The organism is Phenylobacterium haematophilum, assembly GCF_014196295.1.
In the GTDB taxonomy this organism is placed as follows: domain Bacteria; phylum Pseudomonadota; class Alphaproteobacteria; order Caulobacterales; family Caulobacteraceae; genus Phenylobacterium; species Phenylobacterium haematophilum.
This window is the reverse complement of record NZ_JACIDK010000002.1, coordinates 494,631-549,637: the sequence shown is the minus strand read 5'-3', so window position 1 is coordinate 549,637 and position 55,007 is coordinate 494,631. Positions and strand designations below refer to the sequence as shown.

The window sequence follows — 55,007 nt, the reverse complement described above, 5'->3', positions numbered from 1 at the left end:
ACCCTGGTCGCTTCGGGCCTCGCCCTGTCGGCCTGCTCGCAGGCCACGCAGGACCAGGCCAAGGCCACGGCCGATCAGGCCGCCGCCGACGCTAAGGCCGCGACCGACCAGGCTGCGGCCGACGCCAAGGCCGCCGCCGACAAGGCGGCCGCCGAGGCTCAAGCCGCGGCCGGCGCCGTCGCCGCCGACACCAAGGCCGCCGCGGCCGACGCCAGCGTCGCGGCCAAGGACGCGGCCGCCGAAGCCAAGGCCGCCGCGACGGGCGCGGCCAAGGACGCCAAGGCCGCCGTGCACGAAGCCACCGCGCCGGAGCACTAGGTCAGACGCGCCTGTCCGCCAGTCGGGCAGGCGCGCATCCTCGCTGGGACACTATAAGAGTTGTCCGCCGCCTAGGCGGCGCGGGCCTGCTTCTTGACCTTGGCCACCGCGCGGTCGCGCTTGAGGCGCGATAGGTGGTCGATGAACAACACGCCTTGCAGGTGGTCCATCTCGTGCTGGATGCAGACCGCGAACAGGCCGTCGGCGTCCTCGATCACTTCCTCGCCCTGGTAGTTCAGGTACTTCAGCTTCACGCGGGCCGGGCGCTCGACCTCGTCATAGATGTCCGGAATCGACAGGCAGCCCTCTTCGTAGGGGGCGGTGTCCTCCGAGCTCCAGATGATTTCCGGGTTCACGAAGTAGCGCGGGGCCTTCTCGTCGTCGGGGCCGGAGATGTCCATGACGATCACACGCTTGGGCACGCCGATCTGGATGGCGGCCAGGCCGATGCCGGGCGCGTCGTACATCGTCTCCAGCATGTCATCCATAAGCGCGCGCAGCTCGTCGTCGACCTTGTCGACCGGCTGCGAGACCAGTTTCAGGACCGGATTCGGAACGACGAGAATTTCACGGATAGCCATAAAAACGCAGGTAGGTCAGCGCCCCTTCGCCGTCAAGGCGGCGAGGCGGCCGGTCTCCGGCGCGTCCGGGTCGGCGGCGAGCTTGGCTAGGGGGCGGATGCCGGTCTCCACCGGCGCCAGTTCCGGCAGTTCCTTGCCCTCGTGGTCGACCTTGAGGTCCTCGAACCGGCGCGCCTGAGTCAGCACCTGAGTCTCCAGCGAACCGACGAACTGGTTGTAACGACTGACCGCCGCCTCCAGCGCCTTGCCGACCGAGCCGGCGTGCGCGCCCATCACCGAGATCCGCTTGTAGAGCTCGCGGCCCAGCTTTGAGATCTCCTGGGCGTTGGCGGCCTGCTCCTCGACCCGCCAGCCGTAAACCACCGCCTTGCAGAGCGCGAACAGGGTCGTCGGCGTCACCACCAGCACCCGGCGGTCCATCGCCTCGGTCATCAGGTCGGGCGCCCGTTCGAGCGCGGCGGCCAGAAAGCTGTCGCCGGGAATGAACATGGCCACGAAATCGGGCGAGCCCTGGTTGAACTGGTCCCAGTAGGCCTTGGCCGACAGGCCCTGCATGTGCGCGCGCACGCTCTGGGCGTGGCGCAGATAGGCGGCCTCGCGGCTGGCCTCGTCGGGCGCGTCCTGGGCTTCGAGGAAGGCGTTGAGCGAGCACTTGGCGTCGATGACGAACACCGCCCCGCCCGGCAGCCGCACGGTGACGTCGGGACGGCGGCGCCCCTCCTCGCTGTCGGTCGAGGTCTGTTCGTCGAAGTCGTAGCGATTGTGCAGGCCGGCCGCCTCCAGCACGTTGCGCAGGGTCTGCTCGCCCCACCGGCCCTGCACGCCGGCGCCGCGGCGCAGCGCCGCAGATAGCTTGCGGGCCTCGGCCTGGGTGGCGGTGGAGGCCTGGAGCAGCTGGCTGATCTGCTCCTTCAGTCCGCCGGTCTCTTCGGCGCGGGTCTTTTCGACGGCGACGACCTGCTCCTGGAACTTGGCCAGGGTCTCGGCGACGGGCTTCAGTTGCGCCTCCAGCCGGGCCTGGGCGAGTTGCTCTCTATTATGGAAGGTCTCGTCGGCGCGCTTCATCACCTGCTCGGCGATGGCGGCGGCGGCCTGGGCCTGCAGGAAGGCGGTGTTCTTGGCCTCCTGCTCCTCCAGTAGCCGCAGTCGGGCGGCGGCGTCCTGCAACTCAAACGCCCGCGCTTCGGCGCGGTTGGCGCGGCTGCGCTCCATGAGCGCCCAGGCGAGCGCGGGAATGGCCGCCAACAGGGCGGCGAGCACGGCGAGCAGGATAGCGTCCAGGTTCATGCTCCGTTCTTATACGGAGTCGCCAGGGCGCGATAGTTTCCGCCCCGCCCGGCGTCGGGCCAAAAAAAAGCCGGACCCGAAGGCCCGGCAGTTCATTAGGGAGGAAACGCCCAGGAAGGGCAGAAGCGGCAGCGCCGCCTCACGGTTTGAACATATACGGTGCGACGCACAAAACAACAAGCGATTTTGTGCCGGACCCATCACATTTTCTAAAAGCGGCGAAAAAATTCGTTACAAATCAGTGAGATTTGAGCACGTTGCAAACAGCTAAGGTTTGCTGCACCGCACAAAGACGCGATATCAATGTTCGGCGCCGCGGCGAGAAGGCGCTGGCGCAAAAGCCATTCGTCACCTAAAAGCGCGCGCTTCCCCAAATAGGCGCCCATAAAGCCAAATCAATGTCGCTCCGCAACATCGCCATCATCGCCCACGTCGACCACGGCAAGACGACCCTCGTCGACCAACTCCTTGCCCAGTCAGGCGTTTTCCGAGCCAATGAGGCGACGGTTGAGCGCGCCATGGACTCCAACGACCAGGAGCGCGAGCGCGGGATCACCATCCTCGCCAAGTGCACCAGCGTCCTCTGGAACGGAAAAGCGGGCGAGACCCGCATCAACATCATCGACACCCCCGGCCACGCCGACTTCGGCGGCGAGGTCGAGCGGATCCTCGGTATGGTGGACGGCTGCGTCCTCCTGGTGGACGCCGAAGAAGGCGTCATGCCCCAGACCAAGTTCGTGCTGGGCAAGGCGCTGAAGATGGGCCTGCGCCCGATCCTCTGCCTCAACAAGGTCGACCGCGCCCACGCCGATCCCGACCGCGTGCTGAACGACGCCTTCGACCTGTTCGCGGCCATGGGCGCGACGGACGAGCAGCTCGACTTCCCGCACATCTACGCCTCGGGCAAGAACGGCTGGGCGACGCTCGACCTGAACCAACCGAACGACAACCTCGGCCCGCTGTTCGACCTGATCGTCGATCACGTGCCGCCGCCGAAGGCCGAGGCCCGCAAGGACGAGCCCTTCCAGATGCTGTCGGTGCTGATCGAAAGCGACCCGTTCCTCGGGCGCCTGCTGACCGGCCGCATCGAAGCCGGCCGCGCTGTCCCGGGTCTGGCCATCAAGGCGCTGTCGCGTGACGGCAAGGAGATCGAGCGGGGTCGCATCACCAAGGTGCTGGCGTTCCGCGGCCTGAAGCGTCAGCCGATCGACGCGGGCGCCGAGGCGGGCGACATCGTCGCCATCGCCGGCCTCTCGAAGGCTACCGTGGCCGACACCCTCTGCGCGCTGGAAGTCACCGACGCCCTTCCCGCCCAGCCGATCGACCCGCCGACCATCTCGATGACCGTGTCCGTCAACGACAGCCCGCTGGCCGGCCGCGAAGGCGACAAGGTGCAGAGCCGCGTCATCGCCGCGAGACTGCTGAAGGAAGCCGAATCCAACGTCGCCATCCGCGTCACCGAAACCTCGGAGAAGGACGCCTTCGAAGTCGCCGGCCGCGGCGAACTGCAGCTGGGCGTGCTGATCGAAGGCATGCGCCGCGAGGGCTTCGAGGTCTCGATCAGCCGTCCGCGCGTGGTGTTCCAGACCGATCCGGAAACCGGACAGCGCATGGAACCGATCGAGGACGTCATGATCGACGTCGACGACGAGTTCACCGGCATCGTCATCGAAAAGCTGTCGGCCCGTAAGGCCGAGCTGAAGGACATGGGCCCCTCGGGCGCGGGCAAGACCCGCATCAGCCTGATGAGCCCGTCGCGCTCGCTCATCGGCTATCAGGGCGAGTTCCTGACCGACACCCGCGGCTCAGGCGTGCTGAACCGCGTGTTCAGCCACTACGAACCCTACAAGGGCCCCATCGACGCCGGCCGCAAGGGCGTGCTGGTCTCAAATTCGGACGGGGAAACCGCGGCCTATGCGCTGTGGAACCTGGAGGAGCGCGGCACCATGTTCGTCGGCGCCGGCGAAAAGACCTACCAGGGCATGATCATCGGCGAGAACAGCCGCGCCGACGACCTGGACGTCAACCCGATGAAGGCCAAGCAACTGACCAACGTGCGCGCCTCCGGCAAGGACGAGGCCGTGCGCCTCACCCCGCCGCGCCGCATGACCCTCGAACAGGCCATCGCCTACATCGAGGAAGACGAGCTGGTCGAAGTCACGCCGAAGTCGATCCGCCTGCGCAAGCAGGTGCTGAACCCCTCCTTCCGCAAGCGGCGCGTCAAGGAGGAGTAGTGACGCAAGCGGCGGCGGCGCCCAACATCAGCAGGCAGGCGGCGCGCGAACGCGCGTTCCGCCTGCTCGCCGGCACCGTCACCGCGCTGTTTCTGGCCTTCGCAGCACTGGGCGGGGTCTTCTTCTGGTACGACCGCGCCGCCGGATGGCTGACCCACGCCCACGAGGTGCGGATCGAGATCGAAGGCCTGCGCCTGTCGCTGACCGAGGCCGAGTCGGCCCAGCGGGCCTTCATCCTCACCGGCGACTCGCAATTCACCCGGCAGATCGAAGGCGCCCGCACGGCGGGCGCAATCCATATCAACGCGCTGGAACGGCTGACGCGCGACAATCCCGAACAGCAGGAACGGCTGGCGCGCCTGCAGGCGCTGATGATTACGCGCATGGACGTGATCGATCAGACGGTCGCCGCGCGCCGCACCGGCTCGCCTGGCGCCGCCATCCAGATCATCCGCCGCGGCCAGGGCGTCGAGGCCATGCAAGGCGTACGGCAGATCGCCGCCGAACTGGAGCTGGAAGAACGCCGGCTGCAGCGCCAGCGCGAGCATCAAGTCGCCGTCGTGCGCACGGTGATCGTCGCCTCGCTGATCATCTTCGCCGCGCTGCTGGCGCTGCTGTTCTTCAAGGCGCTGCGCGACATCAGCCTGGACCGCGAAGCCGAGGCGGACGTCGCCCAACGGCTGCGCCGGCTGCTCGAAGACCGCACCCTGCTTCTGGACGAGGTCAACCACCGGGTCAAAAATTCGCTGCAGCAGATCGCCAGCGTCGTGCGCCTGCAGTCGCGGGCGGTCGAGCACGACGACGCCCGCGACGCGCTGAACCGGACCCTCGACCGGATCATCGCCGTCGGCCGCGTGCACGAGCAGATGTACAAGGCAGACGACGCCATCGGCGCCTTCGACGCCGGCCGCTACACCGAGGCCCTGGCGCAGGATCTGGTCAGTTCGCTCGGGCGCGACGACGTGGCCCTGGAGACGCGGATCGAGCACGCCGTGCTGGATGTGAAGCAAGCCGTGCCGCTGGCCCTGATCCTCAATGAGTTGATCACCAACGCCTTGAAATACGGCTGCCCCCCCGATAGGCCGTCCAAAATAAAGGTCGCCCTCGGAACAGATGGCGAGCTCTACCGTTTGAGCGTGGCTGACGACGGTGAAGGTCTGCCCAAGGACTTTTCACCGACGAAACGCAGAGGCCTCGGGATGCGGGCGATCGAAGCCTTGGCGAGACAGCTCGGCGGACGCTTCGAGATAGAACAACCGAAGGCCGGCGCCTCTTTCGCCGTCGTCTTCCCGAGGAGTTGAGCGCGCCGTGCGTATTATGGTTGTTGAGGACGACGCGTTGATCGCGCTCGACATCGTCGGCCTGCTGGAAGACATGGGCCACGAAGTCGTGGCCGAGGCCGCCGACGCGACCGAGGCCTGGGCGCTGGCCGAAGACGGCCGTCCGGACATCGCCCTCGTCGACATCCGATTGGCCCGCGGCGTCGACGGCGGCGTGCTGGCCCGTGAGCTCTACGACAAGCTGGGCGTCCGCTCGCTGTTCGTCTCGGGGTCGATCACCGAGGAATTCCGCCGCTCGATGGCGGCCATCAAGCCGATCGGCTTCCTGGGCAAGCCGCTCAGCCGCCACACGCTGGGCGAGGCGTTGAACGCCGTCTAGGGACGCCGTGTGTCGATGCTGACCACAGCCGGGTCCCGGCGCCACGTACTACCCGACCTTGCTGGCGACCGGGGCGCCGCCTGCGCCACAACGCGCATGTCGCCGGAAGTGGCGGCGCCGGATGAGATCGAGGGCCGAAGCGTGGCGCCCGCAGCTGTGCTAGGCAGGGTGTATGGCCAACCCGATCTTCGCGAACCTCCCCACCACCATCTTCGAGGAGATGTCGGGCCTGGCCCGCGAGATCGGGGCGATCAACCTCGGTCAGGGGTTCCCTGACGACCCCGGTCCGCAGGCGATCCGCGAGCGCGCCGCCGACGCGGTGCTGAACGGCTACAACCAGTATCCGCCGATGGCCGGCCTGCCCGACCTGCGCGCCGCGGTCGCCGCGCACTATGCCCGCACCCAGGGACTGGACTTCGACTGGGCCAGCGAAATCACCATCACCTCCGGCGCGACCGAGGCGCTGGCCGCAGCCTTCCTCGGCCTGATCCAGCCCGGCGACGAGGTGGTGGTCTTCCAGCCGCTCTACGACGCCTATCTGCCACTGATCCGCCGGGCGGGCGGCGTGCCGCGGCTGGTCAAGCTGAGCCCGCCGCACTGGCGCTTCGACCGCGCGATGCTCGAGGCCGCGTTCGGCTCCAAGACGCGGTTCGTGGTGCTGAACAATCCGATCAATCCGGCCGGCGCGGTGCTGCCGCGCGAGGATCTCGCCCTGCTGGCCGAGTTCTGCGTCGCCCACGACGCCATCGCGATCTGCGACGAGGTCTGGGAGCAGGTGGTGTTCGACGGCGCGCGGCACCTGCCCCTGATCGCATTCCCGGGCATGCGCGACCGGACCGTGAAGATCGGCTCGGCAGGCAAGATGTTCGGCCTGACTGGCTGGAAGGTCGGCTTCCTCTGCGCCGGCGCCGAGCTGACCCGGGCGCTGTCGAGGACGCACCAGTTCCTGACCTTCACCACCGCGCCCAATCTGCAGGCGGCGGTCGCCTGGGGGCTGGAGAACAGCGGCGGCTGGTTCGAGGCCATGCCGAGAGACCTGCAGCGCTCACGCGACCGGTTGGCGGCGGGCCTGGCCGCCGAAGGCTTCGTCACCCTGCCGGCCCAGGGCACCTACTTCCTCAACATCGACCTGGCGGCCTCGGGGATCGACGAGCCCGACCGCGCCTTCGCCCTGCGCGCGGTCAAGGAAGCGGGCGTCGCCAGCATTCCGGTCTCGGCCCTCTACGAGGAGGACCACGTGACCACCATCCTGCGGCTCTGCCTGGCGAAGAACGACCAGACCCTCGACGAGGGCGTGCGCCGGCTGGCCAAGGCCCGCGAGCTCTCCCGCCGAGCCTGAGGTTCCACCGCCGAAAGTAGCGCGCAGGTTGTCTGCGGTTCCCGGAACGTCGTTCCCGTGCCTATCCTGGGCGAGACGGTTTCGAGAGGAACGTGAGATGCACCTGGGTTCCATGAAGGCTGCGAAGATCGGTGTCGCCCTGGCGACGGCCGGGGCGGTGCTGGCGGGCGGCGTCGCCCAGGCCCAGTACTATTCCTACGCGGCCCCCGCGCCGGTCAGCTACGCGCGGGTCGGCCCGGCCGACCCCTGCGCCCGCACGGCCGCGCAGCGCGCGCTCGGTTGGGGCATCGTCGGCCTGATCGCCGGCGGCCTGGCCGGCGGCGCGGCGGCCGGCGCCGGCGTCGTCGCCGAAGGCGCAGGCCTTGGGGCGTTCGTGGGTTCGATCATCGGCGGCGTCGCGGGTTCGCGATCCGCCGCCTGCGGCACCGCCGCCATCGCCGCAGCCCAGGGCGCCTATGGGCCCTTCTACGGGCAAGGCTATCCGGCCCAGTACGGCCACCCGACCTACGCCGTCGGCGGCGCACAGCCGGTTACATATTACGAGTACCGCCGGACCTATCGCAGCTGGGAGGCCCCGCAGCCCGGCTGGCAACAACCGCCGCAGCAGTTCGCACCGCCGCAGCAGTTTCAACCGCCGCCGCCGCAGTTCGCGCCGCAGCCGCGGAACTAGGGGCGGACGCGCTCGCCGCGCCGCGCCCCTTGCGTCCGATCAGCAGGTCGAGCCGCCGTCCACGACGATGGCCTGGCCGGTCATCCACGACCCGGCCTTCGAGGCCAGGAAAACCGCCGCGCCGGCGATGTCGTCCGGCTCGCCCAGGCGGCGCAGCGGATTGTTGGCGCTGGAGCGCTTCTCGGCTTCCGGGGTGTCCCACAGCGCCTTGGCGAAGTCGGTCTTCACCAGTCCCGGCGCGATGCAGTTCACCCGCACGTTGTCGGGGCCGAGTTCGACGGCCAGGTTGCGGGCCAGCTGGAAGTCCGCCGCCTTGGAGATGTTGTAGGCGCCGATGCCGGTGGAGCCGCGCAGGCCGCCGATCGACGAGATGATGATCACCGCGCCGTCCTTGCGCTCGCGCATCTGCGGCGCGGCCATCTGGATCAGCCAGTTGTTGGCGATGATGTTGTTGTCGAGGATCTTGCGGAACTGATCGTCGTTGATCTGGGACATCGGGCCGAAGAACGGGTTGGTGGCCGCGTTGCAGACCACGATGTCGATCTTGCCGAACGCCTTGACCGTCTCGTCAACCAGACGCTGAAGGTCTTCCTTCGAGGAGATCGAGGCCGGAACGGCGATGGCCGCGCCCGGATGCTTCTCGTTGATCGCCGCGGCGACCTCGTCGCAGGGCCCGGCCTTGCGCGAGGAGATCACCACCTTGGCGCCGTGCTCGGCCATCCGCTCGGCGATCGCCTTGCCGATCCCGCGCGAGGATCCGGTGATGACAGCGACCTTTCCGGTCAGGTCGAACAGTTCGCCCATGGCGCTCCCTCCAAACAGTTGTTTGATTTTGTCGACGTCATTTGCGGCGCCGGGCGCCGTTGGGTCAAGCGTCGGCTTCGAAGCCCAGAGGCGCGGTCAGCACCACGCGCAGCCCAGGGTCGTTGTCCTGATAGTCGAGCGCCCCGTGCAACTGCCCGACCATGGCGTTCATCATGCGGGTGCCGAAGCCTTGGCCTGGCCCGCGCCGGCCGCCGCCGCGGTCGGCGACCACCATCGACAGACGTCCGCCGGCCTGCGATAGCGCGATGTCGATCGGCCCGGCACGGCCGCCATAGGCGTACTTGTTGGCGTTGATGGCCAATTCGGTGAGCACCAGGCCCAGGGTCACCGCCCGGTCCGTCGGCACCACGACCGGCTCCAGGCGCAAGCTGAGCTGCCCGTCCCACTCCTGGCCCATCGAGGCGGCCATGTCTTGAAGCAGTTCCTCGATGTAGCGCGAAAGGTCGATGCTCTCGATCTGATCGGCCCTGTAGAGCCGTCGATGGACCAGGGCGACGGCGCTCAGGCGGCGACGCGCCTCCTCGAAGCTCGCCTTCAACTCCTCGCTGTCGGAGGCGCGGCCCTGCAGGCCCAGGAAGCTGGACACCAGCTGCAGGCTGTTCTGCACGCGGTGGTTCACCTCGCGCAGCAGCAGTTCCTTCTGCGCGAGCAGACCGTCCTTCTCAGCCACGGTCTCGGACAGGCGAGCGTTCAGTTCGCGCATCCGCCGGGTCTGGCGCACCTCCACCACGGCGCGCCGCAAATGCTCGGCTGCGTCGATTTCGGCCGGCGCCCAGGGGCGCGCGCGCCCATGCACCGCCTCGCTCCAGGCCTCGAACGAGGCGCGTGGCGTCAACATTCCGTCGGGCCCCGCCACAATCTTGTGCGGGTTGCCGGCCCAGTTAATCTCCTCGACCTGCTCGGCCCGGAACCAAAAGATTTGGAACGGCTCATCGCGGGAGACGGTCACCGCCAGCAGGCCGCTGGCGACCTCGCGCGAAGGTTCGGCGGCTGGAAAAAAACTGGGCAGGCGGCTGGTCTCGAACGGTTCGGTGCGCTCCTGCACGGCCAGCCAGGCCGCGAGGTCGCGGATCACCGACTCCGGCGGGCAGGCGCCGCCATGCAGCAGCGCCCCGCCACGCAGCACAGCCACGCCGTCGGCGTTCAGGGCCTGCATAAGGTCAGGCAGGATTTCACCCAACCCCTCGTCGAGCGACGGCGCGCGCGACAGCAGGCCGACAATCTCGTCCTCCATGCTGCGCAGCCGGATGCGCTCGCGCAGGACATCGGCCTCCTCCTTGGCCTTGATCTGGCGCACCAAGCCCCCCGACAACGCCCGGCAAGCCACGCGGAGGTCGTAGGGCAGGAGCTTGGGCGTGGCGTGATGGCAGGCGATCAGGCCCCAGAGCTCGCCGTCCCGCACGATCGAGATCGAAGCCGAAGCGCCGACCCCCATGTTCTGCATGTACTGCATGTGAACCGGCGAGACGCTGCGCAGCGCGCAGTCGCTCATGTCGAGCGGCTCGCCTTGCCACGATGGTCGCAGCGCGGCCGGCTCATAGCGAATGTCCGGGATGACCCGCACGAGATTTCGCAGATAGAGGGCCCGTGCCTGCCGGGGAATGTCCGAACCGGGGAAGCGGTGGTTCAGGAAGGCCGGCATGAAGTCGGCGCGGTCCTCGGCCAGCACCGCGCCGGCGTCATCGTCCAGGAAACGGTAGATCATCACGCGGTCGAAGCCCGTGATCCGGCGAAACTCGACGGCCGCCCGCTCAAACAGGGCCTTGAGGTTCGGCGCGCGCTCGAACGCCAACCCGGCCGCTTCGAGCCCGCCTAGGATCGACGAGCCGGAGGCCGGTACAAGAGGACCAGGCTCCACCTCGACCAACACCGTCTCGCCCTGCTCGCGCGCGTGGACGTCGAAGAGGCGCGTCGCGAGCCGAATCTGGCCGACGAAACCGCCGCGGGCCACCGACTGCGTCAGCCGCGCGACCCGGTCGGCCGTCTCCTCGCCGAGCAGTCGCGCGAGGCTCGCGCCCCGCCAGTCCTGCACCTTCAAGAGGTCCTCGACGGGTCCGGCGACGTGGGTGACCGTCAGGTTGTCGCGGTCTGCCACCAACATCATGCCGTGGGGCTGAATCGAGCCAGGAAGATGGATCGGCTCGCGATCGCAGGCCGTGAGATCTATGGCGACGTCAACGTTCACGAAGCCACGCCTTCGAGCAGAACCTTGTCGACATGGGCGAACCCCATCACGCCGCCGCGCGCAGCGGCTTCGCCGCGTGTCCTGTCCTGCGGCGGACATTCGCGCTCGAGCACCGCCAGGAATTGGCGCCAGGCCTCGCCTGTCCGCGCGCCATAGGGGTCGAGAAAGCTGAGACCGGTCATATCCAGCCCGGCTCGCTCGGCCTGCTTGCGGATCACCTTGCCCCCCAGGCTGGAGCCTTCGAGCACGTACATAAGCCCGAGCGCCTCGGCGGCGTCGACAGGCTGGGGCGCCGACTGCAACGGCGGCGGTTCGACTCCGAGCGCAGCGAGATCGTCGGCCAGCGCGCGGGTGCGGCGGCGTGCGGCGAAGTCGAGGCCTTCGATCGGCGCCAGCCAGGGCTCGAGCGCGGCCTCCATGCCGGCGTGCAGGCTGTGAAATCGGGCGGCCAGTTGGCGGCGCCCCTCCAGCGATTGCATGCTCGCAAGTATATCTAGCCGCTCTTCGAGCCGCTCATGCGCGAGCCGGGTGGCGTCGCGCAGCCGTTCCAGTACGCTTTGGGTCACAAAGGGTTCCTATTCGCCACGCGCGCCAAGGGAGCCCGTTGGTACAAGTTGATCCCTTACCCTGAGCCCAACGAAGCGGTTTGTCGATACACGTCAGCGGGTTAGCGCTTTTCCATGCACAAATTCAAGACGATCCAGCTTTCCGACGTCAGTCTGCGGGCGGCGATTCAAGGCCACGGTCCGCTGGTCGTGATGGTCCACGGGTTTCCGGAGAGCTGGTACAGCTGGCGCCATCAGATGGACCCGGTCGCTGACGCCGGTTTCACCGCCTGCGCCATCGACGTGCGCGGCTATGGCGGCTCTTCGCGGCCGCCGGCCATCGAAGACTACGACATGGAGCACATGGTCGCCGACGTGGCCGGGGTGATCGAGGCGCTGAGCCCTGACGCCCCCGCCGTGCTGGTCGGGCACGACTGGGGCGCGCCGATCGTCTGGAACACGGCCCTGGTCCGCCCCGACCGGGTGCGCGCGGTCGCCGGGCTGTCGGTGCCCCATACCGGCGTGCCCAAGCGGCCGTTCAGCGACATGATCGAGAGCGTGTTCACCAGCCGCGGCAAGTTCTTCTACCAAGCCTGGTTCCAGAACGTCGGACCGGCCGAGGCCGAACTGGAGGCCAATGTCCGCGACGGCCTTCGCAAGTTCTACTATGCGATCAGCGGCGATGCGCCGGACGGGACCTGGCCGACCGACAAGACCCATGGCCAGAGCCTGCTGGAGGGGCTGGTCGATCCGAACCCCTTCCCCGCCTGGCTGACCGACGCCGATCTCGACTACTACGTCGCCGAGTTCGAGCGCTCCGGCTTCCGCGGCCCGATCAACCGCTATCGCAACCACCAGCGCGACTTCGAGTACCTGCGCCAGTTCGAGGGCCGCAAGATCGAGCAGCCGTCGCTGTTCGTTGGCGGCGAGCGCGACCTGGTGCTGTCGATGCTGGGCAAGGGCGACCTGATGGCGATCATGGGCGCGGAGATGCCGAACCTGCGCGGCGCCGACGTGCTGCCCGGCTGCGGCCACTGGACCCAGCAGGAGCGCCCACAGGAGGTCAACGACCGACTGTTGCCCTGGCTGAAGTCGCTCTAGCCTTCGCGACCGGCGAAGGCTGACCCCGGCGACCGCGCATTGTGAAGCCGCCTCACGCGGCGCAGCTTGACGGTATGGATAGCGAGATCCTGTTGCTGGGCGCGGGCCTGCTGGCGGGGGCGATGAACGCCCTGGCCGGCGGCGGCTCGTTCGTCACCCTGCCGGCGCTGATCGCGGCCGGCGTGCCTTCGGTTGCGGCGAACGCCTCCAGCACCGTGGCGCTCTATCCCGGCGGCCTGGCCAGCGCCTGGGTCTATCGCCAGGGCCTGACCGAGGTCTGCGGCGTGCCGATCAAGCCGATGCTGTCGGTCACCCTGGCCGGCGGTCTGGCGGGCAGCCTGCTGCTGCTGTGGACGCCGTCCTCGACCTTCGACGTCATCCTGCCCTGGCTATTGCTGACGGCCACCCTGGCGCTGGCCTTCGGGCCGCGCATCGCACCCTGGCTGCAGCGGCGCGCGCAGATCGGTCCAGGCCCGACCCTGGTCCTGCAGTTCGCGCTGGGGATCTATGGCGGCTATTTCGGGGGCGCGGTCGGGCTGATGATGATGGCCGCCTGGAGCCTGTTGGCCGGGGTCGACCTTAAGCAGCTCAACCCGCCGCGCACCCTGATGGTCAGCGCCGCCAACACCATCGCCGTGATCTGCTTCGTGATCGCCGGCGCGGTTCGTTGGCCCGAAACCCTGCTGGTCGGGCTCGGCGCGATCGTCGGCGGTTATCTCGGCGCTCACGTGGGTCGGCGGCTGGACCCGCGCGTGGTGCGCGCCGCCACCATCGCGCTCTCGGTGGTGATGACCGCGGTGTTCTTCGTCCGCGCGGCCCGCGGCTAGCGGCAGACCTGGTGGCGGCCCGAATCCAAGTGCAGATGGTCGCGATGGGCGGCGTTGTAGTCCGGGCTCAGCGTCGTGCGGAACCAGCGGCAGGCTTCGTCGCGCGAGCGGCGCAGGAACGCGCCCCGCCTGTCCTCTCCTTCGAACTGGCCGAGCACGCGCAGCTTGCGGCCGCTGGCCGTCGTGAAGCCGCCGACGTCGAGAGCGTTCGCGAAGGCGTGCTCGCTGCGGGGGCCGTCCGCTGCGCCATACATGTTGCGGCAGGCGTAGGTCCCCATGTGGTCGACGCTGGCGATCGGCTCGCCGAGCACCTCGCGCGCGGAGGGCTGCAGCCCGTAGCGGTCCCAGGCGGCGTAGGTCAGGGCCTGGCGGCAGGTCATCACCGGGCCGGCCGGCGACAACGGCGTCACGCCGCCACGCAGCCGCACCGCGTCGAGCTGCGAGCAGCCCGCCTCGCGCCGCGGCGGGCTTTCGTCGAACCTCACGCCCCCGGAACGCAGCGCCGCGCGGCAGCGGGCGGGATCGGCGGCGGCGTGCCGTAGCTGCTGATGGGTCGCCAGACCGGCCGGAGCCGACAGGGCCAGCGGCTTCCAGGGCAGATCCTCGGGCGGCGCCGCCACGTTCGCAAAGCAGACCAGGATCGCGGCCGCCAGCGCCGCGTCGGTCAGGGTCGCCCAGACCGCCCCCAAGAACACCCCGGATGGTTGAAACGCCATCAAACGCACGCGGACTGGCTTCTCTTCCCCAGCGGCGCCGACCTATGGTCGAGGTCCAGAGGAGAGGCCCCCATGAGATTCATCGGCAAGATCGCCTTGGGACTGGTCGGACTGGTCATACTGCTCGCAGCCATAGTCGTGATCAGGACGCTGACCTACAAGCCCAACGCCAGCGCGGACCTCTCCAAGGTGAAACTGGCGCCGGCGGTGGCGATCGACACCGCCAAGGCGGCCGAGCACCTGTCGCAGTCGATCCGGTTCCAGACCATCAGCCACCAGGACAAGGCGGAAAACCAGCTCGGCGAGTGGGACAAGCTGCACGCCTGGCTGCAGACCACCTACCCGGCGGCGCACGCGGCGATGACCCGCGAAGTCGTCGCGGGCCACACGCTGGTCTACACTTGGGCCGGGTCCGACCCCGCGCTGGCGCCGGTGGTGCTGATGGCCCACCAGGACGTCGTGCCCGTGACGCCCGGCACCGAGGACGACTGGAAGCATCCGCCGTTCGGCGGCGTGATCGCCGAGGGCTCAGTCTGGGGCCGCGGCGCGATCGACGACAAGGGATCGCTGATAACCCTGTTCGAGGGCGTCGAGGCCCTGGCCCAGCAGGGCTACAAGCCCAAGCGCACGCTGATCCTGGTCTCGGGCCACGACGAGGAAGCCGGCGGCACGGGCGCCCAGGCCGTCGCCGGGCTGTTCAAGTCCCGCGGGATCAAGGCCCAGTTCGTGCTCGACGAGGGCATGGCGATCATCTCCGACAACCCGCTGACCGGCGGCCAGGTGGCGCTGATCGGCATCGCCGAGAAGGGCTATGCGACCCTGATGGTCACGGCCGAGGCCGAGGGCGGCCACTCGTCGGCCCCGCCGGCCGATTCCGGCGGCGTGCTGACCCTGGCCCGGGCGGTGACCAAGATCGCCGAAGACCAGGCGCCGATGAAGCTGGACGGCCCCGGCGGCATGATGATGGAGACCCTGGCGCCGCAGGGCTCGTTCATGATCCGCATGGCGATGGCGAACCGCTGGCTGTTCGAGCCGCTGATCATCAAGCAGGCGGCCGCCACGCCGTCGGGCGCGGCGCTGCTGCACACCACCATCGCCCCGACCATGCTGAAGGGCAGCCCGAAGGAAAACGTGCTGCCGCAGGACGCAACGGCCTGGATCAACTACCGCATCGCCCCCGGCGACAGTTCCGAGGGCGTGATTTCGCGGGCCAAGGCTGCGGTGGGCGCGCTGCCGGTGACCTTCGCCTGGAGCCGCAAGCCGAACGAGCCCTCGCCGGTCTCCTCGACAACATCGGAGGCCTGGAAGATGGTCGCCGCCCTGGCCGGGGACACCGCCAAGTCGCCGGTCGCGCCCAGCCTGGTGACCGCCGGCACCGACAGCCGCTACCTGGTCGGGGTGGCCGACGACGTCTACCGCTTCCAGCCGATGGTCTTCTCGCTGGAGACCATCAAGATGATCCACGGCACCAACGAGCACATGAGCCTGGAGAACCTGGACCGCGCGGTGCAGTTCTACGCCCGACTGATCGCCACCAGCACGGCCGGATAGCACCTACGCCGCATCGACAAGCCGCCCGGATTGCGACACATCCGGGCGATCGTCCACCGCGCGGACCGCGACCCGAATGCTGAACTGGATCTATTCGACCTTTGGCGAGGCCTGGGGTCCGCTGCGGCTGTTCAATTCGTTCTTCTTCCTCTCAGGCGCCGGCTTTGCGGTCTGCGCCGTCGGGACATGGCTGCTGCTGCCCCAGCTGTGGCGCTACCTGCCGACCGACCGCGGCCGGGCGTTCGCGGTCAACGCCGAACTGAGCGTCGGCAAGCCCGTCAGCGCCGGGCTGATCTTCATCACCCTGTTCTGTCTGGCGTGCATGGTGTTCGTGCCGCTGACGGCCAAGCCGCTGCTGACCGTGCCGTTCATGCTGGCGGCGCTGATCGTCGGCTATCTGGACGACCGCCGGGGCGGCTTTTCCGAGTACCAGCTGGCGGTCATGGACGCCGCCATCGCGTTCGGCGCGGCGGCGGTGATCTATGGCTTCCAGCCGGTGCATATCTGGCTGCCGGGCTGGAAGGGCGTTCTGATCCTGGCGCCGTGGTTCTCAATCCCGATGGCCGCCGGCGTCATCTGGCTGTCGATCAACGCCACCAACTGTTCCGACGGCGTCGACGGGGTCTCCGGCAGCCTCAGCGGCACGGCGATCCTGCTGCTGGGCGGCCTGCTCTACACGGTCATCGGCAACGAGGCGGTGGCCAGCCACCTGCACATCCCGCTCAACCGCGACGGGGCCACCTGGGCGATCATGGCTTTCCTGATGGTCGGCTGCATCGCCGGCTACCTCTGGTACAACGCCCCGCCCAGCCAGGTGCTGATGGGCGACGCCGGTTCGCGGCCGATCGGGCTATTGATCGGCATGCTGGTGGTGGCGACCAACAATCCGCTGTTCCTGCTGCTGATCGGCTCGGTGCTGCTGCTGAACGGCGCGACCGGCCTGGTGAAGGTGGCGCTGATGCGCTTCTTCGGTTTGAAGGTGCTGTCGAAGGTGCGCTTCCCGCTGCATGATCACGTGCGCAAGGAACTCGGCTGGTCGAACAGTCAGGTGCTGGTGCGCTTCATGCTGCTGCACCTGGGCGTCTCGGCCCTGCTCCTGCTGCTGGCGCTCAAGGTCCGCTGAAGCAACGACTTCGTCAGACAATCCGCCTAGACACGCCTTGCTCGCGCAATATCCGCTCTTGCGCGGCCTTCCGGCTCTTGCGAAGCGCCGCTGCGCATCGCACGTTCCGGACTAACCGAATTGGAGACCCCATATGCGTAACTGGCGCCTGGACGAAGACGACGACAGCGAAGACGGCGCCCGCAAGCCCGACATGCCGATGACGGCCGGGCCTGTTCAGAACGCGCTCTACAAGTCGCGCACCGTGCTGGTGTTCGGCGAGATCGACATGCGCCTGGCCGAGCGGGTCACCGCCCAGCTGCTGGCCCTGGCGGCAGAAAGCGACAAGCCGATCAAGGTGGTGATCAACTCGCCCGGCGGCCATGTGGAAAGCGGCGACACCATTCACGACATGATCCGCTACTGCGGTCCGCAGGTGAAGGTCATCGGCACCGGCTGGGTGGCCTCGGCCGGCGCGCACATCTTCCTGGGCGCGACCAAGGAAAATCGGCTCTGCCTGCCCAACACCCGCTTCCTGCTGCACCAGCCGATGGGCGGCGTCCGCGGCCAGGCCAGCGACATCCAGATCGAGGCCGAGGAGATCGTGAAGATGCGTGAGCGCGTCAACCGCATGATCGCCAAGGAAACCGGGCAGCCCTATGAGAAGATCGTCAAGGACACCCAGCGGAACTTCTGGATGAGCGCCGAGGCCGCCGTCGAGTACGGCCTGGTTTCGAAGATCATCCACAGCGCCAGCGAGGCCTAAGGTGTCGGCCGCGCCCTGGTGGAAGGGCGCGGTCGTCTACCACGTCTATGTGCGGAGCTTCTTCGACTCCGACGGCGACGGCCACGGCGATCTGGCCGGGGTCCTCGCCAAACTGGACTACATCGAGAGCCTGGGCGTCGACGCGATCTGGCTCTCGCCTGTCCACCCCTCGCCGAACCGCGACTGGGGCTACGATATCTCCGACTATGAAGGCGTCCAGCCCGACTACGGGACCATGGATGACCTGCAGGCGCTAATCGATGCGGCGCACCGGCGGGGCTTGAAGGTCCTGCTGGACGAGGTGCTTTCACATACCTCCGACGAGCATCCGTGGTTCGCCGAGAGCCGCGACGGCGGCGCCGAGGGTCCCAAGGCCGACTGGTACGTCTGGGCCGATCCCGCCCGCGACGGGACTGCGCCGAACAACTGGCTGTCGGTATTCGGGGGACCGGCCTGGGCCTACCAGCCCGCGCGCCGCCAGCACTATCACCACAAATTCCTACGGCAGCAGCCGAAGCTGAACTGGCGTCATCCCGACGCCAAGGCCGCCGCCCTGCGGGTGCTCGAGTTCTGGCTGGAGAAGGGCGTCGACGGCTTCCGGCTCGACGTCGCCGGGACCTTCCTGCACGACGACACCCTGACCGACAATCCGGCGATCCCGGCCGACCAGCGGCTGCGCCGCCACTGGGCGCACGCCAGCGACATGCAGCGCCACCTGCACGACTCCAACCTGCCCGAGAACATCCCCCTGCTGGACGAGATCCGCCGCCGGGTCGACGCCTTCGGCGAGCGGTTCGTGTTCGGCGAATTCTCGGAGGAAGAGGAGCGCTGCGGGGCCTACTGCACGCCGCACGAAGGCCTGCACTCGGCCTACACCTTCGTGCTGCTGCATGCGCGGCGGCTGTCGCCGGACATCTTCCGCGACCACTACGACACGCTGGACCGGTTTCCCGGCCATTGGCCGTGCATCTCGTTCTGCAACCACGACATCCCACGCACCGCCACGCGGTTCGGCGGCGGCGAAGCGATCGCCCGGCTGATGCTGGCCCTGCTGCTGACGCTGAAGGGCACGGTGCTGCTATATCAGGGCGAGGAGCTGGGCTTGCCCGAGGCCCAGAGCCTCACGCGCGAGGAGATCCGCGATCCGGTCGGCGACCTCTACTGGCCGATCGCCAAGGGCCGCGACGGCTCACGCACGCCGATGCCGTGGACCGAGGGGACCAATATGGGCTTTTCGGCCGGCAAGCCTTGGTTGCCGCCGGCCGTGGAACACGCAGGGCTGTCGGCGGCGAGCCAGGAGTCGGCGGCCGATTCGACCCTCGACTTCACCCGCGCCCTGACGGCCCTGCGCCGCGACACCCCGGCCCTGGTCGTCGGCGACCTGGAAATGGTCAGCGCCCCCGAACCGCTGCTGGTGTTCATCCGGCGGGCGGGCGAAACGCAGATCGCCTGCGTGTTCAATATGGGCGCGGCCCCGGCGGTGTTCGGCGACGAACGACTGGCTGGGGCGGCGATTCTGGGGCCTGGCGCGGGCGAAGCCACCCTCGACGGCGCGGCTCTCCACATGGGCGCCCACTCGGCTAGGTTCCTGCGGCTCGCGTGACGCGCTAGAAGGTCCACATGCCCGACGGCGACGCCAAAACCACACCCACCGCCGACGCCAAGTTCGGTCGCGGCTTTTTGCACGACATCTGGTACTTCGCCGCCCTCTCCGGCGACCTGAAGGCCGGCAAGCTGCAGCGCTACGAGATTCTCGGCGAACCGATCCTGCTCGGTCGAGACCGCGCCGGGAAGGTCTATGCGCTCAAGGACATCTGCCCGCACCGGGCCGCGCCGCTGTCGGCCGGCAAGCTGACCCGCGAGGCCGACGGCGCCGAGAGCGTCGAGTGCCCCTATCACGGCTGGCGGTTCAGGACCGACGGCGCCTGCGCGGCGATCCCCTCGCTGGTCGACGACCAGGCGATGGACGTCAGCCGCATCCGCGTGCGCAACTATCCGGCCGCGGAAAGCCAGGGCCTGGTGTTCGTCTGGATCAGCTCCGACCCGCGCTTCACCGGCGAGCCGAGCGAACCGCCGCCGGTGTTTCCGGGCGTGGTCGGCGGCGGCCCCAAGCTGGTCGACCGCATGGACTTCGACGCCCATATCGACCACGCGGTCGTCGGGCTGATGGACCCGGCCCACGGCCCCTATGTGCACCAGCAGTGGTGGTGGCGCTCGGCCAAGAGCCAGCACGAGAAGGCCAAGAAGTTCGAACCGCGCGAACAGGGCTTCGCCATGGTCCGCCACGAGCCCAGCAAGAACAGCCGCGCCTATGCGATTCTGGGCGGCGAGCCGCTGACCGAGATCACTTTCCGTATCCCCGGCCTGCGTTGGGAGCACGTCACGGTCGGCCAGCGCCAGGTGCTGTCGCTGACCTGCCTGACGCCGATCAACGAGGGCAAGACCCGGATCACCCAGATCGTCTGGTCCGACCACCCCGCGTTCCTGGTGCTGAAGCCGTTCATCGCCGCCGGCGCGCGGGCCTTCCTGCGCCAGGACGGCGACATGGTGAACTTGCAGAATGAGGGGCTTCGCTACGATCCTTCCCTGCTGTGGATCGACGACGCCGACCGCCAAGCCAAGTGGTACCAGCAGCTGAAGCGCGAATGGACCGCCAGCCGCAAGGCGGGCCGGCCGTTCGAGAACCCGGTGGAAGCGGCCACCCTGCGCTGGCGCAGCTGACCGGCACTTGCCATCGGCGCGCACGGCGGGTCTGTTGAACCGTTATTTTGACGGCCTATTCAGATCGAGCTCATTGCCACCATGGATTTCACGACCAGCGACGGCTTCACGATCAGCTACGACGACAACGCGCCCGACAACTACGAGCGGGCGATCCTGCTGGTCCACGGCTTCACGTCGAACCGCAACGAAGGCTGGAAGCGGACCGGCTGGTACGCGGCCCTGGAGCGCCGGCGCTTCCGGGTGATCGCGCTCGACCAGCGCGGCCACGGCCAGAGCGGCAAGGCCTATGAGCCGGCCGCCTATCTGCGCGACAACCTGGCGCGCGACGTAGTCGAACTGATGGACCACCTCGGCGTCAACCGGGTGGACCTGTTCGGCTATTCGATGGGCGCGCGGGTCGCCGCAGCGGCGGCCGTCGCCGCGCCCCACCGGTTCTCGAACCTGATCCTCGGCGGGGTCGGCGATAAGATGCTGAGCGAGCGGCCCTCGGCGCGGGGCGACGTGATGGCGAACGCCATGCTGGCCGATGATCCCGAGACCATTACCGAGCCTTTCCTGAAAAGCTTCCGCCAGTTCGCCGACGAGCAGGGCGAGGACCGGCGCGCGCTGGCCGCCTTCGTGCAGGCCGAAAACCCGCCGCTGGACACGGAAGGTTTCGCGACCCTGCCGATGCCGGTGCTGGTCGTCGCCGGCCAGCGCGAGACAAACGGCGATCCTGAGCTGCTCGCCCAGGCGTTCGGCGACGGACGCGGGGTGGTGATCCCGGGCTGCGACCACTTCTCGGCCATCCCTCACGCCCTGACCAAGGCCGCCGTCTTCGACTTCATCGACGGCGTGCTGGACGATCCCTGGGCGCGATGAGCCCGCCCGCGCGCATCGCCTGGGCGCTGGAGCTGCTGGCCCCGGCGCGCGGCGAGCGCGTGCTGGAGATCGGCTGCGGGTCCGGCGTCGCCGCCGCCGAGTTGGTCGCCGCCGGCTGCGAGGTCACCGCGCTGGATCGCTCGGCCAAGGCGATCGAGGCCGCCGCCGCGCGACTGGGCCGGCGCTCGCGGCTGATCTGCGGCGCCCTGGAGACCGCCGACCTGCCGGCCGCCGCCTTCGACGCAATCCTGGCGATCAACGTGAACCTGTTCTGGACCACCGACGGCGCGGGGCTCGCCGCCCTGCGCCGCACGCTGGCGCCCGGCGGCCGCCTGGCGCTGGTGTTCGATGCGCCGGGCGAGGCGCAGGCGAAACGGATCGGCGAGGCGCTGGGCGCCAATCTCGCCGCCGCCGGCCTGGCCTTCGACCTTCGCAAGGGTCCTGGGCGGCTAGTCGCCGCCCTGGCCCGCGCCTAGCCCACTATCCGAAGGCTCTAGGTCTTGGGGCCGAGGTTGTAGGGGCCGCCCTTCTCCAGCGCGGTGCGGTAAGCCGGGCGGTTCTGGAAGCGGCGGACCCAGGCGGCGATGTTCGGATAGGTCTCAAACTGGCCGAAGGCGCCAGCCACCTCGCCGACGAAGCTCATCTGGATGTCAGCGGCGGTCAGGTCCTTGCCCATCAGGTAGTCGCGGCCCTCGAGCGCGCGGTCGACATAGCTGAGGTGGTTGGCGATCTCGCTCTGGATGCGCGGCTGCAGCGGGCCCCCGGCCTCGCCCAGGCGGGCGACGTACATGTTGAGCATCAGCGGCAGCATGGCCGAGCCCTCGGCGTAGTGCAGCCATTGCTGGTGCGCCTCGTAGTCACGCGTGCCGATCGGGGGCGCCAGGCGGCCCGCCGCGTGATGGCGCAGCACATAGTCGATGATGGCGCCTGACTCGGCGATGGTTGTTCCATCCTCGGTCACCACCGGCGACTTGCCGAGCGGATGGACGTCGGTCAGTTCCGGCGGCGCCAGGCGGGTGGCCGCGTCGCGCTGATAGGCCTTGATCTCGTAGGGGAGCCCCAGCTCCTCCAGCAGCCACAGGATGCGCTGCGAGCGCGAGTCGTTGAGGTGATGGACGACGATCATGGCGCTTCCTCCGTGTTTCCCTTGGCGTAGCGTCACCGATGACGCGCGGCAAGCTTGCCCTATAGTCGGGCCGCCATGATGCTTGCGAACCTTACCGGCCTGCTGGCCGACGCCGCCGACGCCGCCGAAACCTATGTTGCGCAAGCCCGCCGCGCGGTGAGCGGCCGCGTGGCCCCAGGCGGGCGGCTGGATCGCGAGGCGCTGGACCGCGAGCAGCATGTCGCCCACGGCCTGGCCTGGGCCGCCGCCTATGCCGAGACATTGCGCCAGACAGCCGCCTGGGCCGCCGAGCTTGCGGCGCACGGCCGCCTGGGCGAGGCCGAGGCCCTGCCCGCGCAATTGCTGGCGCACGAGTATCTGAGCCAGTTGGCCGGCGGCCTGCCGATGAACCAGGGCGAGACCTTCCGGCCTGCCGATCTCGGCTTGGACGCCTCGCGGCTGACGCCCGTGATCGCCGCCCTGGCGGCGGGCGCGACCCAGGCGGTGAAAAACCGCATCGTCGAGCTGCTGGAGACCGCTCGTGGCCGCCCGTCGCTGGAGGCCAGCGGCCTGGACGAGACGCTCGAGCATGTGCGCGACCAGTTCCACGCCTTCGCCGAGGAGAAGATCGTCCCCTACGCCCACGGCTGGCACCTGCGCGACGAACTGATCCCGCTGGCGCTGATCGAGGAACTGGCGGCGCTTGGCGTGTTCGGCCTGACCGCGCCGGAGGAATATGGCGGCTCGGGACTGGGCAAGGTCGCGATGTGCGTCGTGTCCGAGGCGCTGTCGCGCGGCTGGATCGGGACCGGCTCGCTGGGCACCCGCTCGGAAATCGCCGCCGAACTAATCCTGGCGCATGGCACCGACGCCCAGAAGAGCGAGCTGCTGCCCGCCATCACCAGCGGCGAGATCATCCCCACTGCGGTGTTCACCGAGCCGGAGGCTGGATCGGATCTCGGCTCGCTGCGTACGCGCGCTCTGCGTGAGGGGGATCACTGGAAGGTCACCGGGGCCAAGACCTGGATCACCCATGCCGCCCGCGCCGACCTGATGACCTTGCTGGTCCGCACTGATCCGGCGTCGAAGGACCACCGCGGCCTGTCAATGTTCCTGGCCGCCAAGCCGCGGGGCGCGGCGAGCGACCCGTTCCCCGCCCCCGGCATGAGCGGCGGCGAGATCGGCGTGATCGGCTACCGCGGCATGAAGGAATACGAGATCGCCTTCGACGGCTTCTCCGTGCCGCACGACCGGCTGCTCGGCGGCCAGGAGGGCCAGGGCTTCGTGCAACTGATGGCGACGTTCGAGAGCGCCCGCATCCAGACCGCGGCCCGCGCCATCGGGGTCGCGCAGTCGGCCCTCGATCTGGCGGTCGACTATGCGATCGCGCGCAAACAGTTCGGGCGGCCGATCGCCGATTTCCCGCGCGTCGCCAATAAGCTGGCGATGATGGCGGCCGAACTGGTCGGCGCGCGCCGCCTGACCTGGTTCGCCGCCCGCGCCAAGGACGAGGGCCGCCGCTGCGACCTGGAGGCCGGAATGGCCAAGCTGGTCGCCGCCCGCATCGCCTGGGCCTGCGCCGATAACGCCGTGCAGATCCACGGTGGGACCGGCTTCGCCACCGAGCAGCCGGTCAGCCGGGTGCTGGCCGACGCTCGCATTCTCAACATTTTCGAGGGCGCGGGAGAGATCCAGGCCCAGGTCATCGCCCGCCGGCTGCTCGGGGGCGCGAACTGATAGCGCCGATATTTTGGCGGTCGCCGTGCCAATACTGGCGACTTGCATGACTACACGGTTTCTTGAAGGCGCCACTACCTGTGCATGATCTTCAGGATCGTGGTCCGTCGATCCAACGCGTTACTGGCGCTCGCCTTGGACGGCGCGCCGTTTGACCTGAGCATCGTCTCCGGCCTTCCTCGCGAAAAATCGGCGCCTGGGGGTGAGGTTTCCGCTGGGTCAAACGTCTTGGGTGTGCACCACCGCCGCACACCGGGCGTGCGCAGAGCGACAACTGCGTCCATCGCACGAAGTTTCACGATCATGCTCAGCGAGCCGCGGTTTTTTGGATTGGCGGGCAGCCGACACGCCAAGTTCAGATTTTGCAGGAAAACGCCGGTCTGCGACGCTGCGCCACACGGCAAAGCCCGTTTCGGCACGCTACATGCTGCCCGCACATACATTTTGCGAAACAAGTTCGCTGAACATGCTCAACCAAACCCATCGCTTGGACCCGCCGAGCTGAGGGGCTAAGAGGAATCAGTGGTCATGACGACCTGCGTCACCGCCGTCCGCTTCCCCGCGGGCGGCGATCTAGCGGTAGAAAACCCGAGCCGGCTCATCGCTGAGCTGCGCGACGCGGCCCAATCGGGCCTGCGCCTCGCGCTGCAAGGCGCCGAGCGGATCGCCAAGGTAGTGAAAGAGTATTGCGTAGAGTTCGAACAGCCGATGGCGCTGGCTACGGCGAGGATCGCCCGATGAAACACGTCTCCAGCAACATCGAAGTCGCCGGCGAGACCCAGGTCCGCGTTCCGACCCGCCGTGCGCTCGCCAAGCAACAGACCCGCACCAAGGTGCTGGCCGCCGCCCGCCGCCTCTTCTCGGAAGCCGGCTACGAGGGCGCGACCATCCGCGACATCGCCGCCGAGGCCGGCATGTCGACCGGCGCCGTGTTCGCCAACTTCACCGACAAGTCGGACCTGTTCCGCGAGATCATGGTCGCCGACATGGAGGCCCTGGTCGAAGCCATGCGCGAGGGCGCCTCGCGCGGACGCGGCGTCGACGACACGCTTCTGAAGCTGTTCGTGGCAGGTTACGCCTTCTACAAGACCCGCCTGCCGCTGGCGCGCGCCGCCTTCGGGATTTCCTGGATGCCCGAGCAGGGCCAGGAACTGCGCAACCTGCCGCCGGTGCTGGAACTGCAGGAACTGTTCACCGAGCAACTGACGCTGGGCGTCGAGCGCGGCGAGCTCTCGCAGGAAGCCGAAGTGAAGCTGCGCAGCCAGATGCTGTTCGACTGCTACCTGGCCAACTATCAGGAAGCGATCTTCGGCGGCTGGAGCCTCGAGGCCCTGCAGGCCAAGTCGAAAGACCAGATTCGCGTCCTGCTGGCCGGCGCGCGCCGCGGCTGAGCGGGGGCTAGGCTGATCAAGGCGAGATCTGCTCCAGACGAATCAGGTCTCGCCTTTGCTGTTCCTGGGGTTTTTCAGGGTTCAGCTCCGCGACGAGTTGTCGCATCTTCTCACACCACGCATTCCTGAAGCAGGATTCGCCCTAAGCACTTGCCTGGGGCGCCTGCACGGCCATGCAGGCTGGGGGGAACATTTGAGCGTACGTAAGTCCCAGAAAGAGGCGACGCGTCAGCGCGTGCTCGATGCGGCCCGCGATCTGTTCGAGACCAAGGGCTTCGACGCCACCACGGTCCGCGAGATCGCCAGCCAGGCGGGCGTGTCGGTCGGGAGCGTATTCACCACTTTCTCGTCCAAAAACGACATCCTGAGCCAGGTCATGGCCGACCGCCTGGACGCGCTCTACGCCGAACTCGACCGCCTCGTGCCCCATTTGCGCGGCTCGACGGCCGATCGGCTGCGGTCGATCTTCGCCATCCACTACGCCTTCGAGACCCGGCGCACGCGGTTGTTCCTGGCCCATATCGCGGCGGCCTACAACTGGACGCTCAGCCCCTCCAGCCGCCCCTATGGCCGCAATCCGCGACTGCGCCTGGTGATCCGCGACTGCCTGTCGGAAGGCGTCGCGCGCGGCGACGTCGATCCCGCCACAGATCTGGAGGTGATCGTGGACGCGCTGATGGCCTCCTACGCATGGACCTACCGGCTGGCCGCCTGGGAACACGCGGACGCAGAGACCATGGGCAAGGTCATGGACCGCCACATCGGACTGATCGCCAGCGGATTTCACCCGCCTGCGGCAGCGAACTGATAGGCCCGCAGCCGCGATCTCGGCTAAGATCGCGCCATGAACATCTTCACCTACCTGATCCCGATCAGCCTGGCGGCGGTGACCATCACCCTGTTCGTCGGGCTTTATGCGCTGTTCCGCGGGGGCGAATTCGGCCGTTCGTACTCGAACAAGCTGATGCGGCTGCGCGTGGTGCTGCAGGCGACGGCCGTCGCCATCCTGGTCCTCGCGGTCTGGTGGCGCGCCAAGTTCGGCGGCTGACGTGGTCACGCTCAACAAGATCTACACCCGCACCGGCGACGCGGGGACCACGCGACTGGCCACCGGCCAGCCAGTCTCCAAGTCGTCCCTGCGGGTCGAGGCCTATGGCGCGGTCGACGAGGCCAACGCCTGCCTCGGCTTGGCCCGGCTGCATACCGAGGGCGAACTCGACGCGATGCTGGCGCGGGTGCAGAACGAACTCTTCGACCTCGGCGCCGACCTCGCCACGCCGCCGCAGGAGGGAGAGACACATGCCCTGCGGATGATCCAGTCGCAGATCGACCGGCTGGAGCAGGAAATCGACGCGATGAACGCGCAATTGCCGCCGCTGGCCTCGTTCATTTTGCCGGGCGGGACGCCGGCCGCGGCGCATCTGCATCTGGCGCGGACCGTCGCGCGGCGCGCGGAACGCATCGCCGTGGCGCTGGTCGAGACGGGCGAAAGCGTCGGGCCGGAGGCGATGAAGTACCTGAACCGGCTCTCGGACTTCCTGTTCGTGGCCGCGCGCTATGCCAACGACCGCGGCGCGGCAGAGGTGTTCTGGCGGTCCGGAGCGACCCGCTAGGGCTGGGCTTCGGCCTTCGGCTTGGCCGCGGGCGTCTGCTCGGCGCGGACCTTGGCGGCGTCGGCCTTAGCCTCGGCGCGGCTCTTGTCGTCCTTGATCACCCGGCCGGTGATGTCCGAGATCAGGATCGGGCTGGCGCAGGTGCGGCTGCGCCAATCCCACCAGTCGCCGGCTTCCTCGCACTTCTGACCGGGCCACACCCAGCCGACGTGATAGACGAGCGTCCCGGCGCTGAGGACGATGAAAAGGCCAAGGAAGATCAGCTTCAGCCGGTCGATGGTGCGGTTCATGACGTGCTTCTAGTCTTCGCTTCGGGAGCCTGCTAGCGGCTTCGTTCGCCGAAAATGCGGCGAACTGTGATCCCTCCCCGGCTTGCAATGCTCGGCGGAACCGTTATGCCGCATCCGACCGAATTTTTCGCAAAAACAAATTTGAGGCGCTAGCGACCCATGAAGGTGTTGGTCCCGGTCAAACGGGTGATCGATTCAAACGTCAAGGCCAGGGTGAAGTCCGATCAGTCGGGCGTCGACCTCGCCAATGTGAAGATGTCCATCAATCCCTTCTGCGAGATCGCAGTCGAGGAGGCCGTGCGCCTGAAGGAAAAGGGCACGGCGAGCGAAGTGGTGGTCGTCTCCATCGGCCCGGCTCAGGCCCAGGAAACCCTCCGCCAGGCTCTGGCCATGGGCGCTGACCGCGCCGTCCTGGTCCAGACCGACCAGGATCTGGAGCCGCTGGAAGTGGCCAAGACCCTGAAGGCCGTCATCGCCGAAGAGAACCCGAACGTGGTGATCATGGGCAAGCAGGCCATCGACGGCGACAACAACGCCACCGGCCAGATGCTGGCCGCCCTGCTCGATTGGCCGCAGGCGACCTTCGCCTCGGCGGTCGAACTGTCGGGCGACAGCGCCAAGGTGACCCGCGAAGTCGACGGCGGTCTGCAGACCATCGAAGTCGGCCTGCCGGCGATCATCACCGCCGACCTGCGCCTGAACGAGCCGCGCTACGCTTCGCTGCCGAACATCATGAAGGCGAAGAAGAAGCCGCTCGACACCAAGGAGCTCAGCGCGCTCGGCGTCGACGCCAAGCCGCACCTGAAGGTCCTGAAGGTCGCCGAGCCGGCCAAGCGCTCGGCCGGCATCAAGGTTGAAACTGCTGGCGACCTGGTCGCCAACCTCAAGACCGCGGGGGTGCTCTAATGGCCGTTCTCGTCATCGCCGATCACGACAACGCGTCGGTCAAGGACTCCACCAACAAGACCGTCACCGCCGCCCTGGCCCTGTCGGGCGACGTGGACGTGCTGGTTGCCGGCAAGGACGCCAAGGCCGCGGCTGACGCCGCCGCCAAGATCGCCGGCGTCCGCAAGGTGCTGCTGGCCGAAAGCGACGAGCTGGGCCAAGGCCTGGCCGAAGCCGTCGAAGCCACCGTCGTTCCGCTGATGGGCGGATACGACGCGGTGCTGACCCCGGCGACCTCGCAAGGCAAGAACATCAGCCCGCGCATCGCCGCCAAGCTGGACGTCGCGCAGATCTCGGAAATCGTCGAGGTCGTCAGCGGCGACACCTTCGTGCGCCCGATCTACGCCGGCAACGCGCTGGAAACCGTCCAGTCGTCGGACGCCAAGAAGGTCATCACCGTGCGCGCCACCGCCTTCAAGGCGGCCGGCGAAGGCGGCTCGGCCTCGGTTGAGAACGTCGCCGCCGGCGCCGTCTCGGCCAAGGTGAAGTTCGTCGACCAGCAACTGGTGAAGTCGGCCCGTCCGGAACTGGCCGGCGCCAAGATCGTCGTCTCCGGCGGTCGCGCCATGGGTTCGGCCGAAGAGTTCCAGAAGGTCATCGAGCCGCTCGCCGACAAGCTCGGCGCGGCGGTCGGCGCCTCGCGCGCCGCGGTCGACGCCGGTTACGCCCCGAACGACTACCAGGTCGGCCAGACCGGCAAGGTCGTCGCCCCGGAACTGTACATCGCGGTCGGCATCTCCGGCGCGATCCAGCACCTGGCCGGGATGAAGGACTCCAAGGTCATCGTCGCGATCAACAAGGACAGCGACGCGCCGATCTTCCAGGTCGCCGACTTCGGCCTGGTCGCGGACTACAAGACCGCGGTGCCGGAACTGATGGACGCCCTGGCCGCGGCCGGCAAGTAAACCGGACGAGTTTCCAGGAACCGAACGATCAAGGGGCGGCCCCGCGAGGGACCGCCCCTTTTTCATGCCTGTCCGCCAGTGGTGTCAGCGGGTGGCAAGCGCTTTCGCGGCAGCAGACGCGCCGCCGAGGGTGAGGGTGATTTCACGCCCGGCCACGCCGACAGGCGCTGCCGCAGGCGGTCGGCAACGCGGTCGCCTTCTATCTGGCCTGGCGCGGCGACAACCCGAAACTTCACCGGATACACGCATTGCGCGACTGACTGGCAGCCGAGGCCGGCAGGGAACAGTCGTGAACCCCTGATCCGCCAACGGGCTACGCTGCGTCGCAGCAAAAGCCTTGGCTTGTGCGCGGTTCCGCATGTTAGAAACCCGTCGCAATTGGGCGCGCAGGACAGTGCGCTCAGGTCATTCGAGGCTTATTTCGGCATGGTTCAGATTAAGTCGGTCGGCATCATCGGCGCGGGTCAGATGGGGGCGGGCATCGCCCATGTCTGCGCCCTGGCGGGATACGACGTCCTGCTGCACGACGTCAGCGAAGAGAAGATCATCGCGGGCCGCTCGCTGATCGAGAAGAACCTGAGCCGCCAGGTGGTGAAGGGCGCCATCGCCCAGGACGCCCTGGACGCGGCCATGGCCCGCATCAAGCCGGCGCCGGAACTTCAGACCATCGGCCAGACCGATCTGGCCATCGAAGCCGCCACCGAGAACGAAGAGGTCAAGAAGACCATCTTCAAGGCGCTGACCCCGCACCTGAGCGCCGACACCATCCTGGCGTCGAACACCTCGTCGATTTCGATCACCCGCCTGGGCGCCGCTTCGGACCGCCCGGAGCGCTTCATCGGCCTGCACTTCATGAACCCGGTGCCGCTGATGAATCTCGTCGAGATCATCCGCGGCATCGCCACCGACGCGGCCACCTACGAGACCGCGGTCAACTTCGCCAAGTCGCTGGGCAAGACCACCGCCAACGCCGAGGATTTCCCCGCCTTCATCGTCAACCGGATCCTGGTGCCGATGATCAACGAGGCGATCTACACCCTCTACGAAGGGGTCGGCACCGTCGACGCCATCGACACCGCGCTGAAGCTGGGCGCCAACCATCCGATGGGCCCGCTGGAACTGGGCGACTTCATCGGCCTCGACACCGTGCTGTCGATCATGAATGTACTCTACGAGGGCCTGGCCGACTCGAAGTACCGCCCCTGCCCGCTGCTGGTGAAGTACGTCGAGGCCGGTTGGCTGGGCCGCAAGGCGGGCCGCGGCTTCTACGATTATCGCGGCGAGAAGCCCGTCCCCACGCGGTAATCCACCGCCGAACGCTTCAGAAACGTGAAGCGTTCGTTAATCCGTTCGACTTGTCGACGCGACGCATCCGATAATCCAAGTGATTCGGATTCTGCGGGCTCATGCGACAGTTCACCTCGGTGGCGCTCTCCGCCACCTATCTCTGTCTAGCGCTGATCGTCGCCCTGCTTCTGTGGCGGAACGGGGGCGGCTGGGCGCCTGGCGTCGCAGCCCTGGTCGGCGGCCTCGGCCTCTGCTTCGCCGTCCACGGCCTCGTGGCCCAATCCCTCAAGATGCGCGCCCTGCGCAAGGAACTCGACGCGGTGCGCGAGGCCCAGCGCGTGATGCTGGCTCAGATGGAGCAGGTCGACGCGCGGATGACCGAGGTCGCCGAGGCGGTCAGCGACGACGCCGGACGCTCCGAGGCGCTCGAAGGCGAAGTCCACATGCTGGAGGACCTCGTCCAGCGCATGGGCCAGCGGCTGGAGGAGCGCGTCAGCGCCAGCGCGCTGCACGCGCGCTACGAACCCAATCCGCGACGCCACCACCAGTCGGCCGCCCTGCTCGACACTGTGCGCGAGGCCCTGGCCGAGAACCGGGTCGACCTCTACCTGCAGCCGGTCGTCGGCCTGCCGCAGCGCCGCACCGTATTCTACGAAAGCTATTCGCGCCTGCGCGACGCCACGGGCCGGGTGCTGATGCCCGCCGAGTACCTGACCGTCGCCGAGCCCGAGGGCCTGGTCACCTCGATCGACAACCTGCTGCTGTTCCGCTGCGTGCAGATCGTCCGGCGCCTGGCCAAGCAGGACCGCAAGGTCGGCATCTTCTGCAACATCTCGATCGCCAGCCTGGCCGATGAGAGCTTCTTCCCGCAGTTCCTCGACCTGCTGGCCGCGAACCGCGACCTCGCCGGCGCGCTGATCTTCGAACTAGGCCAGGCGGCGTTCGACGCCCGTGGATCCGTCGAGGCGCGGAACATGGGCAAGCTGGCCGACCTCGGCTTCCGCTTCTCGCTCGACAAGGTCACCGACCTGGACATCGACTTCCAGGATCTGGCGCGCTCGGACGTCAAGTTCCTCAAGATCGCCGCGCCGTTCCTGCTTGACGAGCTGGCCGAGACCGACGAGGGCTTGATCCTGCGCTCGCTGCCCGACCTGGCCGCCCAGGACTTCGCCTCGCTGACCCGTCGCTACGGCGTCGAGATCGTCGCCGAAAAGGTCGAGAGCGAACGCCAGATCGTCGACATCCTCGAACTCGACATCGCCTACGGCCAGGGCCACCTGTTCGGCGAACCGCGCGCCATCCGCGACGCGGTGCTAGCCGAGGCCGACGGCCCGGCGGCCGAGCCGGCCTCGTATGACGATCCGCCCGTCCGCACGCGCGGCGGGGTCGGCGTCCTGGCCCGCCGCCGCGCCGCCGCCACCCGGATCTGACGCGCCGCATTGACCGCCGCGCGCCGGACCGGTACCGCCCCTGCCCATGACCGCGCCCCTTCCGATCACCGGCCTCTCGGCCGTCGCCGACCGCTACGACGTCCTGCTCTCCGATGTCTGGGGCGTGATCCACAACGGGCGCGAGAGCTTCGCCGCCGCCTGCGCGGCGCTCATCCGCTGGCGCGCCGAGCGCGGCCCGGTGGTCCTGATCTCCAACGCCCCACGGCCGTCGAGCGCCGTGCACAGCCAGCTCGACCAGCTCGGCGTGCCGCGCGAAGCCTGGTCGGCGTTCATTTCGTCCGGCGACGCCACCCGCATCCTGCTGGGCGGCCGCGCGCCGGGTCCGGCCTGGGCCATCGGCCCGGAGAAGGACGCCTCGCTCTACGAAGGCCTCGACCTTACCTTCGCGGGCCCCGAGGACGCGGCTTTCATCTCGTGCACCGGCCCCTATGACGACGACGTCGAGGGTCCCGACGACTACGAGGAGCGCTTCAAGGTCGCCCTGGCGCGCAAGCTGCCGATGATCTGCGCCAATCCCGACATCGTCGTGCAGAAGGGCGACCGGCTGATCTATTGCGGCGGAGCCCTGGCCCAGCGCTACGAGCAGATGGGCGGCGAGGTGATCATGGCCGGCAAGCCGCATGCGCCGATCTACGACCTCTGCCTGACCGAGGCGCAGATGCTGCTCGGCCGGCCGCTCGATCGAGCGCGGGTGCTGTGCATCGGCGACGCCGTCGCCACCGACGCCAAGGGCGCCAACGACCAGGGCCTGGACGTCCTGTTCGTCGCCAGCGGCATCCACGGCGCCGAGACCATCGGCCCGGACGGCGTCGACGCCGCCGCCGTCGAGACGCTGCTGGCCAAGGACGGCGCACGGGCGACCTACGCCATCTCCGATCTGGCGTGGTGAGCAAAAGCCGCTAACTAGTGGCCGGGAGAGGGAGCGCACGCGTGCAGGGGCTTTACTTCGAGGACTTGAGCGTCGGCCAGAGCGCCGAGACGACCAAGATCGTCGGCGCCGCCGACGTCGAGGCGTTCGCCGCCGTGTCGGGCGACACCAATCCCGTGCACCTCAACGAAGACTATGCGCGGACCACGCCGTTCCAGACTCGCATCGCCCACGGCATGCTGTCGGGCGCCTACATCTCGGCGGTGCTGGGGACCAAGCTGCCGGGCCCGGGCGCCATCTACCTGACCCAGTCGATGCGCTTCCGCCGGCCTGTGAAGATCGGCGATGCGGTCGTCACCCGCGTGACCGTCCAGGCGCTGGACGAGCGTCGCGGCCACGTGACCCTGACCACCGTCTGCCAAGTCGACGGCAAGACCGTCGTCGACGGCGAGGCCGTGGTCGCCGCGCCACGCCGGCCCAAGGACGCCTGAGGCCATGCGTATCGTCCACGGCTGGAAGGGGCTCGACGCCGCCGACAAGGGCGCGTCCGTCGCGCTCGGCAACTTCGACGGCGTGCACCGCGGCCACCAGCGGGTGATCGCCCAGGCCGCCAAGGCCGCGCAGGCCCTGAAAGCGCCGCTGGGCGTCATCAGTTTCGAACCGCACCCGCGCCAGATCTTCCAGCCCGACGCCCCGGCGTTCCGGATCATGGACACCGACCAGCAGGCCCGCGCCCTGGACGCGCTGGGCGTCGACGTCTTCTACGTGCTGCCCTTCGACCACGAGATGGCCAACCTGACCGACCGTGAGTTCGCGACCCAGGTGCTGCACGAGGGGCTTGGCGTGCGGCACGTGGCGGTCGGGTTCGACATCTCGTTCGGCAAGGGGCGCACGGGCAGCCCGGAGCTGATGGCCGCCTACGGCCGCGAGCTCGGCTTCTCGGTGTCGGTCGCCGAGGCGCTGGGCGACGGCGCCGCCAAATACTCATCCACCGGCGTGCGCGCGGCGTTGCGCGAGGGCCGGCCGCAGGACGCCGCGGCGATCCTGGGCCGGCCATTCGCCATCGAGGGCGTGGTCGAGCACGGCCGCAAGCTGGGCCGCACGATCGGCTTTCCGACCGCCAACGTCGCCCTGACCGACTACGTGATCCCCAAGCTCGGGGTCTACGCCACCCGCACCCGCCTGCCCGACGGGCGCGAAATCGCGGGCGTGGCCAATATCGGCGTCAACCCGACCGTGCCCGGCGAGATCGCCCCGCGGCTGGAGGTCTGGCTGTTCGACTTCGACGAGGACCTCTACGACCAGGTCATCGAGACCGACCTGGTCGCTTATCTGCGGCCTGAGGAGAAGTTCGACAGCATGGAAGCCATGGTCGAACAGATCCATGCCGACGCCGCCCAGGCCCGCGCCCTGCTGCTGCCGGAGTTCTAGTCCTCGATCGACAGCACCTCGATCTCGCGCAGGCGGGCGTCGGGCGCTTCCCAGCGGAACACGTCGCCGACCGACAGGCCGATGAGCGCCGCGCCGACCGGCGCCAGCACCGAGATGCGGTTCTCGTCGACGTCCGCCTCGCCAGGCAGGCCGACCCGTACGGTGCGGTCGCGCTTCAGGATCAGGTCGCGATAGGTGACCTTCGATCCCAGCCGCACGAATTTCGAGCGGCGGTCGGTGTTCGGCACGATGGAAAAGCGCTCGAGCTCTTCCAGCAGGATGCTGGCGCCCGGCATCGGCGAGCGCGACGCCGAGCCGATGGCGGCAAGCTTCTCGAAATCGGCTTCGGTCGCCCGCACCTTGGGGCGGGCCTTCATCTTGGCGGCCATGGGATAGGTCCTCTCTTGGGTTCGTCAGGCCGCGCTGGGCGGCGGATCGTCGTCGGGATCGGGGCGCGTCGCTAAAGCAGGCCGCCGTGGGAAGGCGATCACCTTCAGTTCGGACGGCTGAGTATTCGGCGCACGGGAAAGAACACCCGCAGTATCTGCGGGCGGCGGCGGAGTTTTTGGCATGTCACGATGCTCCCCGCGACATCAGGCCGCGGCTAGAAGACCAGTGATCAGGATTTCGGATGAAAGCATCCCCGAACTCGCGGCGTGCAGCCGCTATGAGTTCGGGGCTAGTCTCCTTCGACTAGGCGTCCCGCATGGTGCGCTCGGCGCGGCATGTTCATGCAAATACACATCCTGATCCGATCCTGACCGCCCCGCGAGGCGATGTCAAATTCCGCAGATGCGGCCATGGCGGCAGGCAAAGGGGCTCGCGCGCGCGGGCGCCCTCTGCTACAGCCCCGGGACATGACTTCGGTTCGGAAACCCCTGCGAATTATTCGCCCGGCGTGACGCCGCCGGACGATCGCTCCAGCGCGCGCCGGGTTCCACCCGCTTAAGTCCTCAAGCTCCGAGCCAAGCTGGAAAGTCCCATGGCCGACGACGCCGAAATGCCTTCGCGCGACTATCGCGAAACCGTCTTCCTCCCGGAAACCCCGTTCCCGATGCGCGCGGGCCTGCCGCAGAAGGAGCCGGAGATCCTGGCCCGCTGGGCGAAGGCCGATCTCTACAACGCCGTCCGCGCCGAGCGGCAGCGCGCCGGCGCGCCGCTGTTCGTGCTGCACGACGGCCCGCCCTACGCCAACGGCGCGATCCACATCGGCCACGCCCTGCAGAAAACGCTCAAGGACTTCGTGGTCCGCTCGCGCTTCCTGCTCGGCTATGACGTCGACTACGTGCCCGGCTGGGACTGCCACGGCCTGCCGATCGAATGGCAGATCGAGAAGGAGCTGAAGGAGAAGGGGCGCCGCAAGGACGAGGTCTCCAAGGCCGAGTTCCGCGCCCGCTGCCGCGAGTACGCGGCCCATTGGATCGACGTGCAGCGCGACGGCTTCAAGCGCCTGGGCGTGATCGCCGACTGGGAAAACCGCTACGCGACCATGGACTATTCGAGCGAGGCTGCGATCGTGGCCGAGTTCCACAAGTTCGTGGCCAGCGGCCAGCTCTATCGCGGCTCCAAGCCGGTGATGTGGAGCCCGGTCGAGCGCACCGCCCTGGCCGACGCCGAGGTTGAGTACCATGACCATGTCTCGCCGACGATCTGGGTGAAGTTCCCGGTGGTCGAGGGCAGCGACGCAGCCCGCGGCGCCAGCGTGGTGATCTGGACTACGACGCCGTGGACCATCCCGGCCAACCGCGCCATCAGCTATTCGGACTCGGTCGACTACGCCGTCTACCAGGTGGAGGCCATGGTAGAGGGGCTGGAGTTCGAGCCCTGGGCCAAGGCCGGCGACAAGCTCATCGTCGCCGACAAGCTGGCCGAGGACGTGTTCAAGGCGGCGAAGATCGCCAGCTGGCGCAGGATCGAGGCGGTCGACTGCCAGGGCATGGTCTGCGAACACCCGCTGGCCGCGCTCGACACCCACTATGCGTTCCAGGTGCCGCTGCTGGACGGCGACCACGTCACCGACGACGCCGGCACCGGCTTCGTGCACACCGCGCCAGGCCACGGCGCCGACGACTATCTGGTCTGGCTGGCGCACGGTCATCGCGACATCCCCGACATCGTCGATCCGGACGGCGCCTATTATCCGCACGTGCCGCTGTTCGCGGGCCTCAAGGTGCTGGAGACCGAAGGCAAGAAGGCGGGCAAGTTCGGCCCGGCCAACGGCGCGGTGATGGACAAGCTGATCGAGGCCGGACGCCTGCTGGCGCGCGGGCGGATGGAGCACTCCTATCCGCACTCGTGGCGCTCCAAGGCCCCGGTGATCTTTCGCAACACCCCGCAGTGGTTCATCCGCATGGACGAGCCGGTCGACACCCCGCAGCTGGGCGGCCGCACCCTGCGCGAGGCTGCGCTGGAAGCCATCGAAGCCACGGCCTTCTATCCGGCCGGCGGCAAGAACCGCATCCGCTCGATGGTCGAGACCCGTCCCGACTGGCTGATCAGCCGTCAACGCGCCTGGGGCGCGCCGCTGGCCATGTTCGTCGACAAAGAGACCAACCAGCCCCTGCACGATCCGGAGGTCGACGCCCGCATCATCGCGGCGATTGAAGCCGAAGGCGCCGACGCCTGGTTCAACCGCCCGGTGACCGACTTCCTCGGCAGCCACGATCCGGAGCGCTACGAGAAGATCGACGACATCCTCGACGTATGGTTCGACTCCGGCTCGACCCACGCCTTCACGCTGGAGAACCGCGAGCACACCAAGTGGCCGGCGGACCTCTATCTCGAGGGTTCCGACCAGCATCGCGGCTGGTTCCAGTCCTCGCTTCTGGAAAGCTCCGGCACCCGCGGGCGCGCGCCGTACGACGCCATCCTCACCCACGGTTTCACGATGGATGAGAACGGCGAGAAGATGTCGAAGTCCAAGGGCAACGTCGTCGACCCGCAGGCGGTGATCCGCGAGTCCGGCGCCGAGATCATTCGGCTGTGGGCGGCGATGATCGACTATTCGGACGACAGCCGCATCGGCAAGACCGTTCTGCAGACGACCTCGGACGCCTATCGCAAGCTGCGCAACACCGTCCGCTACATGCTGGGCGCCTTGGCCGACTACTCGCCGGACGAAGCGGTCGAGTTGGAGCAGATGCCGCCGCTGGAGCGCTTCATCCTGCACCGGCTGTGGGAGTTGGACGCCCAGGTGCGCGCCGGCTACGAGGGCTATGTCTTCCAGGACGTGATCCGGCCGATCATCGAGTTCTGCCAGACCGACCTGTCGTCGCTGTTCTTCGACATCCGCCGCGACAGCCTCTACTGCGACCGCCCCGACGCGCTGCGCCGGCGCGCCGCCCGCACGGTCATGGACGCAGTGTTCGAGCGGATCACCGCTTGGCTCGCGCCTCTGACGCCCTTCACCATGGAAGAGGCGTGGACCACCCGCTATCCGGACGCGCTCTCCAACTGCCTGCGGCAGATTCCCGAGACCCCGGCCGAGTGGCGCAACGACGCCGAGGCCGAGCGCTGGGCGAAGGTGCACCAGGTGACCAGCGTGGTCACCGGCGCGCTGGAGGTCGAGCGCCGTGAGAAGCGCATGGGTGCAGCGCTGGAGGCCGCCCCGAGCGTGCACGTCGCCGACGCCGCCCTGCTTGCCGCTTTCGAGGGCCTGGACGCCGCCGAAGTGTTCCGGACCAGCCAGGCGACCCTGGTCGCCGGCGAGGGCCCGGCCGGCGCTTTCCGGCTGGCCGAGGTTCCCAGCGTCGCCGTCGAGCCGCTGAAGGCGCAAGGCCGCAAGTGCGCCCGCTCGTGGCGGATCCTGCCGGAAGTCGGCTCGGACCCGCGCTATCCGGACCTGTCCCTGCGTGACGCCGACGCGGTCGCCGCCTGGGACGCTGCGCGGGCTTGAGCCTGACCGCAGGATAAACCACAGTTCCGGTCGCTCCTGCGGGGCGACCGGAAAATGGGAGCACTCTTGAAGTCCATCTCCAAACTCGGCTGGGCCGCCTATGGCCTGGCCGCCTTCGTGATCCTGGCCGACCAGTTGTCGAAGTACTGGATCCTCTATGTCTACGACCTGCCGGCGCGGTTCTCGACGCCGATCGCCGGGCCGTTCTCGCTCACCATGGTCTGGAACCGCGGCGTCAGCTTCGGCCTGTTCCGCGCCGACGCCGACCTGGTGCGCTGGATCCTGACGATCTTCTCGATCGCGGTCGCGATCGCCCTGTCGATCTGGGTGCGCAAGGCCGATCGTCCGATGCTGAGCGTCGGGCTGGGGCTGGTGATCGGCGGGGCGATCGGCAACGCCATCGACCGCATCCGCTTCGGCGCGGTGGTCGATTTCCTGGATTTCCAGCGCCTGGGCTTCTTCCCCTGGGTGTTCAACGTCGCCGACAGCGCCATCACCATCGGCGTCGTCTTCTTGTTGCTCGATTCCCTGCGTAAGGAATCGGCTGCTTAATCGCGTTGGCGGGTATGCCCGTATGCGCTATTTACCCACCCTTCACCGCCGGGGGGCGGCTTTCGGAGACTCAAAGTTGATGCGTCTGAACCGTGTGCTCGTCGCGTCCGCCCTCGTCGCGGCGACCGGCCTTGGCCTCGCGGGCTGCAATTCCACCCGCAACGCCCTGGGCATGACCAAGGTCACCCCTGACGAGTTCCGCGTGGTGTCGAAGGCCCCGCTGGTGGTTCCGCCCGAATACGCCCTGCGCCCGCCGGCCCCCGGCGAGCCGCGTCCGCAGGAGCTGCAGCCGGAAAGCGCCGCGCGCAACGCCCTGCTCGGCGCGCGCGAGGCTCAGGCCCGTTCGGACGGCGAGAAGCTGCTCGTCGCCAAGGCCGGCGCCGACAAGGCCGACCCGCTGATCCGCTACGTCGTCGACGACGAAACCGGCGCCCTGGCCCACAAGGACAAGTCGTTCGCCGACAAGGTCATGTTCTGGAAGCCGGGCGACACCACGGGCGGGAGCGCCGCGGTCGTGGCGGCGGCGGGCGACAACGTCCCGGCCCCAGTCGATCCGGCCGCCGAGGAAGCCAAGATCAAGGGTCTGACCGGCGGCGCGCCGGTCGTGATCTCCCGCGAGAAGCAGACCCGCATCAAGCTGCCGGGCCTGTAGGACGCACGATCATATGCTCCCCATCTAGGGGAGCTGTCAGCCTACAGACTGACTGAGGGGGACTTTGACGCTCTTCGTTGAGAGCAGTCCCCCTTCGCCTCGGCGCTACACGCCGATCCACCTCCCCCAAGAGTGGAGGATTTAGATTTATTCCCCCGCCTCCACATCGCCCGGCGTCTTGACCTCGTAGCCCTTGGCGCGGAGCTGATCGAGCACGCCGCCCTGGGCCAGCAGAGTGCGCAGCGGCGCCACGGCGATGGCGTGGCCCGGCGCCTTCAGCGCCGTCTCGATGTCCCTGGCCAGATCCTTCTTCACCCGCGCGTCGAACGCCTGGGCGCCCGGTGTGACGGCGATGCAGCGCTCGTAGCTGCGCTCGGCCCCCAGCGCCCCGGCCACGTCGCCGTCGGCCCAGGCGCGCGAGGCGGCCAGGGTGCGGCCCGGACCGGCCTCGATCTCGCCCATCACCTCGTCCAGGCAGGCCTCGCCGGCCGCCGGCGATGTGCGGATCACCGCGCCCAGCAAAGGGCCGAGGTCATAGGAGCGCTGCACCACCTTCACCCCGCCCTGCTGGGCCAACAGCTTGATCAGCTTGGTCGGGTCGGCGGTGGTGAGGTTCTCCTTCTCGCGGTAGTCGTCGGTGAGCATCAAGGCCGCGGCCAGCGGATGCTTGGTCTTGTAGTGGTCAGCCGGCTGACCGAGCTTGGTGCGCACGGCGACGAACCGCTCGCGTTCGGCGGGACTGAGACTGTCTTCGAACGGCTTACCCGACTTCAGGCGCAGATAACTGATCGCCGCCCCCGGCGCGCCGGCCAACTTCACCTTCAGACCGGTGAACGGCAGGATGACCGCGTTGGCGCCCTCCAGATGGCGTTCGAACTGCAGACGGTCCCATTGCTGGCGCTTGGGCGCCACGGTCGGGGCGCCGAGCACGTAGACGGTGGACGTGCCGTTGGAGACGCGCCACCAGGCGGGTCCCGGCAGCCGCGCGGTGACCACCAGTTCCTCGACCAGGGTCTCGTTGGGATCGACCACCCCGGCCGGCAACGGCGGGACCGGAACCAGGGGAACCTGGGCCGAAACGGGAGATGCGAGAATGACGGCGGCCAGCGCCACGCCGAGGGTCGGTTTCACGGACCACCTTCCAGACTTGCCCCCCGGAATCGCCATATAGTGACGAGCTAATCGAAGCGTGACCATGCCCATCCGCCGTCTTCCGCCCGAAACCGTCAACCGCATCGCCGCCGGCGAGGTGGTCGAGCGCCCTGCGAGCGCCATCAAGGAACTCGTGGAAAACGCGCTGGACGCCGGTTCGCGTTCCATCGAGGTGCAGGCCGACGGCGGCGGGCTGACCCGCATCCTCGTCGCCGACGACGGCTGCGGGCTGTCGGCCAACGAATTGGCCCTGGCGATCGAACGGCACGCGACTTCCAAGCTCGCCCCCGACGACGCCGGCGACTACGACCTGCTGCATATCCACACCCTCGGCTTCCGGGGGGAGGCCCTGCCCTCGATCGGCTCGGTGGCGCGGCTGTCGATTTCCTCGCGGGCCAAGGGCCTGGCCGACGCCCACGCCATCCTGGTCGAGGGCGGCCAGGTCGGGGCGGTGACGCCCTCCGGCTTTCCGGGACCGCACGGGGCGCGGGTCGAGGTCCGCGACCTCTTCTACGCCACCCCGGCGCGGCTCAAGTTCATGAAATCCGAGCGCTCGGAAGCGCTGGCCATCGCCGACGAGATCAAGCGCCAGGCCATGGCGCACGAGGCGGTTTCCTTCGCGCTCGATCTCGACGGGCGGCGCACGCTGCGACTGCCCGCCGAGAGCAAGGGGGCGGACGGGCGGCTGGCCCGCCTCTCCTCGATCATGGGGCGCGAGTTCTCCGAAAACGCCTTGGAGATCGACCACGAGCGCGAGGGGGTGCGGCTGACCGGCTTCGCCGGCTTGCCGACCTTCAACCGCGGCAACAGCGCTCACCAATACCTGTTCGTGAACGGCCGGCCGGTGCGCGACCGCCTGCTGCAAGGCGCGCTGCGCGGGGCCTATGCCGACTTCCTGGCCCGTGACCGTCATCCGCTGGTGGCGCTCTATCTCGACCTCGACCCGTCGCTGGTCGACGTCAACGTCCACCCGGCCAAGGCCGAGGTGCGCTTCCGCGATCCGGCCCTGGTCCGCGGGCTTATCGTCGGCGGCCTGCGCCACGCCCTGGCCAGCGCCGGGCACCGTGCGGCCACCACCGTCGCCAGCGACACCCTCTCCAACCTGCGCCCTGGCTGGTCGCCGCAGCCCAGCTATCCGCCGCCGCAGCCTTCGGCGCAGGGCTTTTCGGCCTGGCAGGCCGGCGGCTGGGCCCCGGCCATCGCTGCGGCCATTCCAGGCCTGACCGACATCTCGGCCCGCGCCGAGGTCGCCGAATGGCCGCCGGCGCCGGCGGCCTACACGCCGGGCGTTCAGGAGGCGCCCGCGCCGTCAGTGGTCTTCGACCCTGTCGACTTCCCGCTGGGCGCCGCGCGCGCCCAGGTGCACGAGACCTACATCGTCGCCCAGACCCGCGACGGGGTGGTCATCGTCGACCAGCACGCCGCCCACGAGCGCCTCGTCTACGAGCAGATGAAGGTGCAGATGGACGGCGGCGGGGTCGCGCGCCAAGTGCTGCTGCTGCCGGAGGTGGTCGAGCTCGATCCCGCCGAGGCCGAGCGCGTCGTCGCCCGCGCCGACGAACTGGAGGCCATGGGCCTAGTCGTCGAATCCTTCGGCCCCGGCGCGGTGCTGGTGCGCGAGACCCCGGCCCTGCTGGGCGAGACCGACGTCTCGGGCCTGATCCGCGACATCGCCGACGACCTGTCGGAGAACGGCCAGGCGCTGGCGCTCAAAGAACGGCTGGCCGAGGTCTGCGGCACCATGGCCTGCCACGGTTCGGTCCGGGCCGGCCGGCGGCTGACCGCGCCGGAGATGAACGCCCTGCTGCGCCAGATGGAGGCCACGCCCCACTCGGGTCAGTGCAACCACGGCCGCCCGACCTATGTGGAGCTAAAGCTCGCCGACATCGAGCGGCTGTTCGGGCGGCGCTGAACCAAAGTGTCATCCCGGTTTGCGAAGCAACACCCGGCCCCATGAACACCGGATAGATCAGGATACGGCTCGGCCGCGCCCCATTATTCAGACTCAGACGCGAATGGGCCGCGGTCTTCGGCTTCGCCGAAACCGGGATGACGCCGGTAGCCCGACTCACCACCAGGTCAGGTCGGTCCGCTTGCCGCCGACGATCACGCCCTTCAGCCGCGCGCGGCCGTCATCCCCCACCGAGACGACCGCGAAGGCCGGGGCCTCGCCCTGGCGGCGCTCGCGCAGGGCCTTCTCGATGGCCTGGGCCTCGTCCTGGTCGGCATGGAAGCGGTCGACGCCGATGTCGAGGGTGACCACGTCGGACTCGGTGTTTCCAAACGCCGTGCGCGAACAATAGACCCCGCCGCGCACCGCCAGCTCCGCGCCCCCGGCCAGGGCGGCCTGGCGGCTCGCCCCGACGCCGATGAAACGGTAGTGGCCGCCCGCAGGCTTCAGGCCGATCCAGCCGCCGTCCTCGAAGGTCGATCGCTCGCGCGGACAGGGCTGGCCGAGCGCCAGTTGCTGGGTGAGGCGCAGGGCGACGTAGTGGCCGGTCAGCAGGTCGCGCGGATCGACCGCCTCCATCGGCAGCAGCGCCTCGCGGCCGGTGGCGCGGGCGCCGTTCTCACGCAGCACGACCCCGACCAGCAGCAACACCAGGACGGCGGAGGCGGCGGCGATGCGCAGGGGCAGATTGCGCATCATGCCTTGCCCCTCCGCCGGGTCAGGCCGCCGGCGATCAGCGCGATCAGCGCGCAGACCGCGAACAGACCCGCCGCGGTCATCAGGCCAAGACCCAGATCAAATAGGATGGTGCAGACCGCCGCGATCATCGAGACCACCCCGGCCGCCGTGACCATGCCCTGGCGGTCGTGCATGCCCAGCGCGATCACCCCGCCCGAAAGGATCAGCCAGGCGGCGCGGTGGGCGATCAGCGCGCCGCCCTTGAACTCGTCGAACCCGGCGACGCCGTAGAACACCAGCGCCCCCCAGACGAACCAGAGCAGGAAAATCAGCGCCGTGCGCCGCTCGCCGAGTTGCCGGGCACCCCCCGCCAGCAGCGCTAGCACGGCGGCGCTGGCCAGCAGACTGGTCGCGCCCCAACGTTCGAACTGCGCGATCGCCGCCACCAGCCCGACGATCAGCGCCAGAGCCGAGGCGTGCGCCAGCGGCTTGGAATTCCAGAGCCAGGCCAGGCCCATGCCGACCGGCGCGGCGAAGATCAGCCAGCGGCTCTCGCCGCCGTCGAAGCGGCCGGCGAACTCCCCGAACCCGAAGAGGGCCAAGGCGACCACCCCGGCGGCGCTGGAGCGTCCGGCGATCGTCAGCAGGGCCGCGGCTAGACCGGCGCTGCGCAAGGCGCGTTGTGGATCGCCGGCGATGTCGAAGATCTGGCCGGTCAGGCCGATGGCCGCGGCGTAGACCAGCGCCGCCACCGCCAGCAGGGTGTTGCTCAGCAACGGACGCCCGACGCGCGCGGCCCAGGCCCCGCCGCCCGCCACCGCCAGGAAGAGGCCGACGATCAATCCGAACCGCGGGAGACGCGGGATCGCGCCCCAGTTGGCGGCCACGAAGGCGATGGCTGCAGCGCCGAGCAACAGCGCCCCGATCACTGCCAGGGCGGCCGAGGCGTCGATCCGCCGGCCGTCCGACACCCGCTCCAGGATCGCGCCGCGATTCGCCGCCGGCACCAGGCCCGCCGCGATCCACTCATCCAGGTCCTTGGTCAGTCGAGCCCTGTAGCTCGCCATCCGCGCCTCCTCGCCGAGGCCAGACCCTCGCCCATGCCGGCGGCGCAGGCAACCGGTCAGGCCGCGACCGACTCCGCGTCCTCGATGAACAGGCCGTTGATGGCGCTAAGCAGGCGTTCGGCCTTGATCGGCTTCTCGACCACGCCATCCATGCCCTGGGCCAGATAGCTGGCCGCATCCCAGGGATCGGCGTTGGCGGTGATGGCTAGGATGGGGACCTGAGCGGCTGCCCCGGCCAGGCCGCGGATGCGGCGGGTGGCGCCGACGCCGTCGAGGTTCGGCATCTTGATGTCCATCAGCACCAGGTCGAAGCGGCCGGTGGCCGCGGCGCTGACCGCCTGTTCGCCGTCCTCGACGCTTTCGCTCGTACACCCGAACATGCCGCACAGGGTCTCGGCCACCAGACGGTTGGTGGCGTTGTCGTCGGCGATCAGCACGTGCAGGCCGCCGGCCCCCTGGCTGAGATCGGGTTCGGCGGAAATCTCGGCGTCGGTCGGGGCCGGCAGGTCGAACAGCGGAAACTCGAAGCCGAAGGCGGTTCCGGCCTCGTCGCTGGTCACGCCGATGGCGCCGCCCATCTGTTCGACCAGTTGGCGACAGATCGACAGGCCCAGGCCCGCGCCGCCCTCGCGCACGCCCGCCTCGGTCTGACTGAACGGCTGGAAGATCGCGCCCAGGCGATCGGCGGGGATGCCGACGCCGCTGTCGCGCACCTCGCCCTCGACCAGCACATGCACGTCGCTGCGGCGAGCCCGCAACGTCACCTGCACGCCGCCATGGCGGGTGAACTTCAGGGCGTTGCCGATCAGGTTGTTGAACACCTGCTTGATCCGTACAGCGTCGCCCAGCGCCCACTGGTCGCGCGCGCCCTCATAGCGGAAGGAAAGACTCAGCCCCTTGAGCTCGGCCCGCGCGGTCCAGAGCGCCGACAGGTCGTCCAGAAGGCCCGGCAGGTGGAAGCTGTCCTCGGCGAGCTCCAGCTGGCCGGCGTCGGCGCGGCTGAAGTCGAGGGCGTCGGTCAGCAGCCGCAGCAGGGTCTGCCCGGAATCCTGGATGGTGGTCACGTAGGGTTTCAACGCCGGATCGCCCAGCCGCCGCTGGAGGATGTCGGCGATGGCCAGCACCCCGTTCAGCGGCGTGCGGATCTCGTGGCTCATCACCGCCAGGAATTGCGACTTGGCGGTCAGGGCGCTCTGGGCCTCCAGCTTGGCCTGGTTGAGGGTGTCGGCCAGCCGGGTCATCTCCTCGGCGTGGGCGCGGTTGGCGGCGTTGGTCGCCTGCAGCAGGGCCAGCGTCGAGCCGACGCCCGCGTAACGCCCGCCGCTCACCACCACGAAGCCCTTCATGACCTCGCTGGAGCGGTCGGCCAGCACGTCGCCGCAGAACTCGGCCACCGGCGTGTCGCCCTCGGCGATCAGCGGCGCGGCGTTCATCAGCAGCGAGATCGGCCTCAGGCCGTAGAGCGCGCGGCCGTAGTGGGCGGCCATGGCCACGAAGAAGGCGTTGCGCTCGACCAACCCTACGGGACGGCCTTCCGCATCTACGACAGCGATGGCCAGGGTGTCGGGCTCGCTCTGGAAGCGGTCGTACACGTCTTGGCCTAGCGTCTCGGGCGTGATCGGCGCGATCGACTGGATCAGGTCGAGCAGAGTGGCGGACATCGAAGGAGCTCTCGCGGGTCGAGCAGCGCTTAGTCCATCCTCGACTAATGAGCCGTGAATCCGTCGACGCTTTCTTTGTTAAATCAAATACATAATGTCACACAATCGTCATCTGGGCGTCACATGCGAGAGACGTCCCGCCCTCGCCCTGGACGGCCGCGCTCGGCTGCGCCATCATCGCCAAGTACGGCTCAAGGAAGAGGATTTCATGTCTGAGCTTGCGTTCGAGGTCCGGGCCTAACCGCCGAGCCGGCGTCCTCGTCTGAAATCGGCAGTCAGGCCCCAACGTCCGCGCCCTCGTTTTCACGAGATCTGGCCCGGGCGCGTTTCCTCATGCCTGAACGCTGGATATTCCATTGAACGTTTCAAAAGCGCAGCAACGCACGCTGCACGCCCTGGCCCAAGGCGGCCGGATCATCCTCGAACGCGACCATCGCGGCGACATCCTCGCGGCCGACTGCGTCACCCGCGACGGCTGGGTGCTCAGCGACTGCAACGTCGCGGTCTTCAAGAGCCTGAAGCAGAAGCGGCTGATCGCCAGCCGCGACAGCCAGCCCTATCAAATCACCAAGGAGGGACTGAAGAGCCTGCGCAGCCAGCTCGACAACCGCACCACCGCCCGCACCTTCTAGGCGCCGGCGAACTTCAGGAAATGGACGCGCGCGGCGCCGTAGTCGCGCGCGTCCAGCTTCTCGAAGCCCTCGACCTCGAAGTCGGGTTCGTCGCTGCCGCGCTCGAACATCACCACCGCGCCGGGGGCCAACCAGCCGCCGGCGGCGAGCTTGGCGAGCGCCACCTCGCCCAGGCCCTTGCCATAGGGCGGATCGAGGAAGGCGAGATCGAAGGCCGGACCGTCCGCGCCGGGCCGCGTCCCCAGGTCGGTGGCGTCGCGGCGATGCACCCGCGTGCGTCCGAACAGGCCCATGGCGTCGACGTTCTGGCGGATCGCGCCGCGGGCCAGTTCGTCGGTCTCGACGAACAGGCAGAAGGCCGCGCCGCGCGACAGCGCCTCAAAGCCCAGCGCCCCCGAACCGGCGAACAGGTCGATGATCCGCAGGTCGCGCACGCCCGGCGACCATGCCGCGTGCTCAAGGATGTTGAACACCGCCTGGCGCGCGCGGTCGGAGGTCGGACGCGTGCGATCGCCCTCCGGCGTGGCGATGGCCTTGCCGCGGAACTCTCCCGAGACGATGCGCATCAGCCGTCCCGCTTAGGACCGCGCGGACCGCCGGGCCGCGGCCCCTTGGGACCAGGACGCGGGCCGCTCGGCTTGCCGCCAGGGCCCGACCGCGGACGATCGGAACGCGGGCCATCGCCGCGCGGGCCGTCGGAGCGGGGCCCGGACCGCGGACCGCCGAAGCCCGGCTTGCCGCCTGGCCGCGGCCCACGCGGGCCGTCGGCGCGTTCGGGACGTCCTTCACCGCGCGGCGCATCGCTGCGCGGACCTCCGGGACGAGGTCCCGAGCGCGGGCCGCCGAAACCTGGCTTGCCGCCCGGACGCGGGCCCGACGGGCGCGGACCGCGCGGGCCGTCGAAGCGCTCGGCGCGCTCCTCGCCGCGGGGCGCGTCACCGTCCGGCCGCGGGCCGCGCGGGCCACGGTCGGGACGCGGGCCGCGCTCGGGACGGCCTTCGCCGCGCGGCGCGTCGCCCTCACGGCGCGGACCGCGGGCGGGCCCCGCCCAGTCGCCACGGGGACGATCGTCCGAACGGCCCTCCGGACGCGGGCCGAAGCCGCGCGGCCTGGCCGGCTTGCCGTCGTTGGAGCGCGGACCGCGCTCGATCAGGGTCGCGCCCTTGCGCGGGCCGTCGTCGCGACCGCCGGGCTTGCGCTTCGGGCCGCCCGGCCGAGGCGGACGCGGCGGGGCCAGCGGGTCGCCGGGGGCATAGCTGCGAATGCCGCCCGGGGTGTCGCCGGGAATGCGGGCCGAACGGCGGCGCGGCGCGAGCGGCACGGCGGGCGCGGCCTCGTCTTCGGGACGCGGCGCGCGGCGTCGTTTGACCGCGCCGGCCTTGATCTCGACCTTGGGCCGGGCCCAGCCTTCCTTGTAGGTCGGCTTGGGCTTCGGCTCCGCCGCGGGACGGGCCGACGAGCCCCGACGGCCTGTGCCATCATGCACAGCATGGGCGCCGGGCGGGGCCTTCGGGGCCTTGAACGACGGACGGTCGCCGGTCGGCAGATTCTCTGGCGAGATGTATTCGACCAGCTGCTCGCGGATCACCCGCGGGCCGACTTCCTCGATCTGGCCGATCGGCAGCGAGCCGAGCGCGAACGTGCCATAGGACATGCGGATCAGCCGCCCGACCTCCAGGCCGACCGACTTCAGCACCTTCCGGACTTCGCGGTTCTTGCCTTCGGCGATGGTGACGGTGATCCAGATGTTGGCGCCGCTCGGGCCGTCCTTCGCCTTGTCGATCTTGGCTTCCAGCGGGCCGTAGCGGACGCCGTCTACGGTGACGCCATCCTGCAGCTTGTCGAGATCGGCCTGGGTCACCCGCCCGCGGGCGCGCACCCGATAGACCCGCACGACGCCGCTGGACGGCTGCTCCAACGCCCGGGCCAGTTCGCCGTCGTTGGTGAGCAGCAGCAGGCCTTCGGAGTTGATGTCGAGGCGGCCGATGGAGATCAGGCGCGGCAGGCCCGGCGGCAGCGCGTCGAACACCGTCGGGCGGCCCTGCGGGTCCTTGTGCGTGGTCAGAAGGTCGATCGGCTTGTGATAGCGGAACAGCCGCGTCGGCTCGGCCGCGTCGACGACCTCGCCGTCGACCGTGAGAATATCGTCAGGCCGGACGTTCACCGCCGGGCTGGTCAGCACCTCGCCGTTCAGGGCCACTCGGCCCTCTTCAATGAGTTTTTCGACGTCTCGCCGGGAGGCTACGCCTGCCCGAGCCAGCGCCTTTGCGACGCGCTCACCTTGACCGGAGGGCGTCTCGTCGTTTCGTTGGGGGTCGTGGATCATGATCATCGCACCATGCGCATCGCGCTCGCGGCGGCGCAAGACGCTGCGTCACGCGGAGAAACTCCCGTAGGCGCCGTCGTCGTCGATCCGAGGACCGACGAGATCGTCGCCATCGGGGCCAACGGCCCGATAGGCGCGCACGATCCGACCGCTCATGCCGAGATCGTCGCATTAAGGCAAGCCGCCGCGAAGCTCGGGAACTACCGGCTGACCGATCTTACCCTGGTCGTCACGCTGGAACCCTGTGCGATGTGCGCGGGCGCAATCAGCCATGCGCGCATCGGCCGCGTCGTGTTCGGGGCCGAAGATCCCAAGGGCGGCGCCGTCGTGCACGGACCGAGGTTCTTCGAACAACCGACCTGCCACTGGCGCCCGCAGGTCACCGGCGGAGTGCTGGCCGAAGAAAGCGCTGAGCTGTTGCGCGACTTTTTCCGGGCGCGGCGCAAGAAGAAGGGCTGAGCATGCGCACGCCGATCCTGGCCGCCGCGCTGCGGATCGCCGGCGCCGCTCAGGTCCCCCGGCTGACGAGGTCCAGGCGCTAGGCGGGTGGAAGATCACCCCCTAAACAGGTCGAGGAAGCTGGCGAGCGCCGTCGGGTCGCCCTTCTCGATCTTGACCTTGCCGGAGGCCAGCGCCGCCTGCATCGCGCTGGACGAGGCCAGCGCCCCGACCCAATCGGCCTTGGTCGCGGCGACCACCAGCGGGACGTCGGCGGCGACGCCGGTCGGGGTCTCGGCGACGCCGCGGCGCACGCGGATCGTCCAGTCGCCGTCGCCGGCCAGCTTCAGCCCCATGGCCGCCTGGGCGTTCGCCGCCTTCTCCGCGTTCAGCCGCACCGGGAAGGTCGCCACCACCGCGGCGGCCGGCAACCCTGCAGCCTGCGAGCCGCTCTGGCGGGCGCTGATGATCTGGGACCAGCCGGGCGCCTTCTTCTCGAGCTCGGCGGCGCGCTCCAGGTAGTAGTTGCGCCCATTGGGCGAGACGCTGTCGTAGCCGAGCTGGCGGAACGCCTTGGCCTGCAGGGCGTCGGCCTGCGGCTTCAGGCCCGCATCGGCGCGGCCGACATAGCCGGTCAGTTCGGCCGTCCACTTCCAGCGCCCCTCGTCGAAGGCCTTCTGCGCCGCAGCCAGCGCCGGTGCGGCGCCGCCGGCCAGGTCGACGACTTCCCTCGCGCGCACGTCCGGCGCATCGAACGACAGGCTGGCCGGGTCGCCGCCGAACCAGCCCATGTAGCCGGCGAAGATGGAGCGCACCGACCACTCGACCGTGCCGTAGTGCTCGAAGAGGTATGGGTCGTCCGCCAGATGGGCCGGCAGCTTCACCTTCTCGACGATCTCGTCCGGGGTCAGGCCCTGGTTCATCCAGCGCACGGTCTGGTCATGGGTGAAGCGGATGGCGTCGCGATAGTTGGTGAGCTCGGTGGCGATGGCCTGCGCCCCGACGATCGGACGGGTGTGCGAGGGGACCAGCACGTCCGGCTTCAGCTCGCGCATTCGGTCGATGGAGTCCGCCCACTGAACCGGGTCGCGGTAGCTGGTCCCGCGGATCGTGTAGAGGTTGGGGAAGGCCTTGTAGATGTTGTCGCCGGGGAACAGCACCTTGCGATCCGGCATCCAGACCAGGATCTGGTCCTCGGTTTCGCCCGGCGCGTGCGCCAGCACGAACCGCTCGCCGCCCAGGGTGATCTCGAGCTTGTCGGCGAACACCGTATTGGGCGGGATGAAGCCGCCCGCCCCGCCGCCGCTGAAGGCCGAGAGGTAGGGCCCGATCCCGACGCTGACAAACCCGTCGGGCGTCCCCTTGGGCAGGAACACCCCGTACATGCGCGCGGCCCGCGCGGCGATGGCCGGAGCGGCGACGCCGTTCCACTTGGCCGCCTCGCGCAGCAGGGTGTCGTGGGCGATGATCCTGGCGCCGTCCGCCACCGGGAAGCCGCGGGCGCCGTTGATGTGGTCGTTGTGATTGTGGGTGTAGATCACCCCGACGATCGGCTTGCCGCCAGCGTGCGGGGCAAACTGCTCCCAGACCTTCTTGGCCTCGTCCAGGCTGTCGGTGGTGTCGATGATCACCACCCCGGTCTTGCCGACCACCATGATCGAATTGGCGATGCCGTAGCCCACCGCCGAGAAGATCCCCGGAGCCGGCTCATAGACCTTGGGCGGGGAAAACTCGGCGGTGTGGGCGGCGAGCGAAGGTGCGACCCGCGGAGCCGGCTCGTGAGCGAAGGCGGCGCCGGCGGCGGCCAGCGCGGCCGTCAGCGCGGCCTTTTGGGCCAGCATGCGGATCATCGAGGTCGCTCCCTATTGGCATTGCGCACGCCAATTGGAGCCGAGCGCCTGTGGCGGTCAAGGCTTGCCAGCGCAAAACAGCGCCCCGAAGATGACCCCATAAGTTAGATCATAAGGGAGAAACGACATGGGATTGCTGAGCGGCAAGGTCGCCATCATTACCGGCGCGGGCAACGGCCTGGGCGAGGCCTACGCCAAGCTGTTCGCCAAGGAAGGCGCCGCGGTCGTGGTCAACGACCTGGGCGGACCGCGCGACGGCTCCGGTTCTGACAAGGGCGCGGCGCAGAAGGTCGTCGACGACATCATCGCCGCGGGCGGCAGGGCGGCGGCCAACACCGACGACGTCTCGACCGTCGAAGGCGGCGAGAACATCCTCAAGACCGCCCTGGATAATTTCGGTCAGGTCGACATCCTGGTCTGCAACGCGGGCATCCTGCGCGACAAGACCTTCGCCAACACCTCCGAGCAGGACTGGGACCTGGTGGTGAAGGTCCACCTGAAGGGCACCTACTGCTGCACCATGCCGGTGTGGAAGTGGATGAAGGACAACGGCAAGCCCGGCGTCATCATCATGACCTCGTCGACCTCGGGCCTGTACGGCAACTTCGGCCAGTCGAACTACGGCGCGGCCAAGGCCGGCATCTACGGCTTCATGCGCGTGCTCTCGATCGAAGGGCGCAAGTACGGCATCCGGGTCATGGGCCTGGCCCCTGGCGCGTTCACCCGCATGACCTCGGACCTGCCGGGCTTCCGCGACAAGGAGCCCGATCCGATGGCCCTGCCGGAGAACATCGCGCCGGGCGTGCTTTACATGGCCTCCGATCTCGCCGCCGACCACACCGGCAAGGTGCTGGGCGTTTCGTCCCGGGGGGTGCGCGAGATCAAGATGATGCAGACCGACGGCTTCACACCGGGCCGGCCCTACACCGCCCAAGAGGTCGCCGAGCACGCGTCGGAAGTGTTCTTCCCGGCCGCTCAGGAAAAGAATGCGGCCAGCGCCTAGGCGCCGACCGCCAGACCGGCCAGCCGTTCGTCGAGCGCTTGGCGGACGGCCGGCCACTCCTGCGCCAGGATCGAGAAGATGACCGTGTCGCGGATGCGGCCGGTCCAGGTCACCCGGTCCTGGCGAAGGATCCCTTCCTGCACCGCACCCAGCTTCAGCACCGCAGCGCGCGAGCGGGCGTTCGTAGCGTCGACCCGGTAGACCACCCGCCGCGCGCCGCTGTCGAAGGCATGGCCCATCATCAGCCGCTTGGCGGCCGGATTGACCGCCCCGCCGCGCACGTCGGGCCGGTAGTAGGTGCCGCCGACCTCGAGCACGGCATTGGCCGCGTCGATCGCATAGAAGGTCGTCAGGCCGACCACCTCGCCGCGGGCCACCACCGCGTAGGGATGAGTGTGTCCCTGCGCCTGGTCGCCGATCAGCTTGGCCCAGGTCGGGTCGAAGTGTTCGTTCGCCCAGGAGAATGGATAGAGGTTGGTCCAGATGTCCTGGTCGGCGTTGCAGGCCGCGCGCAGGCCTTCGCGATGCTGGTCGCCGATCGGCTCCAGCCGCAAGAAGGCGTTTTCCAGCATCTTGGGTTCGATCTTCATGCGCCGCCTCGCAGGAACAGTTGAGCGGCCTGGATCAGATAGATCACTCCGATCCCGGTCACGATCCACTTCGTCCAGCGCTTGAAGTCCACATCGGTGATGCGGTCGAGGATCCAGCCGCCGACCACGGTGCCCGCCATCGACAAGGGCACGGCGATCGCGAACACCCACCATGGCGGCAGGTCCTGCGGACGGCTGAGAAGCAGCGGCGCGCCGTACACCAGCATCTTGGCGATATGCGAGAACACCTGGGTCGCGGCCTTGGTGGCGACGATGGCGTGCCGCGCCAGGCTGGTGCGCACGAAGAAGATGTCGAGCAGCGGCCCGGCGACCCCGGCCGTCAGATTGAGGCCGGTGACCAGCAGCCCGGAGATGAAGGCCTGGCGCGGCTTGGCGGCGTCGAGGTTGATCCAGCGCTGCGGCAGCCACAGCAGCAGCGGCACCAGGCCCATCAGCAGGTAGAGCACCGGCTTGGACGGCACGATCGCCAGCAGCGCGACCACGCCGCCGGCCGCGGCCGAGGCGACGGCGTACCAGCCGACGATGTCCCAGCGCACGTGCTGGCGATGCAGCACCGCGCGCCAGCCGTTGGCGACCAGCTGCAAGGCCCCGTGGGTGACGAAGGCGGCCGAGACAGGCAGCACGAAGGCCAGCCCGCCCATCAAAATGAGCCCTCCGGCCATGCCGAACACCCCCGAGAGGGTGGCGGTGACGAACGCCATCGCAATGATGAAGAGAGCCGAGATCAGGCCCATGGACAGTCCTCCGAGTTGCGGCCGGCTCGGAAGGGGGACACAGGCCCCCGTCTCCACCGGTCAGCTGCGCGACACGCGCGCGGGAAAGAGGCTGCGGGTCCGCCCGCTGCGCCGCCGGCCTGAAGGCCGCTAGCCGTCGTCGGGGATCGCGCGCCTGCGGATCGACCCGGCTGCCCATACGTCGCCTCCCGGCGGTCGCGCCGGACGGAGGTTCGCGGTGGGCGAACCCTGCTTACACCGAAACAGGCGTTGCTGTCAGATGTCCTTGTAGAAGTAGGTGGTGGTGCAGGGCGTCCCGTCAGGCATCAGCGCGTAGTTCGGGATCGACCCGACCCGCGTCCAACCGAGGCGCGCATAGAGCCGCTCGGCGTCGCCGCCGGTGACGGTGTCGAGCACCAGCAGGGTCAGGCCGAGATCGCGGCCCGCCTGCTCGGCCGCCGCCAGCAGCGCCTCAGCTGCGCCGCGCCGCCGGCCGCGCCGATGCACCAGCATCTTGGCGACATCGCCCCGGTGCGGCTGGTTGGGCATGCCCGCGGCGATCACCTGCACGACGCCGAACACGCCGTCGTCGTCTTCGGCGACCAGCACGGCGCGGCCGTCCCCCCGCTGGGCCGAAGCCGCCCCCTCCCAGAACGCGGTCGCCTCGTCCAGGGTCAGGTCGGCCATGAACGAGGCCGATGCCCCGCCGTCTACACAGTCCTTGAGCACGACGCCGAGGGCCGGCGCGGCGCGGAGGGTTTCGTCGGCCTTCAGCCGTCTGATGCGATAGCTCATGGCCCGAGCCTAGGCCGAGCTGGACACACGGGTCGATGGGCCGCCGCCCAAAGAAAAAGGCCCCGGTCTCCCGGGGCCTGATCCTGTGCAGTCTGGTCAGCCGACGCCTAGTTGCGGAACACCGCGGCGGTCGACGGATCGTGCGGCATCTCGCGGTACTGGCGGACCTCGTTGCGGCCCACGACCATGTGGTGCACTTCGTCCGGGCCGTCGGCCAGGCGCAGGGTGCGGGTCGAGGTGTACATCCGGGCCAGCGGGGTCTTCTGCGAGACGCCCAGGGCGCCGTGCATCTGGATCGCCTGGTCGATGATCGTGCAGACCCGCTCCGGCACCATGGCCTTGACCATGTGGATCCAGATCCGAGCCTCATCGCGCGGCAGGATGTCCATGGCCTTGGCGGCCTTCAGGACCATCAGGCGCATGGCTTCGATTTCGATGCGGGCGCGGCTGACGATCTCGATGTTGCCGCCCAGCTGGATGATCGGCTTGCCGAACGCCTCGCGGGTCAGGCCGCGGGTGACCAGCAGGTCGAGGGCCTTCTCGGCCTGGCCGATGGCGCGCATGCAGTGGTGGATGCGGCCCGGGCCGAGGCGCAACTGGCTGATCTCGAAGCCGCGGCCTTCGCCGAGCAGCATGTTCGAAGCCGGCACGCGGACGTTGTCGAACACGATGTGCATGTGGCCGTGCGGGGCGTCCGGATCGCCGAACACATTCATC

General features: G+C 68.8%; 55 protein-coding genes (2 of these 55 cut by a window edge). 35 read left to right on the top strand and 20 right to left on the bottom strand.

The window, feature by feature from the left end; genetic code table 11:
- A protein-coding gene (locus GGQ61_RS08615; protein ID WP_183771556.1) for a hypothetical protein crosses the window boundary here: on the top strand, positions 1-318 show its 3' portion. It extends 21 nt beyond the left edge of the window; 318 of the gene's 339 nt are visible here — the last part of the coding sequence; its start codon lies beyond the left edge, outside the window; it ends in the stop codon at positions 316-318.
- 71 nt (positions 319-389) lie between these two features.
- On the opposite strand, the gene def is transcribed toward GGQ61_RS08615, so the two are convergent.
- Positions 390-899, bottom strand: coding sequence for a peptide deformylase (gene def / locus GGQ61_RS08610; protein WP_183771555.1), 510 nt, complete (start codon positions 897-899; stop codon positions 390-392).
- Positions 900-914: 15 nt separating this feature from the next.
- Positions 915-2,186: a DNA recombination protein RmuC gene (locus GGQ61_RS08605; RefSeq protein ID WP_183771553.1), complete on the bottom strand. Its 1,272-nt coding sequence runs from the start codon at positions 2,184-2,186 to the stop codon at positions 915-917.
- Between the two features lie 398 nt (positions 2,187-2,584).
- Here GGQ61_RS08605 and typA point away from each other — a divergent pair, with 398 nt between their 5' ends.
- The 5 genes from typA to GGQ61_RS08580 all read left to right on the top strand — a co-directional run bounded on the left by typA (position 2,585) and on the right by GGQ61_RS08580 (position 8,088).
- Positions 2,585-4,420 (top strand): translational GTPase TypA, encoded by a 1,836-nt coding sequence (gene typA, locus GGQ61_RS08600; protein ID WP_183771551.1) that lies wholly within the window; start codon positions 2,585-2,587, stop codon positions 4,418-4,420.
- Positions 4,420-5,721: a CHASE3 domain-containing protein gene (locus GGQ61_RS08595; RefSeq protein WP_183771549.1), complete on the top strand. Its 1,302-nt coding sequence runs from the start codon at positions 4,420-4,422 to the stop codon at positions 5,719-5,721. The genes typA and GGQ61_RS08595 overlap by 1 nt, the downstream gene beginning before the upstream one ends.
- Before the next feature lie 16 nt (positions 5,722-5,737).
- Complete coding sequence (locus GGQ61_RS08590; RefSeq protein WP_246370690.1) at positions 5,738-6,079, top strand: response regulator; 342 nt, start codon at positions 5,738-5,740, stop codon at positions 6,077-6,079.
- Positions 6,080-6,251: 172 nt separating this feature from the next.
- Positions 6,252-7,418 (top strand): aminotransferase, encoded by a 1,167-nt coding sequence (locus GGQ61_RS08585; RefSeq protein ID WP_183771545.1) that lies wholly within the window; start codon positions 6,252-6,254, stop codon positions 7,416-7,418.
- Positions 7,419-7,515: 97 nt separating this feature from the next.
- Positions 7,516-8,088: a hypothetical protein gene (locus tag GGQ61_RS08580; protein WP_183771543.1), complete on the top strand. Its 573-nt coding sequence runs from the start codon at positions 7,516-7,518 to the stop codon at positions 8,086-8,088.
- A 39-nt stretch (positions 8,089-8,127) separates the two neighbouring features.
- Here GGQ61_RS08580 and GGQ61_RS08575 read toward each other — a convergent pair whose 3' ends face one another.
- The 3 genes from GGQ61_RS08575 to GGQ61_RS08565 all read right to left on the bottom strand — a co-directional run bounded on the left by GGQ61_RS08575 (position 8,128) and on the right by GGQ61_RS08565 (position 11,664).
- Positions 8,128-8,892, bottom strand: a complete 765-nt coding sequence (locus GGQ61_RS08575; RefSeq protein ID WP_183771541.1) for an SDR family oxidoreductase — start codon at positions 8,890-8,892, stop codon at positions 8,128-8,130.
- A 64-nt stretch (positions 8,893-8,956) separates the two neighbouring features.
- Positions 8,957-11,098, bottom strand: coding sequence for a histidine kinase dimerization/phosphoacceptor domain -containing protein (locus tag GGQ61_RS08570; protein WP_343056091.1), 2,142 nt, complete (start codon positions 11,096-11,098; stop codon positions 8,957-8,959).
- Positions 11,095-11,664 carry a biliverdin-producing heme oxygenase gene (locus GGQ61_RS08565; RefSeq protein ID WP_183771538.1) on the bottom strand — a complete coding sequence of 190 codons (570 nt, stop codon included), beginning with the start codon at positions 11,662-11,664 and terminating at the stop codon, positions 11,095-11,097. Before GGQ61_RS08565 ends, GGQ61_RS08570 begins: the two co-directional genes overlap by 4 nt.
- A 114-nt stretch (positions 11,665-11,778) precedes the next feature.
- Between GGQ61_RS08565 and GGQ61_RS08560 the strand changes: the two genes are divergently transcribed.
- Positions 11,779-12,744 carry an alpha/beta fold hydrolase gene (locus tag GGQ61_RS08560; protein WP_183771536.1) on the top strand — a complete coding sequence of 322 codons (966 nt, stop codon included), beginning with the start codon at positions 11,779-11,781 and terminating at the stop codon, positions 12,742-12,744.
- A gap of 74 nt (positions 12,745-12,818) precedes the next feature.
- Positions 12,819-13,571: a sulfite exporter TauE/SafE family protein gene (locus tag GGQ61_RS08555; protein ID WP_183771534.1), complete on the top strand. Its 753-nt coding sequence runs from the start codon at positions 12,819-12,821 to the stop codon at positions 13,569-13,571.
- On the opposite strand, the gene GGQ61_RS08550 is transcribed toward GGQ61_RS08555, so the two are convergent.
- Positions 13,568-14,287 carry an extensin-like domain-containing protein gene (locus GGQ61_RS08550; RefSeq protein ID WP_183771532.1) on the bottom strand — a complete coding sequence of 240 codons (720 nt, stop codon included), beginning with the start codon at positions 14,285-14,287 and terminating at the stop codon, positions 13,568-13,570. The genes GGQ61_RS08555 and GGQ61_RS08550 overlap by 4 nt on opposite strands.
- A gap of 72 nt (positions 14,288-14,359) precedes the next feature.
- Here GGQ61_RS08550 and GGQ61_RS08545 point away from each other — a divergent pair, with 72 nt between their 5' ends.
- From GGQ61_RS08545 to GGQ61_RS08515, 7 genes are all read left to right on the top strand, one after another.
- Entirely contained in the window at positions 14,360-15,838 is a 1,479-nt protein-coding gene (locus GGQ61_RS08545) for a M20 family peptidase (protein ID WP_183771530.1), read from the top strand.
- A 76-nt stretch (positions 15,839-15,914) separates the two neighbouring features.
- Positions 15,915-16,961, top strand: a complete 1,047-nt coding sequence (locus GGQ61_RS08540; RefSeq protein WP_183771528.1) for an MraY family glycosyltransferase — start codon at positions 15,915-15,917, stop codon at positions 16,959-16,961.
- 133 nt (positions 16,962-17,094) lie between these two features.
- Complete coding sequence (locus GGQ61_RS08535) at positions 17,095-17,706, top strand: ATP-dependent Clp protease proteolytic subunit (protein WP_183771526.1); 612 nt, start codon at positions 17,095-17,097, stop codon at positions 17,704-17,706.
- Position 17,707: 1 nt separating this feature from the next.
- Complete coding sequence (locus tag GGQ61_RS08530; RefSeq protein WP_183771524.1) at positions 17,708-19,309, top strand: alpha-amylase family glycosyl hydrolase; 1,602 nt, start codon at positions 17,708-17,710, stop codon at positions 19,307-19,309.
- A gap of 17 nt (positions 19,310-19,326) precedes the next feature.
- Positions 19,327-20,427: an aromatic ring-hydroxylating oxygenase subunit alpha gene (locus GGQ61_RS08525; RefSeq protein ID WP_183771522.1), complete on the top strand. Its 1,101-nt coding sequence runs from the start codon at positions 19,327-19,329 to the stop codon at positions 20,425-20,427.
- 81 nt (positions 20,428-20,508) lie between these two features.
- Entirely contained in the window at positions 20,509-21,291 is a 783-nt protein-coding gene (locus tag GGQ61_RS08520) for an alpha/beta fold hydrolase (RefSeq protein WP_183771520.1), read from the top strand.
- Positions 21,288-21,767 (top strand): class I SAM-dependent methyltransferase, encoded by a 480-nt coding sequence (locus GGQ61_RS08515; RefSeq protein ID WP_183771519.1) that lies wholly within the window; start codon positions 21,288-21,290, stop codon positions 21,765-21,767. The genes GGQ61_RS08520 and GGQ61_RS08515 overlap by 4 nt, the downstream gene beginning before the upstream one ends.
- 17 nt (positions 21,768-21,784) lie before the next feature.
- On the opposite strand, the gene GGQ61_RS08510 is transcribed toward GGQ61_RS08515, so the two are convergent.
- Positions 21,785-22,417, bottom strand: coding sequence for a glutathione S-transferase family protein (locus GGQ61_RS08510; protein ID WP_183771517.1), 633 nt, complete (start codon positions 22,415-22,417; stop codon positions 21,785-21,787).
- Positions 22,418-22,492: 75 nt separating this feature from the next.
- On the opposite strand from GGQ61_RS08510, the gene GGQ61_RS08505 reads away from it, so the two are divergent.
- The 6 genes from GGQ61_RS08505 to GGQ61_RS08480 all read left to right on the top strand — a co-directional run bounded on the left by GGQ61_RS08505 (position 22,493) and on the right by GGQ61_RS08480 (position 27,137).
- Positions 22,493-24,133, top strand: a complete 1,641-nt coding sequence (locus tag GGQ61_RS08505) for an acyl-CoA dehydrogenase family protein (RefSeq protein ID WP_183771515.1) — start codon at positions 22,493-22,495, stop codon at positions 24,131-24,133.
- A 522-nt stretch (positions 24,134-24,655) separates the two neighbouring features.
- Positions 24,656-24,874, top strand: a complete 219-nt coding sequence (locus GGQ61_RS08500; RefSeq protein WP_183771513.1) for a hypothetical protein — start codon at positions 24,656-24,658, stop codon at positions 24,872-24,874.
- A complete protein-coding gene (locus tag GGQ61_RS08495; protein ID WP_183771511.1) occupies positions 24,871-25,524 on the top strand; it encodes a TetR/AcrR family transcriptional regulator in 654 nt (217 codons plus the stop codon). Before GGQ61_RS08500 ends, GGQ61_RS08495 begins: the two co-directional genes overlap by 4 nt.
- 193 nt (positions 25,525-25,717) lie before the next feature.
- A complete protein-coding gene (locus tag GGQ61_RS08490) occupies positions 25,718-26,332 on the top strand; it encodes a TetR/AcrR family transcriptional regulator (RefSeq protein ID WP_183771509.1) in 615 nt (204 codons plus the stop codon).
- Positions 26,333-26,368: 36 nt separating this feature from the next.
- Positions 26,369-26,572, top strand: a complete 204-nt coding sequence (locus tag GGQ61_RS08485) for a twin transmembrane helix small protein (RefSeq protein ID WP_183771507.1) — start codon at positions 26,369-26,371, stop codon at positions 26,570-26,572.
- Between the two features lies 1 nt (position 26,573).
- Positions 26,574-27,137 carry a cob(I)yrinic acid a,c-diamide adenosyltransferase gene (locus GGQ61_RS08480; RefSeq protein WP_183771506.1) on the top strand — a complete coding sequence of 188 codons (564 nt, stop codon included), beginning with the start codon at positions 26,574-26,576 and terminating at the stop codon, positions 27,135-27,137.
- On the opposite strand, the gene GGQ61_RS08475 is transcribed toward GGQ61_RS08480, so the two are convergent.
- Positions 27,134-27,427: a hypothetical protein gene (locus GGQ61_RS08475; protein WP_183771504.1), complete on the bottom strand. Its 294-nt coding sequence runs from the start codon at positions 27,425-27,427 to the stop codon at positions 27,134-27,136. The genes GGQ61_RS08480 and GGQ61_RS08475 overlap by 4 nt on opposite strands.
- Positions 27,428-27,586: 159 nt before the next feature.
- Between GGQ61_RS08475 and GGQ61_RS08470 the strand changes: the two genes are divergently transcribed.
- From GGQ61_RS08470 to GGQ61_RS08440, 7 genes are all read left to right on the top strand, one after another.
- Positions 27,587-28,333 carry an electron transfer flavoprotein subunit beta/FixA family protein gene (locus GGQ61_RS08470; protein WP_183771502.1) on the top strand — a complete coding sequence of 249 codons (747 nt, stop codon included), beginning with the start codon at positions 27,587-27,589 and terminating at the stop codon, positions 28,331-28,333.
- Entirely contained in the window at positions 28,333-29,277 is a 945-nt protein-coding gene (locus GGQ61_RS08465) for an electron transfer flavoprotein subunit alpha/FixB family protein (protein WP_183771500.1), read from the top strand. Before GGQ61_RS08470 ends, GGQ61_RS08465 begins: the two co-directional genes overlap by 1 nt.
- Before the next feature lie 426 nt (positions 29,278-29,703).
- Positions 29,704-30,582 (top strand): 3-hydroxybutyryl-CoA dehydrogenase, encoded by an 879-nt coding sequence (locus GGQ61_RS08460; protein WP_183771498.1) that lies wholly within the window; start codon positions 29,704-29,706, stop codon positions 30,580-30,582.
- A 101-nt stretch (positions 30,583-30,683) separates the two neighbouring features.
- Positions 30,684-31,994, top strand: coding sequence for a flagella assembly cyclic-di-GMP phosphodiesterase TipF (tipF, locus tag GGQ61_RS08455; protein WP_183771497.1), 1,311 nt, complete (start codon positions 30,684-30,686; stop codon positions 31,992-31,994).
- A gap of 46 nt (positions 31,995-32,040) precedes the next feature.
- Positions 32,041-32,904: a TIGR01459 family HAD-type hydrolase gene (locus tag GGQ61_RS08450; protein WP_183771495.1), complete on the top strand. Its 864-nt coding sequence runs from the start codon at positions 32,041-32,043 to the stop codon at positions 32,902-32,904.
- Between the two features lie 41 nt (positions 32,905-32,945).
- Positions 32,946-33,374 carry a MaoC/PaaZ C-terminal domain-containing protein gene (locus tag GGQ61_RS08445; RefSeq protein ID WP_183771493.1) on the top strand — a complete coding sequence of 143 codons (429 nt, stop codon included), beginning with the start codon at positions 32,946-32,948 and terminating at the stop codon, positions 33,372-33,374.
- 4 nt (positions 33,375-33,378) lie between these two features.
- Entirely contained in the window at positions 33,379-34,314 is a 936-nt protein-coding gene (locus tag GGQ61_RS08440) for a bifunctional riboflavin kinase/FAD synthetase (RefSeq protein ID WP_183771491.1), read from the top strand.
- On the opposite strand, the gene GGQ61_RS08435 is transcribed toward GGQ61_RS08440, so the two are convergent.
- The gene (locus GGQ61_RS08435) at positions 34,311-34,703 is read right to left on the bottom strand and encodes a GreA/GreB family elongation factor (protein ID WP_183771489.1); all 393 of its coding nucleotides are present in this window, start codon (positions 34,701-34,703) and stop codon (positions 34,311-34,313) included. The two genes, GGQ61_RS08440 and GGQ61_RS08435, sit on opposite strands and share 4 nt — an antisense overlap.
- A gap of 593 nt (positions 34,704-35,296) precedes the next feature.
- Between GGQ61_RS08435 and ileS the strand changes: the two genes are divergently transcribed.
- From ileS to GGQ61_RS08420, 3 genes are all read left to right on the top strand, one after another.
- Positions 35,297-38,209, top strand: coding sequence for an isoleucine--tRNA ligase (gene ileS / locus GGQ61_RS08430; protein WP_183771487.1), 2,913 nt, complete (start codon positions 35,297-35,299; stop codon positions 38,207-38,209).
- A gap of 54 nt (positions 38,210-38,263) precedes the next feature.
- A complete protein-coding gene (gene lspA / locus GGQ61_RS08425; protein ID WP_183771485.1) occupies positions 38,264-38,761 on the top strand; it encodes a signal peptidase II in 498 nt (165 codons plus the stop codon).
- A gap of 79 nt (positions 38,762-38,840) precedes the next feature.
- On the top strand, positions 38,841-39,413 hold the full coding sequence (locus GGQ61_RS08420; RefSeq protein WP_183771483.1) for a DUF3035 domain-containing protein: 573 nt from the start codon (positions 38,841-38,843) through the stop codon (positions 39,411-39,413).
- Positions 39,414-39,560: 147 nt separating this feature from the next.
- Here the strand turns inward: GGQ61_RS08420 and GGQ61_RS08415 are convergent, their stop codons facing one another.
- On the bottom strand, positions 39,561-40,544 hold the full coding sequence (locus GGQ61_RS08415; RefSeq protein WP_183771481.1) for a TraB/GumN family protein: 984 nt from the start codon (positions 40,542-40,544) through the stop codon (positions 39,561-39,563).
- 64 nt (positions 40,545-40,608) lie between these two features.
- Between GGQ61_RS08415 and mutL the strand changes: the two genes are divergently transcribed.
- Positions 40,609-42,477, top strand: a complete 1,869-nt coding sequence (gene mutL, locus GGQ61_RS08410) for a DNA mismatch repair endonuclease MutL (protein ID WP_183771479.1) — start codon at positions 40,609-40,611, stop codon at positions 42,475-42,477.
- A gap of 156 nt (positions 42,478-42,633) precedes the next feature.
- On the opposite strand, the gene GGQ61_RS08405 is transcribed toward mutL, so the two are convergent.
- Genes GGQ61_RS08405 through GGQ61_RS08395 form a run of 3 tightly spaced genes read right to left on the bottom strand, consistent with a single transcriptional unit; the run spans position 42,634 to position 45,922 of the window.
- Entirely contained in the window at positions 42,634-43,215 is a 582-nt protein-coding gene (locus GGQ61_RS08405) for a GDYXXLXY domain-containing protein (protein WP_183771477.1), read from the bottom strand.
- On the bottom strand, positions 43,212-44,261 hold the full coding sequence (locus GGQ61_RS08400; protein ID WP_183771475.1) for a DUF2157 domain-containing protein: 1,050 nt from the start codon (positions 44,259-44,261) through the stop codon (positions 43,212-43,214). Before GGQ61_RS08400 ends, GGQ61_RS08405 begins: the two co-directional genes overlap by 4 nt.
- A 56-nt stretch (positions 44,262-44,317) precedes the next feature.
- Positions 44,318-45,922, bottom strand: coding sequence for an ATP-binding protein (locus GGQ61_RS08395; protein WP_183771473.1), 1,605 nt, complete (start codon positions 45,920-45,922; stop codon positions 44,318-44,320).
- A 356-nt stretch (positions 45,923-46,278) separates the two neighbouring features.
- On the opposite strand from GGQ61_RS08395, the gene GGQ61_RS08390 reads away from it, so the two are divergent.
- Positions 46,279-46,554, top strand: coding sequence for a YjhX family toxin (locus GGQ61_RS08390; RefSeq protein WP_183771471.1), 276 nt, complete (start codon positions 46,279-46,281; stop codon positions 46,552-46,554).
- Here GGQ61_RS08390 and rsmD read toward each other — a convergent pair.
- Together rsmD and GGQ61_RS08380 are read right to left on the bottom strand one after the other, a co-directional pair.
- Positions 46,551-47,120, bottom strand: coding sequence for a 16S rRNA (guanine(966)-N(2))-methyltransferase RsmD (gene rsmD / locus GGQ61_RS08385; RefSeq protein WP_183771469.1), 570 nt, complete (start codon positions 47,118-47,120; stop codon positions 46,551-46,553). The genes GGQ61_RS08390 and rsmD overlap by 4 nt on opposite strands.
- Entirely contained in the window at positions 47,120-48,880 is a 1,761-nt protein-coding gene (locus GGQ61_RS08380) for a pseudouridine synthase (RefSeq protein ID WP_246370588.1), read from the bottom strand. Before GGQ61_RS08380 ends, rsmD begins: the two co-directional genes overlap by 1 nt.
- Positions 48,881-48,892: 12 nt before the next feature.
- Here GGQ61_RS08380 and tadA point away from each other — a divergent pair, with 12 nt between their 5' ends.
- On the top strand, positions 48,893-49,339 hold the full coding sequence (gene tadA, locus GGQ61_RS08375) for a tRNA adenosine(34) deaminase TadA (protein ID WP_183771465.1): 447 nt from the start codon (positions 48,893-48,895) through the stop codon (positions 49,337-49,339).
- Positions 49,340-49,434: 95 nt separating this feature from the next.
- Here the strand turns inward: tadA and GGQ61_RS08370 are convergent, their stop codons facing one another.
- Positions 49,435-51,168, bottom strand: a complete 1,734-nt coding sequence (locus GGQ61_RS08370; protein WP_183771463.1) for an alkyl sulfatase dimerization domain-containing protein — start codon at positions 51,166-51,168, stop codon at positions 49,435-49,437.
- Positions 51,169-51,295: 127 nt separating this feature from the next.
- Between GGQ61_RS08370 and GGQ61_RS08365 the strand changes: the two genes are divergently transcribed.
- Entirely contained in the window at positions 51,296-52,171 is an 876-nt protein-coding gene (locus tag GGQ61_RS08365) for an SDR family NAD(P)-dependent oxidoreductase (protein WP_183771461.1), read from the top strand.
- On the opposite strand, the gene GGQ61_RS08360 is transcribed toward GGQ61_RS08365, so the two are convergent.
- From GGQ61_RS08360 to GGQ61_RS08345, 4 genes are all read right to left on the bottom strand, one after another.
- Positions 52,168-52,761: a GNAT family N-acetyltransferase gene (locus tag GGQ61_RS08360; protein WP_183771459.1), complete on the bottom strand. Its 594-nt coding sequence runs from the start codon at positions 52,759-52,761 to the stop codon at positions 52,168-52,170. The genes GGQ61_RS08365 and GGQ61_RS08360 overlap by 4 nt on opposite strands.
- Positions 52,758-53,516, bottom strand: a complete 759-nt coding sequence (locus GGQ61_RS08355; protein ID WP_183771457.1) for a sulfite exporter TauE/SafE family protein — start codon at positions 53,514-53,516, stop codon at positions 52,758-52,760. The genes GGQ61_RS08360 and GGQ61_RS08355 overlap by 4 nt, the downstream gene beginning before the upstream one ends.
- 255 nt (positions 53,517-53,771) lie before the next feature.
- Complete coding sequence (locus tag GGQ61_RS08350; protein WP_183771456.1) at positions 53,772-54,290, bottom strand: GNAT family N-acetyltransferase; 519 nt, start codon at positions 54,288-54,290, stop codon at positions 53,772-53,774.
- A 107-nt stretch (positions 54,291-54,397) separates the two neighbouring features.
- Positions 54,398-55,007: the 3' portion of an acyl-CoA dehydrogenase family protein gene (locus GGQ61_RS08345; protein ID WP_183771455.1), read on the bottom strand. 704 nt of this gene lie beyond the right edge of the window; the window shows 610 of its 1,314 coding nt (coding positions 705-1,314); its start codon lies beyond the right edge, outside the window — the gene reads right to left on this strand; its stop codon occupies positions 54,398-54,400.

What these genes read in the sequence shown, in the direction of transcription:
- def (WP_183771555.1), bottom strand. Translation starts at nt 899, where the DNA reads ATGGCTATCCGTGAAATTCTCGTCGTTCCGAATCCGGTCCTGAAACTG.
- GGQ61_RS08605 (WP_183771553.1), bottom strand. Translation starts at nt 2,186, where the DNA reads ATGAACCTGGACGCTATCCTGCTCGCCGTGCTCGCCGCCCTGTTGGCG.
- typA (WP_183771551.1), top strand. Translation starts at nt 2,585, where the DNA reads ATGTCGCTCCGCAACATCGCCATCATCGCCCACGTCGACCACGGCAAG.
- GGQ61_RS08590 (WP_246370690.1), top strand. Translation starts at nt 5,738, where the DNA reads ATGGTTGTTGAGGACGACGCGTTGATCGCGCTCGACATCGTCGGCCTG.
- GGQ61_RS08585 (WP_183771545.1), top strand. Translation starts at nt 6,252, where the DNA reads ATGGCCAACCCGATCTTCGCGAACCTCCCCACCACCATCTTCGAGGAG.
- GGQ61_RS08580 (WP_183771543.1), top strand. Translation starts at nt 7,516, where the DNA reads ATGCACCTGGGTTCCATGAAGGCTGCGAAGATCGGTGTCGCCCTGGCG.
- GGQ61_RS08575 (WP_183771541.1), bottom strand. Translation starts at nt 8,892, where the DNA reads ATGGGCGAACTGTTCGACCTGACCGGAAAGGTCGCTGTCATCACCGGA.
- GGQ61_RS08560 (WP_183771536.1), top strand. Translation starts at nt 11,779, where the DNA reads ATGCACAAATTCAAGACGATCCAGCTTTCCGACGTCAGTCTGCGGGCG.
- GGQ61_RS08555 (WP_183771534.1), top strand. Translation starts at nt 12,819, where the DNA reads ATGGATAGCGAGATCCTGTTGCTGGGCGCGGGCCTGCTGGCGGGGGCG.
- GGQ61_RS08550 (WP_183771532.1), bottom strand. Translation starts at nt 14,287, where the DNA reads ATGGCGTTTCAACCATCCGGGGTGTTCTTGGGGGCGGTCTGGGCGACC.
- GGQ61_RS08545 (WP_183771530.1), top strand. Translation starts at nt 14,360, where the DNA reads ATGAGATTCATCGGCAAGATCGCCTTGGGACTGGTCGGACTGGTCATA.
- GGQ61_RS08540 (WP_183771528.1), top strand. Translation starts at nt 15,915, where the DNA reads ATGCTGAACTGGATCTATTCGACCTTTGGCGAGGCCTGGGGTCCGCTG.
- GGQ61_RS08535 (WP_183771526.1), top strand. Translation starts at nt 17,095, where the DNA reads ATGCGTAACTGGCGCCTGGACGAAGACGACGACAGCGAAGACGGCGCC.
- GGQ61_RS08525 (WP_183771522.1), top strand. Translation starts at nt 19,327, where the DNA reads ATGCCCGACGGCGACGCCAAAACCACACCCACCGCCGACGCCAAGTTC.
- GGQ61_RS08520 (WP_183771520.1), top strand. Translation starts at nt 20,509, where the DNA reads ATGGATTTCACGACCAGCGACGGCTTCACGATCAGCTACGACGACAAC.
- GGQ61_RS08515 (WP_183771519.1), top strand. Translation starts at nt 21,288, where the DNA reads ATGAGCCCGCCCGCGCGCATCGCCTGGGCGCTGGAGCTGCTGGCCCCG.
- GGQ61_RS08510 (WP_183771517.1), bottom strand. Translation starts at nt 22,417, where the DNA reads ATGATCGTCGTCCATCACCTCAACGACTCGCGCTCGCAGCGCATCCTG.
- GGQ61_RS08505 (WP_183771515.1), top strand. Translation starts at nt 22,493, where the DNA reads ATGATGCTTGCGAACCTTACCGGCCTGCTGGCCGACGCCGCCGACGCC.
- GGQ61_RS08495 (WP_183771511.1), top strand. Translation starts at nt 24,871, where the DNA reads ATGAAACACGTCTCCAGCAACATCGAAGTCGCCGGCGAGACCCAGGTC.
- GGQ61_RS08485 (WP_183771507.1), top strand. Translation starts at nt 26,369, where the DNA reads ATGAACATCTTCACCTACCTGATCCCGATCAGCCTGGCGGCGGTGACC.
- GGQ61_RS08475 (WP_183771504.1), bottom strand. Translation starts at nt 27,427, where the DNA reads ATGAACCGCACCATCGACCGGCTGAAGCTGATCTTCCTTGGCCTTTTC.
- GGQ61_RS08470 (WP_183771502.1), top strand. Translation starts at nt 27,587, where the DNA reads ATGAAGGTGTTGGTCCCGGTCAAACGGGTGATCGATTCAAACGTCAAG.
- GGQ61_RS08465 (WP_183771500.1), top strand. Translation starts at nt 28,333, where the DNA reads ATGGCCGTTCTCGTCATCGCCGATCACGACAACGCGTCGGTCAAGGAC.
- GGQ61_RS08460 (WP_183771498.1), top strand. Translation starts at nt 29,704, where the DNA reads ATGGTTCAGATTAAGTCGGTCGGCATCATCGGCGCGGGTCAGATGGGG.
- tipF (WP_183771497.1), top strand. Translation starts at nt 30,684, where the DNA reads ATGCGACAGTTCACCTCGGTGGCGCTCTCCGCCACCTATCTCTGTCTA.
- GGQ61_RS08450 (WP_183771495.1), top strand. Translation starts at nt 32,041, where the DNA reads ATGACCGCGCCCCTTCCGATCACCGGCCTCTCGGCCGTCGCCGACCGC.
- GGQ61_RS08440 (WP_183771491.1), top strand. Translation starts at nt 33,379, where the DNA reads ATGCGTATCGTCCACGGCTGGAAGGGGCTCGACGCCGCCGACAAGGGC.
- GGQ61_RS08435 (WP_183771489.1), bottom strand. Translation starts at nt 34,703, where the DNA reads ATGGCCGCCAAGATGAAGGCCCGCCCCAAGGTGCGGGCGACCGAAGCC.
- ileS (WP_183771487.1), top strand. Translation starts at nt 35,297, where the DNA reads ATGGCCGACGACGCCGAAATGCCTTCGCGCGACTATCGCGAAACCGTC.
- lspA (WP_183771485.1), top strand. Translation starts at nt 38,264, where the DNA reads ATGGGAGCACTCTTGAAGTCCATCTCCAAACTCGGCTGGGCCGCCTAT.
- GGQ61_RS08420 (WP_183771483.1), top strand. Translation starts at nt 38,841, where the DNA reads ATGCGTCTGAACCGTGTGCTCGTCGCGTCCGCCCTCGTCGCGGCGACC.
- mutL (WP_183771479.1), top strand. Translation starts at nt 40,609, where the DNA reads ATGCCCATCCGCCGTCTTCCGCCCGAAACCGTCAACCGCATCGCCGCC.
- GGQ61_RS08405 (WP_183771477.1), bottom strand. Translation starts at nt 43,215, where the DNA reads ATGATGCGCAATCTGCCCCTGCGCATCGCCGCCGCCTCCGCCGTCCTG.
- GGQ61_RS08400 (WP_183771475.1), bottom strand. Translation starts at nt 44,261, where the DNA reads ATGGCGAGCTACAGGGCTCGACTGACCAAGGACCTGGATGAGTGGATC.
- GGQ61_RS08395 (WP_183771473.1), bottom strand. Translation starts at nt 45,922, where the DNA reads ATGTCCGCCACTCTGCTCGACCTGATCCAGTCGATCGCGCCGATCACG.
- rsmD (WP_183771469.1), bottom strand. Translation starts at nt 47,120, where the DNA reads ATGCGCATCGTCTCGGGAGAGTTCCGCGGCAAGGCCATCGCCACGCCG.
- GGQ61_RS08380 (WP_246370588.1), bottom strand. Translation starts at nt 48,880, where the DNA reads ATGATCCACGACCCCCAACGAAACGACGAGACGCCCTCCGGTCAAGGT.
- tadA (WP_183771465.1), top strand. Translation starts at nt 48,893, where the DNA reads ATGCGCATCGCGCTCGCGGCGGCGCAAGACGCTGCGTCACGCGGAGAA.
- GGQ61_RS08370 (WP_183771463.1), bottom strand. Translation starts at nt 51,168, where the DNA reads ATGATCCGCATGCTGGCCCAAAAGGCCGCGCTGACGGCCGCGCTGGCC.
- GGQ61_RS08365 (WP_183771461.1), top strand. Translation starts at nt 51,296, where the DNA reads ATGGGATTGCTGAGCGGCAAGGTCGCCATCATTACCGGCGCGGGCAAC.
- GGQ61_RS08360 (WP_183771459.1), bottom strand. Translation starts at nt 52,761, where the DNA reads ATGAAGATCGAACCCAAGATGCTGGAAAACGCCTTCTTGCGGCTGGAG.
- GGQ61_RS08355 (WP_183771457.1), bottom strand. Translation starts at nt 53,516, where the DNA reads ATGGGCCTGATCTCGGCTCTCTTCATCATTGCGATGGCGTTCGTCACC.
- GGQ61_RS08350 (WP_183771456.1), bottom strand. Translation starts at nt 54,290, where the DNA reads ATGAGCTATCGCATCAGACGGCTGAAGGCCGACGAAACCCTCCGCGCC.